The organism is Actinospica durhamensis, from assembly GCF_018139695.1.
In the GTDB taxonomy this organism is placed as follows: Bacteria; Actinomycetota; Actinomycetes; order Streptomycetales; family Catenulisporaceae; genus Actinospica; species Actinospica durhamensis.
In genome coordinates this window covers 1-53,354 of record NZ_JAGSOG010000026.1, presented here as the reverse complement: position 1 = coordinate 53,354, position 53,354 = coordinate 1, and the positions used below count along the sequence as shown (strand labels likewise).

Annotated in this window: 36 protein-coding genes and 1 pseudogene; 21 read left to right on the top strand and 16 right to left on the bottom strand. The window is 68.6% G+C overall.

Features of this window, described 5'->3' with window-relative positions; all coding sequences use genetic code 11:
• The first annotated feature begins 282 nt into the window (after positions 1-282).
• From KDL01_RS08455 to KDL01_RS08440, 4 genes are all read left to right on the top strand, one after another.
• Positions 283-2,190 (top strand): NACHT domain-containing protein, encoded by a 1,908-nt coding sequence (locus tag KDL01_RS08455; RefSeq protein WP_212527814.1) that lies wholly within the window; start codon positions 283-285, stop codon positions 2,188-2,190.
• A 695-nt stretch (positions 2,191-2,885) separates the two neighbouring features.
• On the top strand, positions 2,886-4,190 hold the full coding sequence (locus KDL01_RS08450; protein ID WP_212527813.1) for a helix-turn-helix domain-containing protein: 1,305 nt from the start codon (positions 2,886-2,888) through the stop codon (positions 4,188-4,190).
• Between the two features lie 59 nt (positions 4,191-4,249).
• Positions 4,250-5,503, top strand: coding sequence for a restriction endonuclease-related protein (locus KDL01_RS45165; protein ID WP_212527812.1), 1,254 nt, complete (start codon positions 4,250-4,252; stop codon positions 5,501-5,503).
• Entirely contained in the window at positions 5,500-5,730 is a 231-nt protein-coding gene (locus KDL01_RS08440; RefSeq protein WP_212527811.1) for a hypothetical protein, read from the top strand. The genes KDL01_RS45165 and KDL01_RS08440 overlap by 4 nt, the downstream gene beginning before the upstream one ends.
• A 226-nt stretch (positions 5,731-5,956) precedes the next feature.
• On the opposite strand, the gene KDL01_RS08435 is transcribed toward KDL01_RS08440, so the two are convergent.
• The gene (locus KDL01_RS08435) at positions 5,957-7,642 is read right to left on the bottom strand and encodes a hypothetical protein (protein ID WP_212527810.1); all 1,686 of its coding nucleotides are present in this window, start codon (positions 7,640-7,642) and stop codon (positions 5,957-5,959) included.
• An 82-nt stretch (positions 7,643-7,724) separates the two neighbouring features.
• Entirely contained in the window at positions 7,725-8,918 is a 1,194-nt protein-coding gene (locus KDL01_RS08430) for a DGQHR domain-containing protein (protein ID WP_212527809.1), read from the bottom strand.
• A gap of 276 nt (positions 8,919-9,194) precedes the next feature.
• On the opposite strand from KDL01_RS08430, the gene KDL01_RS08425 reads away from it, so the two are divergent.
• The gene (locus KDL01_RS08425) at positions 9,195-10,253 is read left to right on the top strand and encodes a recombinase family protein (protein ID WP_212527808.1); all 1,059 of its coding nucleotides are present in this window, start codon (positions 9,195-9,197) and stop codon (positions 10,251-10,253) included.
• Between the two features lie 72 nt (positions 10,254-10,325).
• Entirely contained in the window at positions 10,326-10,823 is a 498-nt protein-coding gene (locus tag KDL01_RS08420) for an NUDIX domain-containing protein (RefSeq protein WP_212527807.1), read from the top strand.
• Here the strand turns inward: KDL01_RS08420 and KDL01_RS08415 are convergent.
• The 6 genes from KDL01_RS08415 to KDL01_RS08390 all read right to left on the bottom strand — a co-directional run bounded on the left by KDL01_RS08415 (position 10,816) and on the right by KDL01_RS08390 (position 19,338).
• Positions 10,816-11,907 carry a DUF2332 domain-containing protein gene (locus KDL01_RS08415; protein ID WP_212527806.1) on the bottom strand — a complete coding sequence of 364 codons (1,092 nt, stop codon included), beginning with the start codon at positions 11,905-11,907 and terminating at the stop codon, positions 10,816-10,818. The genes KDL01_RS08420 and KDL01_RS08415 overlap by 8 nt on opposite strands.
• The gene (locus tag KDL01_RS08410) at positions 11,900-13,144 is read right to left on the bottom strand and encodes an acyl-CoA dehydrogenase family protein (protein WP_212527805.1); all 1,245 of its coding nucleotides are present in this window, start codon (positions 13,142-13,144) and stop codon (positions 11,900-11,902) included. Before KDL01_RS08410 ends, KDL01_RS08415 begins: the two co-directional genes overlap by 8 nt.
• On the bottom strand, positions 13,141-13,938 hold the full coding sequence (locus KDL01_RS44445; RefSeq protein ID WP_212527804.1) for a DapH/DapD/GlmU-related protein: 798 nt from the start codon (positions 13,936-13,938) through the stop codon (positions 13,141-13,143). Before KDL01_RS44445 ends, KDL01_RS08410 begins: the two co-directional genes overlap by 4 nt.
• Positions 13,939-14,106: 168 nt before the next feature.
• Entirely contained in the window at positions 14,107-15,321 is a 1,215-nt protein-coding gene (locus KDL01_RS08400) for a M20 family metallopeptidase (protein WP_212527803.1), read from the bottom strand.
• Complete coding sequence (locus KDL01_RS08395; RefSeq protein WP_212527802.1) at positions 15,318-16,037, bottom strand: hypothetical protein; 720 nt, start codon at positions 16,035-16,037, stop codon at positions 15,318-15,320. Before KDL01_RS08395 ends, KDL01_RS08400 begins: the two co-directional genes overlap by 4 nt.
• A gap of 253 nt (positions 16,038-16,290) precedes the next feature.
• Positions 16,291-19,338, bottom strand: a complete 3,048-nt coding sequence (locus KDL01_RS08390; RefSeq protein ID WP_212527801.1) for a Tn3 family transposase — start codon at positions 19,336-19,338, stop codon at positions 16,291-16,293.
• Between the two features lie 99 nt (positions 19,339-19,437).
• Between KDL01_RS08390 and KDL01_RS08385 the strand changes: the two genes are divergently transcribed.
• The 7 genes from KDL01_RS08385 (at position 19,438) to KDL01_RS08355 (ending at position 33,613) form a co-directional block, all read left to right on the top strand.
• The gene (locus KDL01_RS08385; protein WP_212527800.1) at positions 19,438-20,208 is read left to right on the top strand and encodes a hypothetical protein; all 771 of its coding nucleotides are present in this window, start codon (positions 19,438-19,440) and stop codon (positions 20,206-20,208) included.
• Positions 20,205-23,009 (top strand): RNaseH domain-containing protein, encoded by a 2,805-nt coding sequence (locus KDL01_RS45160; protein ID WP_212527799.1) that lies wholly within the window; start codon positions 20,205-20,207, stop codon positions 23,007-23,009. Before KDL01_RS08385 ends, KDL01_RS45160 begins: the two co-directional genes overlap by 4 nt.
• Before the next feature lie 388 nt (positions 23,010-23,397).
• Positions 23,398-24,777 carry a hypothetical protein gene (locus KDL01_RS08375; protein ID WP_212527798.1) on the top strand — a complete coding sequence of 460 codons (1,380 nt, stop codon included), beginning with the start codon at positions 23,398-23,400 and terminating at the stop codon, positions 24,775-24,777.
• 325 nt (positions 24,778-25,102) lie between these two features.
• Positions 25,103-26,713 carry a TIGR02677 family protein gene (locus KDL01_RS08370; RefSeq protein WP_212527797.1) on the top strand — a complete coding sequence of 537 codons (1,611 nt, stop codon included), beginning with the start codon at positions 25,103-25,105 and terminating at the stop codon, positions 26,711-26,713.
• The gene (locus KDL01_RS08365; RefSeq protein WP_212527796.1) at positions 26,713-28,113 is read left to right on the top strand and encodes a DUF2398 family protein; all 1,401 of its coding nucleotides are present in this window, start codon (positions 26,713-26,715) and stop codon (positions 28,111-28,113) included. Before KDL01_RS08370 ends, KDL01_RS08365 begins: the two co-directional genes overlap by 1 nt.
• Positions 28,110-32,363 (top strand): TIGR02680 family protein, encoded by a 4,254-nt coding sequence (locus KDL01_RS08360; protein ID WP_212527795.1) that lies wholly within the window; start codon positions 28,110-28,112, stop codon positions 32,361-32,363. Before KDL01_RS08365 ends, KDL01_RS08360 begins: the two co-directional genes overlap by 4 nt.
• Positions 32,360-33,613 (top strand): TIGR02679 family protein, encoded by a 1,254-nt coding sequence (locus tag KDL01_RS08355; RefSeq protein WP_212527794.1) that lies wholly within the window; start codon positions 32,360-32,362, stop codon positions 33,611-33,613. The genes KDL01_RS08360 and KDL01_RS08355 overlap by 4 nt, the downstream gene beginning before the upstream one ends.
• Positions 33,614-33,650: 37 nt before the next feature.
• Here the strand turns inward: KDL01_RS08355 and KDL01_RS08350 are convergent, their stop codons facing one another.
• From KDL01_RS08350 to KDL01_RS08340, 3 genes are read right to left on the bottom strand one after another with little or no spacing between them, the layout of a single operon-like run.
• Complete coding sequence (locus tag KDL01_RS08350) at positions 33,651-34,304, bottom strand: YdcF family protein (RefSeq protein WP_212527793.1); 654 nt, start codon at positions 34,302-34,304, stop codon at positions 33,651-33,653.
• Positions 34,301-34,996, bottom strand: coding sequence for a class I SAM-dependent methyltransferase (locus KDL01_RS08345; RefSeq protein ID WP_212527792.1), 696 nt, complete (start codon positions 34,994-34,996; stop codon positions 34,301-34,303). The genes KDL01_RS08350 and KDL01_RS08345 overlap by 4 nt, the downstream gene beginning before the upstream one ends.
• Entirely contained in the window at positions 34,993-35,763 is a 771-nt protein-coding gene (locus KDL01_RS08340; RefSeq protein WP_212527791.1) for a DUF5919 domain-containing protein, read from the bottom strand. Before KDL01_RS08340 ends, KDL01_RS08345 begins: the two co-directional genes overlap by 4 nt.
• A gap of 302 nt (positions 35,764-36,065) precedes the next feature.
• Between KDL01_RS08340 and KDL01_RS08335 the strand changes: the two genes are divergently transcribed.
• Together KDL01_RS08335 and KDL01_RS08330 are read left to right on the top strand one after the other, a co-directional pair.
• On the top strand, positions 36,066-37,319 hold the full coding sequence (locus KDL01_RS08335) for a metallophosphoesterase family protein (RefSeq protein WP_246576138.1): 1,254 nt from the start codon (positions 36,066-36,068) through the stop codon (positions 37,317-37,319).
• Positions 37,316-40,954, top strand: a complete 3,639-nt coding sequence (locus tag KDL01_RS08330) for a YhaN family protein (protein ID WP_212527789.1) — start codon at positions 37,316-37,318, stop codon at positions 40,952-40,954. Before KDL01_RS08335 ends, KDL01_RS08330 begins: the two co-directional genes overlap by 4 nt.
• 602 nt (positions 40,955-41,556) lie before the next feature.
• On the opposite strand, the gene KDL01_RS08325 is transcribed toward KDL01_RS08330, so the two are convergent.
• Positions 41,557-41,805: a hypothetical protein gene (locus KDL01_RS08325; protein ID WP_212527788.1), complete on the bottom strand. Its 249-nt coding sequence runs from the start codon at positions 41,803-41,805 to the stop codon at positions 41,557-41,559.
• On the opposite strand from KDL01_RS08325, the gene KDL01_RS08320 reads away from it, so the two are divergent.
• Positions 41,770-42,915, top strand: a complete 1,146-nt coding sequence (locus KDL01_RS08320) for a site-specific integrase (protein WP_212527787.1) — start codon at positions 41,770-41,772, stop codon at positions 42,913-42,915. The two genes, KDL01_RS08325 and KDL01_RS08320, sit on opposite strands and share 36 nt — an antisense overlap.
• Positions 42,916-42,964: 49 nt before the next feature.
• On the top strand, positions 42,965-43,504 hold the full coding sequence (locus KDL01_RS08315; protein WP_246576137.1) for a DUF6882 domain-containing protein: 540 nt from the start codon (positions 42,965-42,967) through the stop codon (positions 43,502-43,504).
• On the opposite strand, the gene KDL01_RS08310 is transcribed toward KDL01_RS08315, so the two are convergent.
• Positions 43,399-43,911, bottom strand: a complete 513-nt coding sequence (locus tag KDL01_RS08310; RefSeq protein ID WP_246576150.1) for a hypothetical protein — start codon at positions 43,909-43,911, stop codon at positions 43,399-43,401. The two genes, KDL01_RS08315 and KDL01_RS08310, sit on opposite strands and share 106 nt — an antisense overlap.
• A gap of 30 nt (positions 43,912-43,941) precedes the next feature.
• Positions 43,942-44,118 (bottom strand): annotated as a pseudogene (locus tag KDL01_RS45860) (transposase family protein); the annotation flags it as partial.
• A gap of 266 nt (positions 44,119-44,384) precedes the next feature.
• On the opposite strand from KDL01_RS45860, the gene KDL01_RS08305 reads away from it, so the two are divergent.
• Together KDL01_RS08305 and KDL01_RS08300 are read left to right on the top strand one after the other, a co-directional pair.
• Positions 44,385-46,037 (top strand): ISL3 family transposase, encoded by a 1,653-nt coding sequence (locus KDL01_RS08305; protein WP_307846177.1) that lies wholly within the window; start codon positions 44,385-44,387, stop codon positions 46,035-46,037.
• 17 nt (positions 46,038-46,054) lie between these two features.
• A complete protein-coding gene (locus KDL01_RS08300; RefSeq protein WP_212527784.1) occupies positions 46,055-46,639 on the top strand; it encodes a hypothetical protein in 585 nt (194 codons plus the stop codon).
• 145 nt (positions 46,640-46,784) lie between these two features.
• Here KDL01_RS08300 and KDL01_RS08295 read toward each other — a convergent pair whose 3' ends face one another.
• The gene (locus KDL01_RS08295; RefSeq protein WP_212527783.1) at positions 46,785-49,973 is read right to left on the bottom strand and encodes a tetratricopeptide repeat-containing protein; all 3,189 of its coding nucleotides are present in this window, start codon (positions 49,971-49,973) and stop codon (positions 46,785-46,787) included.
• A 37-nt stretch (positions 49,974-50,010) separates the two neighbouring features.
• Positions 50,011-51,174 carry a hypothetical protein gene (locus tag KDL01_RS08290; protein WP_212527782.1) on the bottom strand — a complete coding sequence of 388 codons (1,164 nt, stop codon included), beginning with the start codon at positions 51,172-51,174 and terminating at the stop codon, positions 50,011-50,013.
• A gap of 476 nt (positions 51,175-51,650) precedes the next feature.
• Between KDL01_RS08290 and KDL01_RS08285 the strand changes: the two genes are divergently transcribed.
• Both KDL01_RS08285 and KDL01_RS08280 read left to right on the top strand, forming a co-directional pair.
• The gene (locus KDL01_RS08285; protein WP_212527781.1) at positions 51,651-52,163 is read left to right on the top strand and encodes an effector-associated constant component EACC1; all 513 of its coding nucleotides are present in this window, start codon (positions 51,651-51,653) and stop codon (positions 52,161-52,163) included.
• Positions 52,160-53,272 carry a caspase family protein gene (locus KDL01_RS08280; protein ID WP_212527780.1) on the top strand — a complete coding sequence of 371 codons (1,113 nt, stop codon included), beginning with the start codon at positions 52,160-52,162 and terminating at the stop codon, positions 53,270-53,272. The genes KDL01_RS08285 and KDL01_RS08280 overlap by 4 nt, the downstream gene beginning before the upstream one ends.
• The last annotated feature ends 82 nt before the right edge of the window (positions 53,273-53,354 follow it).

The window sequence follows — 53,354 nt, the reverse complement described above, 5'->3', positions numbered from 1 at the left end:
TTCGCCCGGCGCCCCAATCCGCCGGCGATACCCGAGCACGCCTGGATCAACGAACCGAAACCAGAGACAGAACCCGTCCTACGCTATCCATAACAACAGGCCGTCTTACTTGACTTGACAACTTCCGTCTCGCTGAGTCCTCTCGACGCAGCTCTGCGAAACGAGTACCTCCGCAAGTGGTGCGCCGTCCACGATGTTCGCGGGAATGATAGCCGAACGCTTCGGAAGAATTTTACCCAGAAGACGCGCGAACCCTATATCGGTGAGCTTGCGGGCAATCCGATGCAGCTCACCATCCTGCTCTTCCTGCTCCGCCAGAACGGCGACGCGACACCAAGCCAGCGCACAGAGCTCTATGACGCTTACATGAACATGCTTCTCGCGCGAGAGGCGAATAAGCATCCCGAATCGGTACGGAAGCACCGGGCCGATCTCATGGAGGTTGTGCCGTTCCTTGGCTGGTATCTCCAGTCGCGCGCCGAGAGGGATGGCCACAGTGGCCGCATGGCGCAGGATGAAGTCAAAGCAGCGATGAAGCACTTCCAGCGCGCTTACGGCAAGCCTGAGGAGGTCGTCGACGAGCTTCTCACGGCCGCCGCCGACCGGCTGTGGGCACTCACTGGGAAGGAGCAGGGTACCTACGAGTTTGAGGTGCTGTCGCTCCGGGAGTACTTCGCTGCCCGCTACCTCTATCGGTACGCCGGTGAGGGTGATTACCGGTTCGACCGCACGGTCGTATTCCGTGAGCTTCTTCGACGCCCCTACTGGCTCAATACCCTCCGGTTTTACGGCGGCAACGCCGCCGGCTCTGACATCTATGTGCTCGTGGCGGGCATCAAGAACGAACTCGCCGAAAATGCCTCTAAACAGGTCCGCGTAGCATCATGGAGCCTGCTCACCGATGGTGTGCTCAGCAGTCGGCCGCTCGAGGCCGCAGCAGTCGTTGATGCGCTCACAGACGATCTTGGCTGCCGCCTTCTCATCGCCGCGCTCGATGGCAAGGAGATTTCGCCGTTACCTGAGAGCGCCCAAGCGAATACCGCCTGGTTAAGGATCACATCAGATATCAGTGCGAACCCTTCCGCTCCGCAGAACAACATTCGAGTGCGGGCCCTTCGTGAGCTGCTCGGGCTCAAGGATGAGTTCTCCTCGTGGTGGGCTGAGCGGTTGCGCGAAGCCATCGGCACCAGCATGGAAGCCGTTTGGCTTGCGATCGGCGCTGACTGCGAAGTCGCAGCCGGCAAGGTGCTCGAAGTCCCCGAGCTTCACGCCGAGGACGGGCAGCACGCCCAACTGATCCTCAACACAGGCCTCGTGCCCGCAGCCCACAGTACTCTCGAAGCCGAGCTCATCCAGGCCGTTCTGGATGGGCAGGCTTCCGAGACCACTTCCGTGCGTTCCGAACCGGCACAAATTGCCGTGGCGCTAAGCCCGGCCGAGTTTTACGCGTTCGGGCCCGACATGCCGTATCCGCGCCCGCCTGCCTCCTCCGATATCCGGCGCGGACAGGCCATCCAGTACCTCAAGGGCAAGGCCTCACCCTATGCCAAGATCGCCGGAATGCGTCCGTTCAAGAAGGGCGAGAGAGGCACGACCTTCCCCTGGTCCAGGGTCTCGACCGCGCTCTACCAGCACTGCGGACGGTGCTGGCTCGCAACCGAAATCGCCGTGATCGGTGCCGCGTCGCCTCTCCTTGACGGCCATATCGTCGCCCGCGGCACCGAAGCACTCGGACTCGACAGCCATCCCGCCACCCTCATCGCGGAAACTCGCAAGCACCGAGACGACCAGGACTGGTGGCGCGGGCGACGCCGCGCATGTCAGGACGATCATTCGCGTGCCGAGTGGGCGCTGGCTCTATGGGCCGTAGCGGAAGGCCGTGTGATCGACGACCTCATTGACGACCTCGTTCAAGCCTACGAAAGCACCTCAACGCGACTCCAACGAGCCCTGCGCATTGCGGCACACCGGCTCGGTGCGTCCGGAATCCTCGAAGACCGAGTGATCACCACGACGGGCGCAACCGGAGACATGGCCGGATTGGTGGCCACGCGCAGCGCCCAAGCACAGCCGACGGAGGACTCAGTCACGTGGACTTCCGAGTCTCCTGAAGCAGCGCCCAGGGCCTTGGCTGAAGTGGCTCTCCATGAGAAGTGGCTAAAGGTAGATCAGACTCCGACTTACCGCTGACAAGAATGCATCGCCGGGACGTGATCGAACACATAGTTACAGCGCTGGACGAGGTCGGCAGTGCCAGCGCACTGGAGCGCTTCTTGGCGTGCGCGGAGAATCCTGCTCTCGGAGTCGAGGCCGTGTCTGCAATCCGCAAGCGCACGCAGGCCATGCGCCAAACCGGCGCCGGATAGGGCTCGGTACCGGCCGCGGGCGTGCACTCGCATCGGGCGCGGGGATTGGGCCGGTTCCCGGGTGGCGAAGGATTGCTCGGCCTGGAGTGAGAGCCAGTTCGCCATCTGCGTGGCCAATACCGTGCAGGTGACGAGGGGACAGGGCGTGGGGGCGGCGGCTGCGGTGGCCGTTGCGGGCGCCGCGGTCGCGGTGCCGCCCGTGAAGAGCGTGGCCGAGAACGCGATGACGGCCGAGAGGCGCGTCAGCGACGAAACTGCACGTCGCGTGCGAGCAGAACCGCAAGCTGATGTCCTTGCTGCTGACGGGCGGCCAGCGCGGGGACAGTTCGCAGCTCATCGCCGTGCTCGAACGTATCCGCGCTCCACAGCTCGGGCTCGGACGACCGCACACCAGGCCGATCGGGTCTTGGCGGACAGAGGGCCGACGCCTGCCGGGCCAACCGCGCCTACCTGCATCGACGCCGGATCAAAGGCACGATCCCAATCAAAGTCGAGCGCTTCTTCCGCTACCTGCTTGAAATGAAGTCTTCATTCAACTTGAATGGTCGTGTGCCCTCGCCCTTGCGCGCCATAGATCCGGACCGGCTCAAGGCCCGGCGAGCCGAGCTGGGCATCTCGCGTGCGGAGCTTGCCGCCCGATGCGGCGTATCGACCCGCATGGTCTTCTTCTACGAGGAGGGACGACACACACCGACACCGGCGCGGCTGGAGCGGCTGGCGGCTGCTCTCGGCTGCGATCTCGACCTGCTCACCGGGACGCGGCGCGGGAGCGAGACGCTGGTTGACCTGCGATACGCGGCGGGGCTCACCCTCGAGAGGACGGTCGAACTGCTCCGCGCCACCCCTGTAGGCCGCAAGTTGGGCGTGAGCACGGTCAAGCTCTCAGCTCTCGAACAGGGCCACTCAGTGCGCGGCCGGCATTGGGACGAGCCGGAGACAACGGGGCGGCTGGTCGGCGCGCTCGCCACGGCATTCGGCGTACCCGTACGCATGGTGCTGGACGCATGGCTGCGCATCAGGCCGGACGAGCCCGCGCCGGCGCTGCCTGGGCGACGCGCCGACACACCGGCGAAGACCGCGATCGACATGTGGCAGTCGCTCAACGATCGCCAGCAGATCTACCTCGGTGAGATCATGCGCGACGATCGGATGACCGAGACGGAGATGTGGATGCGCCGGGCCCAGCATCTGCCGGTGCCGCGCGCGGCCCGATGGCGCAAACTGCCACTCACGCTCGGCGCCCCGGCGAGCGTGGTCGGGTACACGCGGCTGCAGGAGCGGCTTCGGCGGCGCGGCGTGCACGATCCCGGCGCCGGGGCCACGGTGCACGCGCTCGCCCGCCGCGGCCTGGTGAAGATCACCGAGGATAGCGTGGAGGTGGCCGGCGTCGGCGAGGTCGAGCGCGTCCTGGTTGAGATCACTCGGACCGGACGTGCCGCTGCGCGCGCGGGACTCGGCGAGCCGCGGGATCCGGGGCCGCCTGAGCATCTGCTGTCCGAGTGGCTGTGGCGGGTCGTGGTGCGCGTCGCGGCTGCGGAGCCGGAAGGCCTAGACGACGACGCGCTGGCCGGCAGGTCGCTGTTCTATATCGGAGTCGGTTACAGCGGCCGGGCCGGTCGCCGTCCGAGCCGGGGCCTTATCGATTCGGTGCCGGTCAAGGCGGAAGACGGATCACATGTCCTCGAGTATCGCTGGTGCCTGACTCCCCTCGGTCGGCGGCACGTGGTGGAGTATCTACCGGCCTACCAGGAGCTCTACCCCCACGTAGAAGTACCGGCACTCGGGTGGGCTCCTGGCGCTCACCAGTGCGGTGATTCGCCCTAGCGCGTCGGATTTCCGCATTCCGGCCACCGGTGTCGGTACGAGACCCTACGCTCGGTGGTGTGACGAGCCTCACCGATGACGAGGGCGCGCCTCGGCCGATGGAGGAGGCGGGTGTCCGTCTCATGGTCACCAGCGCTGCTCTGCGAGCCGCGCAGGCGGCCACCGCCCCGGGCCTTGCTCCTGAAACGCGCCTGAAAACCCTGATGGAATGCCACGGCTTGCTGCTCGGTGCCCGCGGTCCGCTCGCACCGCTGTCGTTCGGGGACTTCAGACGCGCCCTCAGGCAAGATCTCGCGGCGCTGCTTCCTGTCGGTATCGACCCGCTCGACATGCGCGGCCTGACCGTGATCGACACTGAGGGGCGCGTCAGCGAGGACGTGTTCGACCTCGATCTCGAGCAGCGGATGCTGCTGCATGCGTTGCGCAAGCTCGGGAAGAGGGCCGGCACGGTCACCGAGGCCGAGCTCCAGTCCGAGATCGAGCAGGAGATCGCTTTCACGCTGCTGCGCCGGCAGGGGGACCAGGCGATATACGAGAATGGGCGCAGCGACTTGATCCGGCATCCGGCCGGGGCGGTGGCCGACCTGTGCGAGCTTCGGCTTCCGCCGCTGATCGTGGACATGTACCAGGACATCCCCTACGCGTCCGTGTACGAAGGATGGTGGTATCCGTGCCCGGTATGCGCCTGGCCGATGCGCCTGAGCCTGCGGCCGAACGCCGCCGGGGCGCTGATCGGACGGGCCGTGTGCTGGCACGCCCCGCATGCGCACATGGGCGCGGCCTACCTGTTCCAGCCCGGATCCGGTCCTGGTGCCCCGCACCTGGTGCCTGAGCGCGGATTCGAAGGGCTCGCGCCACGCGACGCGGTTCTGCATCCCGATCTGAGCGCGGTCCCGCAGGCGCTGCCCGCCGCGCATCACAAGGCCGTGGCCCGCGGGATCTGGCGCTACACGACAGTGCCCGGCATCCCCGAGCTCGCCCTCTACGACGCCCTGGTCGAGCGCGGACTCGTCGTGCATCTGTGGCCCGTGCTCGACACCTACGACCTGCTCGTCGAGGTCGGGTCCAGAGGCAGGAAGAAGGAGCTGCTGAAGGTGGATGTGAAGGACTACACCTCCGCCGCGACGCTCGGCGAACTCGTTCACGCCCAGGCGGGGGACGCTGGCGGAGCGGAGTGGCTCGTGGTGCCCGACTACCGCGGCGGCCAGGTGCCGCTGTTGTCCGGTGTGTGCGGCAAATACGGGGTGAAGGTCGCCACGGCGACGGACTTCGCGGTGATGGCGTGCGAGCGCTCGGGGGTGGGCTGGGCATGAGCGATCAGGAGATGCCGGTCAGGCAGACCGCAGTGTTCTGTGCGCTGGCGCTCGCCGCCCACTACTTTCCGCTCGCGGTGCCCGGCGATGCGCGCACGGCCGCGCCGTTCGACAAAGCGGCGTTCGAGCTCGAAAGCATCGGATCGACTACGGCGAGGGCCATCCCCTGGTCGGCCAGCCCATCAAGATCTCCGGCGCGTACGAAGGACACAAGAAGGAAGCGCTGATCGAGCTGGGAAGCAACCTCTACGACCTGCACATCCACCGTGAACTCGAACGCACCGCGGCGAAGGACAAAGACGGGGTCCGGGGACGATCGCTGCGAAATTGAACGCTAAGGATCCGCGCTGCTGGTGAGCCGTAGAGACGGCTAACGGCAGTGGGTGCCCCAGGATTCCGACATCGCGTCGGGTCTACCGGGCGGACGGCGGGACGCCGCGGCCGCTGGTGTGCTCAGTTGGTTTTCGTGTTGGTGAGGTGAGTGCCGATGTAGCCCACGATCACGCGACCGGTCGGGCCCTTGGTGTCATCCAGGAAGTAGACCCTGGGCGAGGCGCTGCCCTTGGAATCGAGCTTCAGGTGGGCCTGCATCTCCTTGCGTTCTGAGGGGTCTATCTCTGAGGGGACGGTGAAGAGCCGTTCCGTGCCCCACTTGTTCATCGTGGATTCGGACTCGGCGGTCGCCAGTTGTTTGAGCGGCCAGGTCACCGATCCTGGCCGGCCTGCCGTGCAGTACTGGTGGAAGCCGCCGTTGAAGCCCTCCTTCGCCGCGTCGGCGTAGGAGTCGAGCGCGCGGAGGGCGTTCCATGCCTTGGCCGTCCACACGCGGGCCCGTTCCGCCTCGTCCAGTTGGAGGGCTTTGCCCTTGTCGGCCGTGACCAGGATCCCCTCGAAGGCGTCCAGCCGGTCCCAGAGCTCTTCGAAGGAGTCCGGTGTGCCAGAGGGTTGCTCGACGAGTACGGCGTCCTCGTAGCGGCCCGCTTCGCGAAGCCGGCGCCGGAGCGTGTTCGCCTCGGCCCGTGCCCTCTCCACATCGTCGAGAGCGCGCAGCGCCTCCTCCATGTCCTCGTCCGCTCGGGCGGCGGCCGCGTGGAGCTGATCTTCCAGGGAGGAGATGGTGCGTGTGGAAAGGTCGGCGGTGCGCGAGGCTTCCTTGAGCTCCTCGTCTGCCTGGGCAAGCAGGGCCCTGAGCTCTTCGACGTCGGTGCGCATTTTCGCCAGTTCGCCGGTGGGCCGGGCAGCGGCGAGTGCGGCCTGCCGTTCTTCGCGGCGCCGATGGCCGTCGTCGTCGGGGAAGGAGAGGGAGCGCAGGGCGTCTGGCAGCGGGGCTTCGGTGGATAGCCGTTGGACGGTGCGGGCGAGTCCTCGCCAAGCGTGGTCCTGAGGGTCGCCGAGCCGGGCCACGGTCAGGAATCGGTGGCGTGGCGCGTCGTCCGGCCACGCCGGGTCGACCTCGGGCAGGAAGGTCCGTACCGAGCCGGGCGCAACCCGGTGGTGCTCACCGATCGCGGCGCGGAACGCGTCGACGGTCTCGGCGTCGGTAAGCAGGTACAGCGAGGCCGCCCCGGCGCAGTCTCGCATCACCGCGCCGATGCGCTGTGACCACAGTGGATTGGGACGCAGCGGCTGGGCCGCCACGATAACCGGCATGCGCCGGGCGGGGTCGCACAGCACGTCTATCAGCGCGTCGACGCCTTCGGAGCCCGTGTCGTGAGCCTTGAGGGCCAACGGCGCGGGGCCGTCGACCGGCTTGAACTCCTGGACCAGGTCGCATACCAAGCGCGGCCGTGCGGACGGCAGTGGGGTGCTGCCGTTGGGAAACACCTCCAGGCTCACCGAGAGCAGCGCGGAGGTGTCGTCGGCGGCAACGGCGGTGATGGTGGTGCGCCAGGTGGCCTCGGCCTTGTCCTCGCGCAGCTGAAGGCGTATCGCATGCTCAGCGCCGCTTGTCAGGTAGGACGCCTGGTTGGTCAGGACCGATACCTCGTCGAGGCGGTGATGGCCTGAGGCAGACGGGGCGGAGCCGAACTTGCCGGTGAGCCACCTGGCACTGATGCGGCGGACGCCCTGGAAGGGGTTCTCCGCGTGCGGAACGGTGAGCACCGTCCTGTGCGCGAGCGGATTGGTGCTGAGGATCATGACGTTCTTCACCTCTCCTGGCAGAGAACCTGTTGTATCGAGGGCTCGATGGCCCGCGCGCAAGGCGCGACGGGCGCACATATCAGAGTTGGATCGTCTCGGCGGGCGAGGGCAGGCGGCTTTGGATCAGCAGGCCCAGCCTCCTGCGGCCGGCGTCGCCGCTGAATCCCGAGGCGACCGAGCCCACCCGCCAGAAGTCGGCGCCCGAGCGGGTCGTGCGCTGGCCGTCGTTGTCAACAGCCTCGCCTTCGAGGGTGGGCAGTTCTGTCATGACGTGGGCGTAGGCGTCCGGTTGGCCGAGTCGTCCGCCGTTGCTGCGTACGACTTCGACCACCTGGGGCAGTACGCGGTGCAGTGCAACGGCGCCGTTTCCCTTCTGCAAGACGAAGTCCTGGGCCGCCTCGAAGGGCTCGGGCATGACCTGCTTGATGCCGGTCCAGTACGCGTTGAGCACGGCGGCGACGGTCGCCGCGTCGGCGCGCTTGAAGGAGGGCATGTCGAGCACCGGCTTGAGGGATCGCGCAAACTGCGGCTTGGGGATGGTCACCCCGTCGCCCCTGGTCTTGCGACGGTTCGCTTCCTGGAACCGGCCGCGCCACGGGCCGTCGAGCTTCTCCAGCTCGTCCACGATGGCGTAGGCGCGGGTGACCCAGTCCTTGTCCTCCGCCGCGAGCATCTCTCGCAGCTCGGGGTCGTCCTCGGCCATCTTCGTCAGCAGTTGCCAGGCGAGGTCGGTCTTGACGGGGGCCGCGTTGGTGTTGACCTCGTAGAACTCGCGCATCTCCTCGCCCGGGTCGAGCCCGAGGGTGAGGCTGATGGGCACGGGGAAGTCCTCGTACTCCGTCTGACCGCTCAGCAGCTGGTTCAGGCCGCCCGACCGGTGCTGGCCGTCGTAGATCCACAGCGCCAGACCGGCACTGAACTCGATTCGCCCGGTCCCTATCCAGTTTCCGCCCTCCAGGACGGCGTTCTCGTAGCCGGCCTGGTCCGTGTCCACCACGACGACCACCCGCTTCTCGTCCATGTCCTGCTTGCGCACGTTGACGAGCAGCGGGTTGGGCATCCGGCCCTGCTTCTCGTCGTAGTATCGCGCCGCCTTGCGGACCCGGGCAGTGACGGGCGCGCGCTGGTACCCGGCGTTGGTGTCCGGATCGAAGATGTCGATCCTCTGGTGCTCCGACACGGTGACGGCGTCGGTGAACGCCTGCAGCATACGGGTGCCCCGCTGCACACACAGCGCACCCGCGATCTGAATGGTCCCCTTGTGCTCCGACATCCTCAGCCCAACCTTCCGGACGCTTACGGAAAAAACTCAGTCAGATCTTAACCTTAGATCTTATTGTCAGATCTGTCAAATAAGATCTGATCCGAAGATCTTCCGAAGAGCTTCGGTGGGCCCCGTTTCCGTTTCTCAGAAACGGTCCATTCCCGGAGAAGATCAACATCGGAGCGCGGCACCGGGCACGAGGGCCCGAATTCTTCTCAGAACCCGTTCTCACGGAAGTTCGGCCCGGACCCCGTTGTGCGAAATGTTTGTGAGAGAATCCACGGTGTGACGGACCATCAGAACCTGCCCGAATCCGACACTCCCGACGCGGACGACGTCGAGCGGCACCCGTGCCCGCGGTGCGGGGCCGAGCCGGGCTCGCCGTGCCGCGCGCGCTCGGGCGCGGTCGCCGGGATCTACCACACCGGCCGGTTCAAGAAGGTGCCCCGTCTCGCCAAGGAACTGCGCGTACCGACCCCGGCCGACCGCGGCCCGGGCCAGCCCTGGCGGCCCGGCACGGCGCCGCCGACCCCGATCGCCCAGGATTCCCCGAGTGCGGACATCCGCGTCGGCTACGCCCGATGCAGCACGCTGACTCAGGAACTCCAGTCCCAGCTCGACGCGCTGGCGGCGCACGGCATCCCGAGGGAGAAGATCTTCGCGGAGAAGGTCAGCACCCGGGTGCGGGTGCGCCCGAAGTTCGAAGCCGCCCTCGCGCTCGCCCGTCAGATCAAGGCGCACGCCCCGCACTGCCGGGTGATGCTGACGGTGTACGAGATGAAGCGGCTCGGGCGCGATGCGGCCGAACTGACCGCGCTGGCGGACCACCTGCAGGCGCACGGCCTCGTCCTGGAGATGCTCGCCGGCCCCCTGCCCGGGATCTACGACCCGACCGGGCCGGGGCGGATGCTGTTCGGGTTCTTCGCCGCGATGGCCGAGACCGAGCGGGAGAACATCCGCGAGGCCACCCTCGAAGGCCTTGACGCCGCCGCGCGACGCGGCAAGCTCGGCGGGCGCCCCCAGGTGATCACCGACGACATGCTGCACACGGTGCTGCGTCGGCGGGCCGCGGGCGAGTCCGTCGAGTCGATCCGCCCGGACCTGATCATCCCCACGGGCAAGCGCGTCGGGAAGAACCCGAGCCTCGCGAGCATCTACCGGGCGCTTTCCGAGCATGAGAACGCGCAGGCCTACCCCGAGGCCGTCGAAGCCGCCCGCACCGAATACGCCGCCCTCGCCGACGCGACGAGCGGCCACGGGCTGCCGCGCCCGCGCCCGGCCCGTGTGCTCGACCCCGTCGATGCGAAACTGCGCGACCGGCTGCAAGAACAGGCCCGACCCTGACACCGCCCGCCCGCGGGAGTGCGGCGGTGTGTGCGGTCGCGGCCGCGCCGCGGGCGCCGTTAGGGTCGGGGCATGAGTTCTGATTCTGTCGCCGGGCTCTCGGAGTGGGACGCGTCGCTGCCGCGCAAGCGCATGGCCGCCTCCGTGCTGTTGTTCGACGATCTCGGCCGGGTGCTGCTGGTGGAGCCGACGTACAAGCCGTACTGGGATCTGCCGGGCGGCGCGGTGGAGCTCGGGGAGTCGCCGTTGGAGGCGGGGCGCCGGGAGGTGAAGGAGGAGCTCGGGCTCGACGTGGTGCCGCGGCGGCTGGTGGCGGTGGACTGGGTGCCGCCGCGGCCCGAGCGCAGCGAGGGGCTGATCACGGTGTTCGACGGCGGCGTCCTGGCGCCCGAGCAAGCAGCGGGGATCGCGCTTCCTCCCGAGGAGCTGCGCTCGTGCGCGTTCGTCGACCTGGACGGCGCGCGCCGACTGCTCTCGCCGCTGCTGGCCCGGCGCGTCGAGTCGTGCCTGGCGGCGCTGGATGTTCCGGGTGGCCCGGTGTATCTGGAGAACGGCGTGCCGGTCAGCTGATCGTGACCGGGTCGGTCCCGCTCCAGGCGATCCATTCGCCGTGCGGGTGGTAGTCGGCCAGGCGCCAGGTGGCCTCGATGTGTCCGGCGACCGCGACTGACAGCTGGAGCCGTGGCTCGTCGGGGTCGGTGCGTGGTTCGGCGTGGATCCAGTAGATCGGCCGGTCGGCCGAGAGCTGCGGTACCAGCTGCTCGAAGCGTTCGCGGGCGGTCGGCGGGAGGTGGGCGAGGAACGCGGTGTGCATCAGGCACACCGCGTGCTCGACCGGGGCGTCGGCGATCGCAGCGGGCAGCGTCGCGGCGGCGTCGCCGGTGTAGAAGCGGGGCCGCTCGCACCGGGCCGCGATGCGGGTGGCGGCGCGAAGCCGTTCCAGGCGCTGCGGGTGGTCGGGCCAGACCAGGGCGGAAAGCCACGCCTGGTCGGCGGGGTCGTTGGCGTCGAGGGGATTGAGGTCCAGTCCGGCGCGCCAGGCGATGCGCAGGGCGGGCAGGGTGATCGGGGCCTGGTACGGCCCGCGCGGTTCGCAGTCCAGTACGAGCTCGGCGGACGGGTCGCCGACCGGGGCCAAGCCGTAGCGGTAGGCGTAGCGGTCGATCAGCAGGTTCAAGCCCGCGCTGGTGCCGGCCTCGATGAGCGCGAGTTCACGACCGCCGGTGAGCGCAGCGACGAGTTGGAGCGCGGGCAGCAGGTAGGCGCAGCGGCGCACCTCGTTGGTCTGCACGGTGCGCTGCCCGATCAGGGTTTTGAGCTCGACGCTGCGTGCCAGCGCGAACTCGCGCAGCGCCGGCCCGGCCGCGCCCGGGGGCGCGGGCGTCCGGGTCAGGGTCGGGTAGAACCCGGCCAGTCGGTGCTCGGGGGTCTCGGCCAGCAGGTAGTGCACGGCGGCGAGCATCAGGTCCGGCGCGCTCTGCCCGGACGGGGCGTGCGCGGCGATCGTCAGCAGCTCCTGGTCCTCGGCGATCACGGCACCCAGGACCGCGTACAAGGGCGCGTAGGCGCCGGTGCGCACGGCGGCGAAGTGCCGGAACCGGGCGGCCAGGGCGTCGGGGCCGGTCGGCTGGCTGGTCGAAAGCGTGTCAGGCACGGGCGGGCTCCTCGGTGAGTCGGTCGCGCCGCAGGTCTGACGGCCTGTCAGTGCGGTGCGTGTCGGTCGGCGTGCCGGTCAGGATGCGTCCGGCGGAGCGCAGCAGTTCCTCGCCGATCCCGTCCGCCAACTGCAGGGCGTCCAGGTCGCGGCGGGCCTTGACCAGGCGGTGGCCGTCCTGGAAGCCGAACGCCCCGACCAGCAGGGGCAGTTCGTGCGCGGCGCGGTGCGCGGTCGCGACGCCGGTGGCTTTTCCGGTGCGGGAGAACACGGCGGCGTGCGGTGAGCCGGTCTCGGCCAGGCGCAGCGCGGCCAGGGTGTGCAGCAGCGCGGCGTTGATCTGGGCGTGGCTCTCGCCGAGGCGGACCAGCGCGGTGTCGCGCAGCGAGGTGAGGATGCCGCAGGCCACCCGGGCGCGCAGGATCCCGGTGACCGCGGTGTGCACGCCGGCGGCGGTCCCGAGGGCGGTGGCGGTGACCAGGGGGCGGAAGACGGCGAAGTGCTCGTCGAACACGCGCAGCCCATCGCCCGGGGCGCCGATCAGATCGTCCTCGCGCAGGTGGACCTCGCCCAGGTGCAGCGAGCCCCAGGACCACCCGGACAGCCCGGCGGGCCGGTTGGCGGTGCGTAGCAGGCCGGGCGCGTTCGCCGGGACGAGCGCGGCACTGACCCCGCGGTCCTCGATCGTGGCGAACACGACGAAGGCGCCGGCCTCGTCCAGCCGGGAGATCCAGGTCTTCTCCCCGGTCAGCCACCAGCCGCCGCCCGGACGGCGGCGCGCCGCGGTGGTGATCGCGGGCAGGCGCGAGCCGCCGTGGCGTTCGGTGGCCGCGATCCCGACCAACTCACCAGAGGCCAGCCGCGGCTGCCACACGGCGCGTGCTGCCGGACTGGCGTGGGCCTGGATCATCCGGCCGTGGCCGGGGCCCGTGGCATCGCGCAGGTCGGTGTCGTAGAACCCGGCGATGAACTGCATCAGCCCCTGGACGGCCAAGCCCCGCCCGCGCCCGCCGTGCGCGGGCGGCAGGCATACGTCGGCGAACCCGGCGCGGGCGAGCGCGCCGCGCAGTTCCAGTAGCTGCGCCGGACGCCGCCCGGCGTCCGGCGCAGCCGAGGGCAGCGCCGCGGCCAGGGCGTGCTCGAACTCGTCGAGCAGGTCCCAGTCGCCGGGGTCGAGTCCGGGCAGGGCCGGGCGCAGCGGAGCGAGCCAGGCCGGGAGTGCTCCCAGGTTGTTCACGCGGTCTCCTCCTTTCGCTGCTGCACGCGGGCCGGGACGCCGTACGCCCTCGCACCGGGCGGGATGTCGCGGGTGACCACGGCCCCGGCGCCGACCAGGGCGCCTTCGCCGATGGTGATCCCGCCCAGGATCACGGCCCCGGATCCGACCTTGGCGCCGCGCTCGAACCTCGGCGGGGCGAGTACGGGTTCGCGCCCGGTCTCGCGCCAGATCAGTTCCTTGTCGTTGACGGTGCGGATCCCCGCGCCGAGAAACACCCGGTCTGCGACCTGGACCTCGGAGGTCAGGTGGGTGAGCGGTGAGCAGCGCACGCCGTCGCCGATGCGGGTGGCGCGCTCCACGCTCATGCCGTATCCGAGCTGGCTGCCCGCGCCGATCACGACGAGCGAGCGCAGCAGGGTGTGGTGGCCGATCGCGCTGCCGGCCCCGATGCGCACTCCGGCGTACACGATCGCCCCGGAGCGGATCACGGCGTTCTCGCCGATCTCGGTCGGGGCGCCGGCGCCGGGGTAGTTCTGGCCGACCGCATAGCCGAGCTCGGGCTTGCCGACCACGGCGTGCTCCTCGATCCGGGCGCCCGCGGCGATGCTCACCCCTCCGTGCACCACGGCCCCGGCCTCGATCCTGGCGCGTTCGCCGATCAGGATCGGGCGCAGCGTGCCGAGGTGGTCGGCGGGCTCGAACACGGCGGACACGGCGATGTGCGCCCCGTCGCCGATCTCCAGCAGTCCGGCCTCGACCAGATCCCTGACATCGGCCCGGAGCTGCGGCCTGCGGGTGGCTCGCTGGGTCATCTCGCACCCCTTTCCCCCTGGTGCCCGGCGCCGGGTCGCGGAGGCCGGGCAAGGTTTGTCGATGACACCAGGAGACCGCACGGGCACGTGCGCGGGCGAGAGCATCCGCGAGCAATCCGCTGCCATTGGCAGAGAACTGATAAACGGATGGCAGCAGGCGGCGGGTCGTCAGCCGAGCAGGTCCAGGACGGCCTGGTGGTAGGCGGCCTGGACCGGAACGATCGAGGCGATGCGGATGCGTTCGTCGGTGGCGTGCAGCCCGACGTACTCGACCCCGAACCCGGCGGTGGCCGCCACCCCCAGCCCGGCCAGGTAGTTGCCGATGTTCGACGGGCCCGCGACCTTCGGCGCGGTCTGCAACCCGACGTCGTGCGCGGCCTTGAGCAGCGCGGTCGCCAGGGGATGGTCCTCGGGCAGCCGGTAGGGCGGCCAGGCCATCACCGTGTGCACGTCGGTGGCCGCGGTGCCGGGCCAGCGCCCGTCCACCGCGGCGACGCGCTCGCGCAGCAGCGCCACGGCGGCGGCCTGGTCGAAGTCGGGCGTCAGGCGCACATCGATATGCAGGTGGGCCAGGTCCGGGGTCACCGAATATCCTTCGCCGGCGTGGATCTCGGTCACCGACAGCTTCGGCGCCAGCCCGAACCAGGACGCGTCGGCCCCCGGAAGCGGCTCGTCCAGCGCCGCGATCAGCGCGGCGGCCTTGCTGATCGCGTTCGGCGACGCAGCCCGCCCGCCTGAGTGCGCGGCGACGCCGTGCACGTCCAGGCGCAGCCGCAGCACCCCGCGCCCGCCGACCACGACGTGATCGGCGCCGGGATATCCGATCATCACACCGTCCACCCGGCCCGGTGCCTGCCCGCCGGCCATGTAGGCCTTCGCTCCGCCGAACCCGCCGGTGTGCTCGTCGGCGTCCAGCAGCACCACCAGGTCACCCGCCAACCGGTCCGCGACCTGCGCCACGCGCGCCGCGAGGTGCAGGAAGATCGCCGCTCCGGTCTTCGAATCCGCCGACCCGCGCCCGTGCAGCCACCCGTCCTCGATGACGCCCGCCGTCGGCGGATGGGTCCAGGCGTCGAGGTCGCCGAAGGGGGCGGTGTCCACGCACGCGTCCAGCACGATCCGCGGCCCCGGCCGACCGCCGCGGATCTCGCACACCAGCCCCACCACCGCGCCGTCTTCGCCGTGCAGGCGGCGGTACGCCAGCCCCGCGCCGGCGAGCCAGCCCTCCAGCGTCCCGAGGATCGGCTCGTAGTCATCGACACCGGCCCGGCTGCGAATGCGCACCAGGCGTTGGGCGAGATCGAGCACGGCCTCGCGATCGTCCTGCGCAGCGGCCATCGGACCGACTGCGACACCTTCCTCGTACCGCTCCTGCGTGCTCATTTCGCCACCGCCAGTTCCCTGATCGCCTCGATGGACTCGATCCGCCGGGCCCCGGCATACGCCTCACGCCCGTGAGCCAGCAGCCCGGCCGCCGCCTCCTTGCCCAACAGGATGCCGGTATCGAAGGACTCCGCGGTAGAGACCGACGGAATGATCGCGACCGCGTCGCGCTCCGACGCCACGAAGAACCGCTCCGGGGTGCGCGCCGTGTCCGCCACGATCCCCAGATGCAGCGTCTTGCACCCCATCGAGCGGTCCGCCGGATCACGGATCTCCAACAGCCGCTCAAGATGCCGGACCAACTCGCCATGCCGGGGCGGACCGTAGAGCACCCGGTAATGCACCAGACCGGGACGGGCCGCCAACGCCGCCTCGATCGATTCGAGATACGCCGTTGAACGCGACCGAGACCCGGTCACGACAAGGTGCTCCTGAGCGTCGTGCACGACCTCCACCATCCCGGCCAGCAGCGCCCGATAACCCACCAGCACCCGCAACGCCCCCAGGTCCCGCTCGACCGCCGCGGGCCCCGGCCCCCGGGCCGCGGTGTCGTCCTGGTGGGCGAACAAGGCCTCGGGTCCCTGCCCGTACACGGCGCACAGCACCCGCCGGTACCGCGCCGACGTCCGGATCTTGCCCAGCTCCCACGCCGAGACCAGAGACGCCGTCACCCCCGACTCCCCGCCCGGCGAGCGCGCGTCGATCTGCTCGACCACCTCCTGCAACGTCCAGTTCCGGGCCCAGCGCGCCGCCCGCAACCCGGAGACCGGCCCGCCACGCGAAACGCTCCCACCTACCTCACCACCGCCCATGACCTCCCTATACCCTCCCAGAGCCCTGATCACGGCATCGGGCGCAGGCGCCGGCCGCCGCCGGGTGACGGCGGCCGCCGGGTGACGGCGGCCGCCGGGTGACGGCGGCCGCCGGGTGACGGCGGCCGACGGGTGACGGCGGCCGACGGAGCGAAGGCTATTCGCCTTGCTCGCCGCCGAGCGGGCGCAGCGCGCGCAGCTGCCCGTCGGTGTGGGTGCGCACGATGGGGTAGCGGCCGTGGAAGTTGATGTGCTCGAACCCCAGGGGAGACAGGCGCGCGCGGATCTCGCTCGAAAGACCCCAGCCCTGAGCTTCGAGCTCGTTCACGGCGGCATCGATATACAGGCTATTCCAGTAGACAACGGCGTTCAGGGCCAGGCCGAGCGCGCCGAGCTGGTCCTCCATGCCCTCGCGGTAGCCCGCCCGCAGCTCCCCGAGCCGACCGAAGAAGATCCGCCGGGCCAGGGCGTGACGGGCCTCGCCGATGTTCAACTGCACCCCGATCATCCGCCGATAGGCCTCGTCATCGATGTACTGCAGCAGGTGCAGGGTCTTGAAGATCCTCCCGTAGTGCGCGAAGGCCTCCCCGAGCCCGGTGGTGCGCCCGTCCGTGCTCATCATCCGCAAAAGGTCGTGAGCCCGGACCCGGCCGGTCTGCAGGGAGCCTGCGACCCGCAGCATGTCCTCCCAGTGCGCGACGATCTTCTCGGTCTGGATCCGCTGGCGCGAGACCGCCTCCAACGGGCCGTAGTCCGCATTCATCTCGAAGCGCCACAGCCGCGCATCCGAGATGTCCGCGATCCGCGGGGAGAACTGATAGCCCAAGATCGCGAACAGGCCGAACACCAGATCGCTGTACGAGGCCGTATCGGTGATCACGACCTCGGGACGGATGCCCGCCTCGATATTGATCACCGCGTCGAGGATGCCGAGCGAGTCGCGCAGCGTGCCGGGCATCACGATCCCGCCAAGCCCCATCACCCGGTCCGAGACGACGTTGAGCCAGGTCGCCCCGCGCCCGTTGCCGAAATACTTCCGGTTCGGACGGGCGTGGAGGTTGCGCACCGGGACGGCGAACCGCATCCCGTCGGCAGAGGCCACCAGCCCGCCGCCCCAGTGATCACGCGCGATCGGGATCTCGCCCTGCCCCTTCACGAGCAGGGCGGAGGCGGCAGTGATGCCGGGGAGGTTGAAGTGCCCGTAGTCCACCCCGACCAGCCTTCCCCGCGTCAGCGCAGCCTCGCCCGGCTTGACTACCGGATCCAGCCCGATGTTCGTGGACTTCGACACCAGCAGCGCCGTCAGGGATATCTCCAGATCCTCCCGCCGCGCCGCCAACCCGCTGATGTGCTCGAACGCGCCGAACACGCCGGTGTGCGCATGCACCTCCAGCAGCAGCTCGGGATAGTCGACCTTCGGCATCATCGCGTCCACCGCGTCCCGCACGCTCTTCATCCCGGTCGGCTCGATCTCCGCATCCAGCCGGTCCACCCGCAGCCGCCCGTCGCGAACCGACGCGCTCGCGTTGTCCGGCAGCGCCTCGGCCACGTGCCGGAAAGTCTCATCCAGCAGCAGCCGCAACTCCCCGAGGTGCTCCTCCGCGCTGCCCGGCAGATCCAGGCCCGCAGTCACCTTCTCCCGCGCGGCCGACCACTCCGGCCCGGCCAGCAGCCGCGCGCGCGGATCACCCCACACGTCCGCGCCGAGCGCGAAAACGTCCCGCCGCTTGAGCGCGGTGTGCAGGGTGTCGAGCACGCAGAACGTCCACGCGGACTTGTCGATCAGCCCGGCCGGGGCCAACTCCGGATTGCCCAAGACCAGCCGCTTCCAGGTGCCGTCCGCCAGCAGCCGCGCATCGACGTGCGCCGGGGCGGGCTTGCGCCGCGCAACCACCGTCGGCAGCGCCTCCAACGCGGCGATCACCGGGGCGCCGGCCTCGGTCGTGCCCCACGGCACCACGTCCCCGAGCAGCGCGATGAACGGGCGCACCGTCGCGTAACGCTCCATCAGCTGGGAGCGCCACGCGGCGTCGGCGTCCCCGTCGGCAGGCGGGGGAAGCACCTCGGCCAGATCCGCCATCGCCTCGATCAGCTCCTGACGGGTCACCACCTGCTCGATCAGCGTCCACGCCTCGGCGACGCTGACCGGACCGGCGCTGCCCTCGGCATCGGCCGGGGTCTCCAAAAGCACCTCCACCGCCGCGCCCACCTTCGCCGCGGCCTTGCGCAGCTTCGGCCAGGTCCGCAGCTTCTCCTTCACATCCGCCCGCTGCGCCCGCGCCAACAGCTTCGTCGACATCAGCACGTCGAACAGCGTCAGCGCGTCATCGACCGAGGAGGACTCCAGGTGCCGGACGATGGACAACAGCGTCGCGGTGCGCCGCGGCTCGGCCAGCTCGCGCAGCTTCGGTGCCTTCGTCGCCAACCCGAACCGCGCGAGCTCCGCCGTCTTGACCTCCGGCACCCGCCACAGATCCACACCCCGGGCGTTCGTCTCCCTGATCTCCTGCGCCAGCAGCAGCGAGGTACGCTGCCCGCGCCCGGAGACATCCCGCACCGGAGTGCGCCACCGCTCCAGCGTCGAGACCCTCTGGCCGTCCGGCACCGTGAGCACCCCGAGCAGCGTCCTGCGCAGCTCCGGGCTCACCTCGGCATCCATCACCGCGTTGATCAAAGCCTGCTCGCCGGCGCGGACCTCGGGCACCAGCCGGGCGAGCGTGGTGATCCTCGGCAGCAGCACCCGGTGCTTGATCAGCCAGACCACCGCCCGGTCGAACAACGCCCGGGGACCCTCGTTCGAGACCCACACCCGGCCCGCGACGAACGCCCGCAAATCCAGCTCCGCGGCATCGAACTCGCGGAACCCGAGCAGGCCGCGGATCTCCCGCGCGTGCTCGTGCTGGGTCGGCAGCCGGTCAGGATACTGCTTGAGGCTGGCCGCATCCACCCCGCCGACCTGCTCCGCCACAAACTCGGCGACCACCTCCGGGACCTGCGAGGGCTGGGACAGGAACATCCCGAGCATCCGCACCGTGCCCCACTGCACCGCCCAACCCAACCGGTTGTACCCGCGCCGCTTCGTGCGGGCCAGCTCCAACGCGGTCTCGTCCAGGAGAAAGAACTCCTCCAGTTCCTGGGGCGTCGGGTCACCAGCGAACCGGCCGTAGCGGGCCACCTGCTCTTCAGAAAGATTCTCAACTGACATGCCGCCAGAAGCTAGCCCTGGTCACAGGCATGATCAACTCCGAAGTGCTTAGCGTTCAATTTCGCAGCGATCGTCCCCGGACCCCAAGACCGCGCCCGCGTGCTGGTGGTGGCCAACTCCTACGAGCAGTGCGCCCACCTGGCGACCGGCATCGCCCGGGCAGGGCGCTTCGACGGCGGCCTGTGCCTGGCCGTGCGCGCCGGCGACAAGCATGCGGGCAACCCCGACCTGCCCCGCCAGAGTATTGCCACGCGGCTGACGTTCGAGGAGTTCGAGGATTTCCCCCACTACGGCAAGATCCTGGTCGTTCCGCTGCCCCTGATCGCACGCGGCTTGAACATCGTCGTCGGGACGCGCTCGGCCGTGCGCTCGGTCTATCTGTGTGTCAGGCCGCTGGCGCGCATCGATGATCCCGCGGAGATGTATGGGTCCATCAACGCCGCCGGCATGCGCGCGTTGGCGCGCGACTCGGACACCGATCCCTGCACCGCGCTGGCCGCGGCCGCTGACGCGGCCTGGGACAGGCTCGAACTGATGCTGCGCACCGCGCCCCAGTTCACGGCGATGCACAAGCCGCTGCAGGAGGAGGTCGTCGCAGGAATGATCGTCGACCTCATCCAGTTGGCCGGCCGGGCGCGGCGAGGGGGCACCGAGGCCGTGCTGCACATGGTCGACTACGCCTTCCACGAGGACACCTGGAGCGCGGACCTGGAAACCGTGCTGCGGCGCATCCATTCCCAGTGGACGCCCGAAGTCCGCGCCCGCATGAACGACCTGTACGGCGAGGCGCTCGGCGCCTTCCTGTCGTACGCAGGCATCGAAGCTTCCACGCCCGAGTACCCGGGCAGCCGAGGAGAAGAACACGCGTGAGCAAGCACGACGAGCCCGGCAAGTACCTCAACGCCCTCGCCTTCCGCGCAACGCCCGACCTGGTCGGTAACGCTTGCGTGTTCGTGCGCGACCTGGATGAGGCGACCGCGAAACTCTGGGACGACTTCGATTTCCAGTGCAAGCGCCGCTACGGCAACGACTCCGCGCAGGTCCCCTACTCGATCGCCACCACCGTCCTGAAGGTGCTCACCGGCGGGTACGTCTACTTCGACCCGGACAAGCGCGGTCCGTTCCTCGCCTCCCGCGAACCGCTCGATGACCGGCTGCTCGAGCGGGTGTTCACCTTGACCTACCACCTCGCCTCCGGCGCCGCGATCGAGACGATCGACCTTTCGGCCCCTCCCGTACTCGCGAGCCGCATCGCCGCGACGCCGCAGGTCGAACGCCGGTTGGCCGAGCATCTCGCACCCACATCCAGGCAACAGCCGACCGCGCCGGGATGGGTTTTCCGCACCATCGGCTGGGACATCTCCCGCACGCTGGCCAACCGTCACCTGAAGATCTCCGAGACGAGGGAGGTCAAGCTGCGCCCGGACACCGGCGGCGGCCTGGTGGCGATCGATACGCCGTGGGAGAACGAGCAGGGCGGGCGCTTCGCGCTCTCGCGTACTGCGCTGCGCCTGAAGACGATGCCCAACATCCAAAGCCCGATCCTGCAGCTGACCTCCCACGTCACGCGCATCGACGATTCCCTGGTATTCGCCTCGACGGCGCTGGCGGTGCCGCGCGACGAGCAGCATCCGATTCTGCAGATCGCCCTCAACGGCCGAGGCGGCGCGCGCACCGTCAACCGCCTCGCCCTTGAGGCACTGGGCAGGCTCGAGATGGACTACTCGATCCTGCGCGCCATCGACGAGCGCTCCCGACGCGAGCAGAAGCTGCTGGCCGAAGCCCGCGAGAACGGCGAACGCATCCGCTTCGCCCGCGAGCGCCCCGGGCAGGTGTGGCCGGTACTGGGCAGAAACGTCCAGTTCCCCATCGGCACCGGCGTCGGCATGCACCATCTGCGGAAGCTGCACGAGCATGTTGAGACCGTCTTCGACGGCAAGGCGGTGCCGCTGGTGATGCGGGAGGTGGCGATGAGCCTTCCGCACCGGCCCACGGACCCGGAGACGGTGCCCAAACAGGAACTCGAACGGCGCAAGCAGGAGAAGCAGGAGACCGGCAGCAAGGAGTCCCTGCGTCCTCGCGGCAGTGCGTTCCCGTCCGCGGACTCCATCGTGGCGTGCATCGAGGCTGCGGGGTTCAAGAAGCTGCGGCTCGTGTGCCTGTGGTACCGCGACGAGACGCGGCTGCGCATGCTCAAGACCCTCGCGGACACCTACGCTCTGCCCACGACGGGTCTCGATCCGGTCGACGGTCAGGAGATCGAACTGCACGGCCGCTCCGTCACGGCCGTCTTCTGCGCTGCGCAGGAGTTCCTGAGTCCGGGCCGCGCCGAAGGACGGGCGCGGGCGTTGGAGGCGATCCGTCCGGTCCTGGCTCTCGACGAGGCGACGACCGTCGTCGCGGCGTGGTGTGAGACCGAGTTCCCTCGCCCGGAGCACGCCGAGCAGGAACAGGCCGGTTATGAGAACCTTGAGGAACTCGACGCCAAGCATCAGACGCACGCGGTTCTCGCCCGTCTCGGCATCCCCACGCAGTATCTCCTCGGGCGCACCGATCGCGGTGTCGTGCAGGTGAAGAAGGACGACCATCCCGCCGAGATGGCGCTGCTCGACCTGTACCGCTCACTCGGCATCATCGACGACCGCATCGCCAACGCGCTCAAGCCCGAGAAGGACTCGCCACGGGTCGATGACCTCGCGCATGTGGGCATCTACGTGCGCCAGCAGAACCGCCGTAAGGACGAGGAAGGCTCGCCCAAGGTCGTGATCACGGCGACGGCGGTGGTTCCTCCCGCGGACCCCGAAGGGGTGTGGACGATGCTCGGGTGGAGCACGGCCAAACCCGAGTGGCAGCCGTATCGCACGGCACAGACCTCTTTCCACGCCCGGGCCTATCCGGAGCCCGGCGAGAAGAGGACCTATCGGCAGCGGTGGGACGAGGCGGCCGACGACGTCGAGCGGGCGCTGCGGGAATTGGCTGAGGAGCTCGACGGAACCGGGTACGTCGTCACGGTCGACGAACTCGCCGCCCGGCGCATGTGGAGCGGGCTGCAGAACGTGTGCCAGGGTGCGGACCAGGCGAGCGGAAAGAGCAAGTACTGGCTTCCCGGCTCCAGCCTGCAGAGCGACCAGCGGCCCAAGGCGGTGGTGCGCGTCAACATCGACGACGAGGAGGTCCCGCAGCCGGTGAGCTCCTCCAAGGTCACGAAGGCCGGCACGAGCACCGACTACGAGACGGCGCAGACCCTTTTCCGCGTTGAGACCGATTTCGCCACGCCCGTGTGGATCCTGTGCAATGTGCCGCGCCCCTTTCGGGGCAGCGGCGGGCGCCTGGGGGCGAAGTACACGCGGTGGGAGGCGAAGAAGTCCGTCCAGTCGCAGGTCGCGGCAGAACGCCGCAAGGGCGAGATGCCGCAGAACTGGTACTCCATGACCGCGACCGAGATCTACCCGATCGCCTTCGACCCGCGCATCTCCCGCGAGGCGCTCGCTATCGCGGCCGCGAAACTGTGTCACCAGGCGCAGTTCTGGTCGGACCGCTCCCGGTATCCCGTCCCCCTGCACGCGGCCAAGCAGATGGACCTCGATCATCCGCAGTACCGGCGAACGGCGCAGGAAGACCCGACGCCGGCCGCGGAACCCGAGACCGCCGAGGCCGTTGACGACGAGTAGCAGCGTTGCTCTGACAACTCGGGCATGCAGGGCTCATCCGGCACCATCCCGATCGGGCAGGTCACGGCGCTCGACCTGGCGGGGTGCGCCCGCAGGCTGTGCGGGGCGATGCCTGTCGCCGTCGAGCGTGTCGGTGGTGATGAGCGTGCTGCAGGACTCGCTGGCGGATGCGGCAGCGGACGGCGTGTTCACCGCGGCGCCGGTGATGCCCGGGCGGGGGTGCAAATCGGCGCGGGGAAGTGTGTGTCAAATGGGCGAGTTCGCACTCGTGGTAACTGATTGGAACTGTGCATGAGCGGTGTGCAATCATGGGCTGTTGCGTAGGAAATCGGTGCGGGGGCTGGGGAAGCCGTTGTGGTCACCGTGCCGAAGGTGAGAGGAGGCGAACGTGGGCAGGCGCCCTGTGTTGATCGGTCTGGACGAGTCGTCGTTGCTGCGGGTTCTGAATCATCCGGAACAGATGCGGAACGTCGCGTTGGTCAACAATCTGCTCGACCGGCTGGACCGGGTCGGGCACAACCCCGGGGACCTGTACAACTTCCAGACCGCGCTGTTCCGCTACTCCTACCGCGCGCAGTGGGCCGTGGCCGATATCAACCGCGCGCTCAAGCGGCTGGCCGACGGTAAGGGCCCTGACTGGCAGGGCCAGCACGATCCCGACGTGCTTGAGTTCATCGGGCCGCTTTGGACGCCGGTATGCTCGCCGGATAGCCGCGATCCGCACGACTGGGAGCTCGAGGCAGTGGCGGCAGCGAGGATCGTGCGCCAACTGCGCGACGTCGGGGATGGGCTTGCCTGGCGCGTGCACCGTTACGACCGCGCGGTCATCACGGCCCTGGCCAACCACCCGACGTCCGGTCTCATCGTCGGGAAGGAAGGCCTGGGCAGCGAGATCGGGCGGATCGTCGCAACCTTCCGGGAATCAGGGCACTTCACGTTGATGCACGACCTGACCTCGGTGCTGCGCCACCACGATCTGACCGAAGTGCACGCCAACGGCTACCGGGAGCTGCACGAGGTCAAGGCCACGCAGAACCGCAGGACCAGCAAGGCCGCCGCCACGCAGCGGCGCGCGGCCGAGGCCGCCTTGGCCGCCGCAGCCGGAACGGCCCCGTTGGAGCCGACCGGGGCGCACATCACACGCAGCCCGGTGCAGCTGCGCACCCACATCCGCGAGCTCTCGGGCGTCCTGGACGTCGCCGCGCGCGACGGCCACGTCTCCACCCGCGTGGGCGACCGCGCCGTCAGCGTGCTGCACCTGCCCAAGGTCGCCACGTCCGGAGCCGACTTCCGCGAGGTCTGGGAGAGCTACCAGGCCCGGCGCGCCGAGACCCGCCGCCGGCTGATGTCCACGGCCATGAACGTCCTGCAAGGCCAGCTGACCTTCCAAGGCCAGGAGCTGCGCAACCCGTACTTCGCCCCGTTCAGCATCTACCCCCTGCCGCCGGCACAGCGCACGGCGCTGATCTGCGACCTCGTCCTGGTCGAGTTCGCGATGGACGCGCAGGTCCTGGCCGCGGGTTTCGAGAAGCAGGCGATGCCGGCGCGCGTTCTGCTCGACTACACCAGCCGGCCCGGCGCTGACGTCCTGACCGTGGAGACTCGGTCGGGGCGGATGACCGTGCACGCTGCGGCCGTCAGCCAACTGCTGCACGAGATGGTGCGCACCGACTGCTTCGTGCAGGCCTTCTCCGTGGACGCTGCGCTGACCGACGAAGCAGGCTCCTTCGTCTTGACCTTCAGCAACGAGCGGTCGGCGTGGCGCTGACCGCGCGCATCCGGCGTGAGGATTGAGGTCCGTTCCTCGGGTCAGGGCACGTCCCGGACGCGGCCGTGCACGGTGAGGCTTCGCGTACTTCCCGACCGAATTTTCGAGGCTCTGCGATCGCTTTCCGCGGCCTCGCACGGCGGTGCGGGCGCCTCGGCTAGTTCGCCGGCATGATCAGGCAACTGTTGAGGGTCGTCGCGCAGGGTTCGCTGGCCGCGTCAAATAGTCCAGGTTTCGGCGAGTGCTGCGCGGCGGCCGAGATGGACGACGGTGCCGTTACTGCTCGTCGGCGGTCGGGAGCCCAACAGGCGCTAGGATGATCGCCATGGATGACGGGGTGGACACAGAGCGTGCCGAATCGGGCGGGAACATAGGCTCGGACGTCGACGGCCTTGAGGCCGCGACCCGGCTGCGGCTGTTCGGTTTCATCCGCCGCGACGACCAGCTCGTATACCTCTGGATCCTGCGTGCGATGGACCGGCTCCGGGCCGCCCACGTGGCCCAGGCGCACACGAACGACGTCGCAGGCGTGCTTGCCGAGCTCTCCCGTGAGAACCCTGACGCGCCCGCTGTGGAGGAGAACCTGCGCCAGCGCCTCGACAACCTCGCCGACGACGGGGTCCTGCACCGACTCGAAGACCCGGCACGGGCCGGCAAGCTGGCGAAATACCGCAACCGGCAGTCCGTCTACCAGTTCAGCGAGCTTGGGTACCTCGCCTACCAGGCCGTCGGCAGCGTGCTCGCGGCGCGGGTCGAGGACGCGAACCTCTCCCGGCTCGCCTTCTCCGACATCCTGCGCGACTTCGAGAACCTCGCAGCCGCCAATCGCGGGGCCGACGGCGACGAGATCGTGCGGAGGCTCAACAGCCTCGATCGCGCGGTACAGGACATGGCCCAGCGCAGCGCGAGATTCCACCTCACCCTCGGTGACATCACCCGGGGCACTGACATCTCGCCCGAGACGTTTTTGCGGTACAAGGACGCGCTGCTGAGCCACCTGAACAACTTCGTGGTCGAACTCGACCGCTACCTGCCGCGCCTGGCCCAAGCCGTGGCCGCCGTCGAGGCGACCGGACTCGCCACTCTCCTGGACCGCGCGGCACTCGCCGATGAACGGCCCCTGCTCGGCTACGATCGGATCCGCGAAGACTGGGGACGGCGCTGGGCGGCTCTGCGCGCCTGGTTCACAGCCTCCCCCTCACCGACCGGTGCGGTACCAGGCGACGAGCATCCGGCCACCACGCTCGCGCCCGTGCGCGCCGTCGAGGTCCGGGACACGGCGCGGGCGGCTGTTTCCGCAGTGATCGCGCTGCTTCGGCAGATCACCGAGGCACAGCGCAGCGGAGTCAACCGCAGCAGCCAGCTCAAACACCTCGCGGCGTGGATCGTGGACACCCCGGACGAGCAGGCCGCGCACGCGCTGATGTCGGCGGCGTTCAACCTGCGATCCGCCCGCCACTTCGGCACGGTCCACGAGGACGCCGAGTTGATCTCCTCGCGCTCGACCTGGTGGGACGCGCCGGGGGTCGAGGTGTCGATGACGTTGTTCCAGAAGGGCAGGGCGCCCACGCCCGGAGTACCGAAGCAGACTGCCGACAAGAAGGCTGCGGTGCGGCGCCTGCGTGAGCAGCAGAGCGCCGCGCGGGCGGCCGAGAGGGAAGCCGCGGTGCAACTCCTCGAAGCAGGAGCGCACGGCCGCGTGCTCGAACCTTCTGAACTACGTGAACTGCTGAAGCTGCTCACCCGGGCGCTGGAGTCGCGGACGGTGGTGGCGGGCCGCGTCACGGCTGCCAACGGCGCCAACGAGGTGCTCACGATGAGGCTTGTTCCCTCGCCGCTTGGCAGCACCGTGCGCACCGTGGACGGCGTCCTTCACCTGCCCGGGTTCGCGCTCGAACTCGTTCCGCTGGCGGGCCACGCCAAGGCAGGCGGCTGATGGCCGAATACGCGGCCGCCGCCGACATCACGCCCAGCGACCTCGAGTCCTACCAGTACGCCGCGCGTCTCGTGATCACCAACGACGTCATCACCGCCACCCGCCCGACGGCCGGCGCGCTTCGCTCCGTCTTGTACTGGGCGGACACTCTCGTCAAGGACTTCCGCGAGCTGTTCGGCTACCACCTGGAGGCGACCGCGCACCAGGCGCGTCTCATACGACGCATCGACACGCTGGACGCCACCCAGCAGGCACTGTTCTCGGCCCGCAACGGGCGCCCGTTCGACCGCAGGCGCCTGGCCTACCTCTGCCTCATCCTCGCCTCCTTCCAGCGATCCCGTGTTGAGATCGACCTCGTGGATCTCGTCAAATACCTGGGCCCGAGCGCCAACGCGATCGCGGGACTCGGGTTCGACGCCACGGTCACCGAGCACAAGCGGGCCGTCGTCGACGCGGTCGACTGGCTCGTCGCGCACGGCGCGCTCAACCTGTCCGAGGGGGACGCCGAAAGCTGGGCCCGCGACCCCGACGCCGGGGACGCCCTCTACGACATCGACCACGACATCTGCTCCACGCTCTTTCGTCCCGGACGCCCCATCCAGTTCCTCACCAGCGCACGCGGACTGCTCGAAACCGACCAACTCGGCTCCGGCCGCCGGGAACAGACCCTGCGCCGAGAGGCAGCCGCCCGGCGCGCGCGGCGCCTCACTGTCGAGACTCCCGCGGTCTACTACGGGCAGTGGGACGAGGAAACCGCCGCCGCGCTGCGCTCTGAAGCGCTCGCCGCGAACATGGAGCGCTTCACCGGCCTGCACGTCGAACGCCGCGCCGAAGGCATCGCGTTGGTCGACCCGACCGGCAGGTTCACCGACCGGCGTTTCCCCGGCCGCGGCGGGGCGATCAACCGTGCCGCCGGGCTCCTGCTCGCCAAGATCGCGGATCTGCTCGAAGACCCCGACACCCAGGTTGTTCGCGCGCGGGTGCCGAACGCCGCAGAACAGCTCGACGAGCTGATTACGCGCATCGATCAAGGCATGCCGGGCGGCAGCGAGGCGATCGCGGTTCCCGACGCGGCCCGACCGTACTCCGGCGACGGCGGCCCGCTGCAAGCGCCGTTCATCGAGCAGACGGTCCTCGACGGGATGTTGGCGGAGCTTTTCGACGAGTTCGGCGCCGAGTCGTTCACTGACCAGTGGAAACACGACGCGCCCGGGCTGCTCGCCCAAGCGCTGGTGCTGCTGGACGATCTACGACTGATCCAGCGCACGCCCGGGGGAGCGCTGGTCCTTCCTGCTGCGGCGCGGTACCGGAACATCAAGGCTGCGGTCCCGAACCGGGGGCGGCGCGACGGGCAGCTCGCGCTCGACCTCACAACCCTGCTCGACGAGGACGGATCATGACGACGAGGTTCAAGCCGACCCGCGCCGGGATCATCAACCTGTGGAACTACGTCGACGAGGAGTTCGTGTTCGGCGACGGGCGCCTCGCGCTGCGCGGGCACAACGGCTCGGGTAAGACGAAGGCGCTGGAGGTACTCTTCCCGTTCATCCTCGACGGCAGTCTCAGCTCGCGCCGGCTCGACCCGTTCAGCGGCGAGAACCGCACCATGAAGTCCAACCTGCTCTACCGCGGCCAGGACGCCGAATACGGTTACGTGTGGATGGAGTTCGCCCGCGACGCCGAGCCGGCGGAGACCGTCACGCTCGTCATCGGGATGAGCGCGCACAAGAACCGCGACGACGTCTCCGTCTCTTACTACGTCACCGGACAACGGCTCGGCATCGACTTCGGGCTGCTGTCCACCGACTCGAGGCCGCTGACTGCGAAGCAGCTCGCTGCGAAACTCGGACCGCTCTCCTGCCTCAAAGACTCGCGCGCCAACTACCGCAATGCTGTGGACGCGAGGCTCTTCGGCCTCGGCCCCGAGCGTTACGCCCAGCTCCTCGACCTGCTGCTGTCACTGCGCCGTCCGCTGCTCGCGAAGGACCTCGACCCGCAGAAGGTATCGGCGACTCTTACCGCCGGGCTGAGCCCGGTCGACGAAGAGCTCGTAGAACAGGCGGCGCGGGACTTCGACAACCTTGCCGCCGTACAGCAGCGCCACAAAGACCTCAACGATACAAAAGACGCGGTCGACGCCTTCCTCGCCCCCTACACGGCGTATCTCAAGACGCACACCAAATGGCAACTCGAACGCATTGACGCCCGTCAGTCCGCATGCGCCGAAATCGCGACCTCGATGCACACCGCGGCACGAGAAGTCGCGCGTGCCACGGACGCGGAAGCCGCCGCCCGCCGCACTGCCAGCGATGCCCGCACCCGCGACGGCGTCCTCACCGCCCGGCGGGAGGTCCTGACCGACAGCGAAGCCTACAAGGACTACAAGACGTTCCTGCAGCGGCAAAAGCAACTCGCCGAACTCGAGACGACCGTGGCCCAAGACCGTGCACGGCTAGCCAAGGACCGGCACAACACCGACGCGCTCATCCGCGAGACCGACACCCTGCAACAGCACACCGACGTAGTAGCCGCCGGATGCACACGCAACGAGCGCGACCTTCTCACATCCGCGCAGGAAGCCGGGCTCAGCGATGACGCCGCCGGTCTCGACCTTGCTGCGGAGGACCTCACCACGCGGGTGACCGCCCTCGCCGCAGCCCGCCGCGACGATGTCCGGGCCGTACGCGACCAGCTCACCCTCGTCGCCCAAGCGCAGCGCGAACGTGCCGGAGCGGACACCCGCCTGGGCGAAGAGCGGGGAAAAGCCGAGAGACGCGAAGCCGAACACACAGACGCGCTCACCGCTCGGCAGACGGCAACCGGCGAGCTCACCACGGCACTGCAAGAATGGATGACAACCTGGAGCGAGGCGGGCGTCGCCACCGATGCCCTGTGCGCTGTGCTCGTGCAGGCCGTCGACCGGATCGGCGAACCGGACCAGCCCGGACTCGAACACGTCGTCAGAACTGCCACCGCATCCCGGCGCGATCAGCTGATCGCCGAGCGCGAGCGCACTCGCTCCGCGATCACAGGCATCGACACCGAGGCGAAGAAGGCTGCCGCAGACCGCGCCGAGATCGAGGCGCAGCGCGACGAAGCCCCGCCGGAGACCGACCTGCGCACCGCAGAGCGCGCAAACCGGCCCGGCGCACCGTTCTGGCGGCTCGTGCGCTTCCGCGACCACGTCACAGCCGAGCATGCGGCAGCCCTCGAAGGCGCGCTCTACGGATCCGGCACGCTCACCGCTTGGGTGCACCCGGACCCGGCGGAAACCGGCAACGCGCTCGGGCGTTGCGAATCCGACGCATACCTGGTGCCGCTGCCGGACGCCGCACGCCCGCACTGGCCAAGCCTCGCCGACTACCTCACCGCGGAGGAACAGGACCTGGTCCCCGCGGAGGTGATCCACGCCATCCTCGCCTCGATCCGAGTCCCAGACGATACCCGAGGGCTCGAACCCGGCGCGCCGTGGGTCGACACGAGCGCGCGCTTCGGACTGGGCAATCAGGTCGGCTCCCGTCCCAAAGCCGCACCCGAGTTCATCGGGGCGACCAACCGCGAAGCCAGACGCGCCGCCCGCCTAGCCGAACTCGACGGCCTCCTGACCCGGCTCGCCGAGCGGCGCACACTCAGCGAAGGGCAGCTCACCTCGACAAATGAACTGATCGAGGACATCGACGAAGCGCTCGCCAAGCTCCCGCCCACGCAGCCGGTCATCGATGCGATGGCCGCGGTCACGACGGCCGCCGCCCGGCTCTCGGACGCCGAAGCCGACGTCCGCAAGGCGAGCAAGCAGCTGGACGCGGCGACCAGCGAGTTGTCCGGGCAGCAGCGCAAACTGCGGCACGTCGCGGGGGAGCGCGCCATGCCCGCTACCGAGGCCGAAGTGGATGTGGTCTTCGAAGCCGTCGGTGCGATGACGCAGGCCGCGGGGAAACTGGTCGCCGGCCGAGCGGAGCTGGGAAGGCTCGAGAAGGATCTCGGGTCGCGCCGGGGGCGGATCGCGGAGCTCGAAGAGGACTACCGGGGCAACGCCGAGGCGCTCGCCGAGCTCGAAGAGAAGCTGCTTGCGGAAAGAGCCGCGGTCAAAGAGGCGGAGTCCAGCGCAGGAAAGGGCTACGAGGAGATCGCTGCGGAGGTCGAAGGGATCGATGGCGAACTGGTCACCGTGAGGGACAAGCTGCACTCGGCCCAGTCCGCCGCGAGCAGAGAACACGACAGCGGTGTCGCGGCGGCTCGCGACCTCGAAAACCATCGTGGCGCGCTCAGCAGGGCCTTCCAGGAGCTGCGTGAGAGCGCCGAAGAGTTCGAACCCTATGCGCACCCCGACCTCCGCGCAGTGCTCGGTGTGAGTCTTTCCGAGCCTTGGCCGCCCTCGACGCAATGGGGCTCCCCCGACTCCAGCGTCGAGCAGGTCACGACGCATTTCGCCGGGGCCGATGAGGTAGTCGACGCCTCCGCAGCGGTCCGCTTCACCCTGCCGCCGACCGCGGTCGGCATCTTGGCGGCCTGCCGTGAGGCCGTGCGCGGCGGGCGCGCTTTGACCCAGAACAGCGTCGACAACGCCAACCACGCACTCGCGGCCGCCTACCAGGACTTCGAGCGAGTCCTGCGCAACGTCGAGGACGGATACGAGGTCAACCTGGGACTCGGCACCCCCGCCCTGGTCGAAGTCACCGCCGGCGACGGGCGCCAGCCGGTGGCCCGCTTCGCCCAGCGCGTCGCCGAGGAAGCCCACACCCAAGGCATCCTGCTCGAAGAACGCGAACGCGAGGTGCTCGAAGACTCCCTGCTCACCGCGCTGGCGCAGCAGATCCACCACCGGGTTCTCGCGGCCAAAGACCTGGTCAAGGAGATGGACGCGGACACCCGGGCCAAGCCGATGTCGTCCGGCATCTCGATCGGGATCAACTGGGTGCGATCCGACAAGGCCACCGACCAGCAGACCGCCGTCGCCACCCAGCTTCAACGCAGCACCACGGCACTCGGCCAGGACGGCCTCGCCCAACTCCGCGGACGCCTGCGCGAGATGATCCGTGAGCACAAGGCTCAACACCCCCGCGACACCTTCCGCGAGACCCTCGCAGCAGTCCTGGACTACCGCGGCTGGTACATGTTCAGCATCCAACTCATCCAGCCCGGCGGAGCAGTCGAGCAGCTCACCCGAAAGCGGCACAGCTCCATGTCGGGCGGCGAGAAGTCCGCCGCGATCCATCTGCCGTTGTTCGCCGCAGCCAACGCCATCTACTCATCCGCTCATCCCACCTGCCCGCGGATGATCGCGCTCGACGAGGCATTCGCCGGCATCGATGGCAACTTCACCCCCGAGCTTCTCGGCCTGACCACGAGGTTCGACCTCGACCTGTTCATGACCGGCCACGAGCTCTGGGTCACTTTCCCCTCGGTGCCGATGATCGCGCACTATGACATGCTCCACGACAGGGCCAGCCAAACGGTCTCCGCCCTCCTGATCCTCTGGGACGGGCAGCAGCTGATCGACGCTGCCGCCGGGTTCGGCGGCAACGACGCGATCGCGCAAGAGCTGCTCGGGTTCGCACCCTCGCGCCGAGAACCGGTCAACATGAGCACCACCACGGTCCCCATCGACGCCGCGGAGGATGACGAGCCCGACAACGGAGACGAGTCGTGACCGGGCGCCTCGATGCGCTACGCGGTCCCGAATACGAGCGTGTGTTCGCCGCGGCACGCCGCTCCCTCGAACGCAACGGGGGCACATCAATTGGACAGGTGAGCGTCGCCGACCCGAGCGAACCGGAACGGGCGGCGCTGATCGGGATCACGGGCCAGTTCCGGCCGAAAAGCGTCAAACGGATCACCGTCGCACTCGCCGAGCTCGACGCGCTGACCCGCACGACCGCCGGGCTCCCGCTCGCCGACGCACTCGTCGAACTGCACGGCAAGCCGCTGCGCTTCCGCGCGGCCGAGAAGACGGCGCTCACCGCCGCCCGCGACGAAGCCCTCAACGAGGCTCGAGATAGCCGCCTGCACGATACGTGCCCTTGGTACCGGCAATGGCTCGACGAACTCGCGCCGCTCGTGACGAAACTCGTCAATCAGGGCGCCACGGCGCGCCTTAAGGACGCAGTGCGTGTCCTCGAAGCCATCGAAGCGCGCCCGCCTGACGCCCCGTCGCTGCTCCTACCTGCTCTTGGACAACAGGCGACCGGCGACACCAAGTCCCTCGGCCGGGGCAGCACGACCGCCACCCTCACTCTGCGGGCCCTCGCGCTGCGCGCAGGCGCGCGCCCGCCCGTGACCGCCGAGGAGACCCGGCTGCTGTGGGACGCCAACGGCGTCGTCGTCGACGACCTGGCCAGCCGCGTGCTCGTGCTGAACCTTCGGGCACAGGGCAGAGGCCTGGGGGAGTGGCTCACGGGTGCGGCCGAGTTCGGCACCCCGTTCCAAGTAACGCTCCACCAGCTCACCGCCCATCCCATCGCACCGATCGCCCACGAGGTCTACGTGTGCGAGAACCCGGCCGTCCTGCGTCGCGCATCCCAAGTCCTCGGACCGCAGTCGCCGACTCTGGTGTGCACCGAGGGCAGACCGTCGACCGCGTTCGACCGGCTCGCCCGAACCCTCACCGCTCACGGGGCACGCCTGCACTATCACGGCGACTTCGACTGGGACGGCATCGACATCGCCAACGGCGTCATCACGCGCCACACAGCGAACCCATGGCAGATGACAGAAGCCGCGTATCGAACAGCCGCCGGAACCGACGGCGAGGCGATGCCCCTGGTCGGGCGGCCCCGTCCCACGCCCTGGGAACCGGGACTCGCTAAAGCCATGGCAGAGGTCGGCATCGCAGTGTACGAAGAGGCCGTATCCGACGCGCTGATGGAATCCCTCGCCACAGCAGCGGACCGAGCACATTAGTCGCTCATCGGATCGGCGATGTGTGACCCTAATGTCCTTACTGCAGGCTTCGCGTGTCGTATCCGGCCGCTTGGAGTCGATGGGCTGCTTCGAGCAACTCGGACGGCACGGGTTCGTCCGGCTGGATCAACCCGGAGTGGGCGTACGAGTCGAGCCGGACGATTTCCCCGGCCAGCATGGAGTAGATCTTCGGCACGGGGATCGAGCCGGCACAGTACTGCTCGAAGGTCACTTCCTGGGAGGTGACCCGCACGTTCTTGTCAGGCCAGCGACGTCGTGAGGTCGCCAGCACGCGGCGCTCGGTGTAGGGCTTCTGCACGATCAGAAATTCGTGCGGGTCGAGTCCCTGGTCCCTGAGAAGCTCTGCCGAGAACCAGAAGTTCTCGCTGGTGTTGGAGGCGAGGCGCTCAAGGACGATGGCCTCCTTGGGCACGTCCGCGGCGGTGAGAATCTCGCGGATCGCGTCTGCCTCGGTGGCGTAGGCGCTGCCCTGGGGCAGGGCGCGAGATCCTCCGGAAGCCAGGATCATCGGCGCGATGCCCTCGTGGTAGAGCTGTGCTGCCCGGTCGGCTACGGCCAGGTCGTGGCCGCCGAATACCAGAAGCCACTCGGCCGGCTTCACCGGCTGACCGACACGTAGGTAGTCCCACAGCCTGTGCGCCGTCTCGGCTTCGGACCAACTCGGCGTCATCGGTGTCCCTCGGGCCGCTGGGCGATCAGTTTGATATAGCTGTGGGCGTGCGGTGCGAACCCTGGATGCGAGTGCTCCGGCTGATCCCTCTCGTAGGTTAGCAGCCTGATGTCCCAATTGCGGTAGAACAGTTCGACTCCGCCGCCTTCGGGCTCGGGAAACACCGGGACCGCGGAGTGCTCCGCGGACAGCGCAGTCGCCGTGCTGAAGAGCGCGACGACGTGAACAGCGCCGGGCGCACTGGCAGAGAGAGCCCGCTCAAGTACGGCCGACTTGTCGCGGATGTAGTGCAAGGATCCGTTGAACAGGACCAGGTTATAAGCGCCCTCCTCGAGAGCCACATCGAGGATCGACTCGTTGAGGACCGTGACCGCAACCTTCTCCTGCCGCGCGAAGTCCTCGATCTTCTGGCAGGCCACGGAACTGAGTTCAACCGCATCGACGTCATAGCCGAGCTTGGCCAAGCGGATGGTGTCGGCCCCTTCCCCGGCGCCCAGGTCCAGGGCGCGCCCCGGAGCGTGACTGGCGGCGATCTTTAGTACGAGGGCGTTGAACGGCGTGTGCAAGTCGGGTTCGAGGCGGTAGCGGTTCTCGCCGCGCCACCAGTAGCGGGCGTGTGCGGCGTACTGCCGGTCGAAGAACTCGCACACGTCCGCGACGTATGTCTCGTCAGGCTCGGTGGCGGTGCTCACCAGGCTCTGGCCTCCTTCAGGCATGTCTCGCACTGGGTTAGGTACCGGTCGTACCAGGGCTGGTCCCGATCCGCGTGTAGCTCCAGCAAGGGCGAGCGTTCCGCCGGCGTCCCGGTGAGGTAGTGCTGCACCACCAGAATCCCGGAACGGTGCGCGGTGTCCAGGCCGACGACGCCCGTGTGTAGGACGTTGTCGGCTACATGCACGCTCACCCGCCGACGTTGCTCCTCGGTCAGGCGCGTTTCGAAGTGCTCGCGGAGCAGGCCCAGGTTCTGAATGATCTTCTGGCGGCGAATCTGCGGATCGACCCCGGCGGTGCGGGCTGCCGGGGCCAGGGCATCACCGTCGGGGTCCATCGCGAGCAACCGGACCGTGCCGCCGGATCGGGCCAGTTCCGTGAGCTCGCCCAGGGCGGCGACGGCTCCTTCGAGGTTGATACCTATGATCAGCACGCTCCGCGAAGCGCGCCCGACCAGGACATCCATCCGCTCGAACGAACTACGAGAGCGAAGAAGCCGTCCCGCCGGCACCGCACCGGCCACCTGCTGGGCGAACTCGTCGAGCCGCGCCTCGATCCGGTGCAGCCGCCCGAGGCGTTCGAGCAGTGCGTCGACGCCCAGGAAACCGAAGAACCCCAGCACGATCTGCCGCTCGGAGACCGCGACGCCGAACACGGTCGGATCGAGGCTCATGACGACGGCGGTTATCACCAAGATGGATGGGATGACGGTGTCGACTTGAAACAGTCCGTGGATCCGGGTTCTCATCGGCCGCTCCCGACGTCGAGAGATCTGCCGGGAGCACGCTCCCAAATCAGCATTCTACAAATCTGGCGGATCAGGCGAAACGACTTTTCGGACAGAGAGATCGAGGAGGATGTCGCCTCGAGCCGGCGAGGGCGGCGCAGAGGCCATGCATACGTAGGCTTAAGCACGGGTAACGGCCGGTGCGGGCGATCACGGCCCTGGCACGGCGTGAGTGCGATCGCACGGGCTTTCCCAAACGCATCTCGAATCCCGCTTCGAGCGGTTAGCCTGGTCGATCATCGCCCGAACGGATGAGGTGTCGAATGAGGCTGCTTCACGCTGCGGATCTCCATGTGGACAGTCCGCTGCGAGGCCTATCCGCCTATGACGGCGCGCCGGTCGAGGCAATCAGGTCTGCCACGCGGCATGCGGTCGGCAACCTGGTCCAGCTGGCGCTCACGCAGGGTGTCGACGCGGTCCTGCTGGCCGGGGACATCTATGACGGCGACTGGCCGGACTACAACACCGGGCTCTTCTTCCGGAACCAGATGCAGCGGCTCGGCGAGGCGGGTGTCAATGTCTACCTCGTCTCGGGGAACCACGACGCGGCCAGCCAGATCACCCGCAAGCTCTCTCTGCCAGGGAACGTGCGCGAGTTCTCCAAGCACAACGCCGAGACGCTGGAGGACGAGGCGCTGGGCCTGGCCGTCCACGGGCAGGGCTACGCGGTCCGCGACGTTACGGACAACCTGGCGATGAACTATCCGGCACCGCGAGCGGGGCTGTTCAATGTAGGGCTCCTCCACACGGCACTCAACGGCCGTGAGGGTCATGCGAGGTACGCGCCGTGCACGGTCGAGCAGTTGCAAGCCCGGGGCTACGACTACTGGGCGCTCGGGCACGTCCACACCCACGAGGTCGTCGCGGCCGATCCACACGTCGTCTTCCCCGGCAACGTCCAGGGCCGCCACGCCAAGGAGACCGGCCGCAAGGGCTGCGTCCTGATCGACGTCGGAAGCGACGGACGTGCTTCGCTCGACTTCCGCGACCTCGATGTCGTGCGCTGGGAGCACCTGGAGGTGGACGCCTCCGACGCCACAGACCTCGACGATGTACTCGGCGAGGTCCGCTCGGCGCTGGCCGGTGCGCACGAACGCGCCGAGGGCCGACTGCTTGCTGCGCGGGTGAGCATCGTCGGCAGCAGCGACGCCCACTTCGAACTCTGGCACGACCACGTGCGCCTGACCACGGAGGTACGGGCCCTCGGCTCTGACTTCGGCGAAGTCTGGATCGAGAAGGTCCGGCCCGCGACCAAGCCGTCTGCCGCCCGCACTGACGCGGCCGGCCTGGCCGAGGGCCTCGGGACGGTCGCCGACCTGCGCCGGACCGCGGCGGGCCTGCGCGCCGACGAGGACGCGCTCCGGAAGCTGGTCGAGCGCTCGCCGCTGGCTGCCAGTCTGCCGCCGGAGGCGCTGGGTCCTACCGCCCTGGACGTCACCGACGCCGGTTGGCGGGCCGTGCTGTTCGATCAGGCGGTAGACCTGCTGGTGGCGATGGTTGAGGAGGGCTCGCGGTGAGGATCGACGAACTGGACCTGGCCATGTTCGGCTGCTTCACCGGACAGGTCCTGAACCTGTCCGGCAGTGGCGTCCACCTGGTCGTGGGACCGAACGAAGCCGGAAAGTCCACCATCCGCCACGCCATCGCCGAGCTCCTGTACGGCATCGACGAGCGGACCTCCTACGACTTCGTCCACCAGTATTCGGACCTGCGAATCGCGGCCCGGCTGCGGGCCGCCGACGGCTCGGTCACCGCGGCGGTCCGGCACAAACGGCGCAACAACCCGCTGACGACGCCAGACGGTTCGCCGCTGGATCAGCGAATCCTGACCGCGCTGACGTCAGGGATGGAGCGCTCGGAGTTCACTGAGTCCTTCGCCATCGACCACGCCGCTTTGCGCCGCGGTGGCGAGGCGCTGCTGGCCGGCCAGGGCAACGTCTCACGCGCGCTGTTCGAGTCACAGTCCGGAATGCGGCTGACCGGCGTCCTGGCCTCCCTGGACAAGGCGATCGAAGACCTGTTCAAGGCACGCGGCAAGAATCCGAAGCTCAACGCCGGGATCGTGCGGCACCGCGAGGCAAGGGCGCGCTTCCGCGATGCGACGCTCAAGCCTGAGAAGTACGACGCGAAGGCCGCCGAGGTGGCGCACGCGCGCAAGCAGCGCGACCGCATCGAGGAGGAACTGAAGCGGGCGCGCCAGGAGTTCAGCCGGCTGGAACGCGTGCAGCGGGCGCTGCCCGTGCTGCGGCGGCTGGAGGACGCCGAGGCTGCGAGGGTGAGGCTGCTCGAGGCGGGGCCGCTGGTCGGCGCCGAGATCGGGAAAACGCTGGCCGACCTGCGCGGCGGGCGTCAGCAGGCCGAGGAGACAGCGAGCGCCGCGGCGGCGCGGCGCGACCGGATCGCGGCGCAATTGGCCGATCCCGCGCTCGTCTACGACGCCCGGCTGCTCGATCAGGCTGAGGCCATCGAGACTCTGTTCGACGAACGCCAGGCGGTCCAGGAGGAGGAGGGTCGTGCGGCCCTCCGGCGTGCTGACGCACTGGCCCTGCGCGGGGAGATCGACGCGCTGCTCTCGGCGGTCCGCGTGTCGGCCAACCTGGACACGGCTGACATCGCGGACGACGTCGTGCTGCGGCCGGGGCTTGCCGAGCAGGTGGCCGGGCTCCAGGAGGCCAGGACACGGCTCGAGGCAGCGCTGGAGGCCGCCGAGCGGCAGGCCCGCAAGCGCCGGGAGGCCCACGCCAAGGCACTCAACGCCGTCCCGGCCGATACCGGCGAGTCCGGTGTGTCGGCCGAAAACCTCAAGATCCTGATCAAGGCGGTCCCCGCGGGTCTCGGCGACCGCATCGCCGATCAGCGCAAGCAGCTCGCGGCCTCGCGGAAGAAGGCTGAGGGCCACGCTGCGCGGCACGGACTGCCGTCCGGCGTCGAGACCGCGACGCTGCCCGGGCCGGAGCAGGTCGCCGACCACCGTGCACGTTTGGAAGCGGCAGCGGACGACGCCGGCCGGGTCCGGCAGCGGATCGAGGACCTGACCTCTACGCTCGACGCCAACCGTCGCAAGCACGCTGCTCTGCTGGCCGTCGACCCGCCGCCGACCGAGGGCCTGCTGGAGACGAGCCGTCAGCAGCGGGACCGGCTGTGGGCCGACATCGCCGCCGCCCTGACGCAGTCGCCTATGACGCCACTGAAGGCAGGGGCGTCGGCGGAATACGCGGCGGCCGTCGCCGCAGCGGACGACATCGCCGACCGCATGCGGCGCGACTCGCAGCGGGTCGCCGAGCGCCTCCAGCTTGAGATCGACATCGACGCCGACCAGCGGCTGCTGGCCCGCGCCGAGACCGCGGCCGGTCAGCAGGCCGAGGAGCGGGCCGCGATCGAGGAGCGGTGGGCGTTGCTATGGGCGGCCTCTGGTCTGGCGGTCCCGGAGCCGTCAGCTGCGCCAGCGGTGCTGGCGGCGGTCGACAACCTGCGCAGCCTGTACGAAGAGATCGACGAGGACCTCGCTGCCCTGGACCTGGACGTCGCAGCAGCCGTGCGGTGGGCGGGCAAGATCCGTGCGGCCCTGCCGGGGACGCCGTTGGCAGCGGACGACGTGCCGGTCGAAGCCGACCTCGGCGAGCTGCTGGTCCTGCTCGAGCAGCGGCACGAGACCACGCTCGCCGCGCTCCGCGCGCGCGAGAAGCGAGAGGGCAAGATCGCCGACGCCCATGCCGAGCTGGCGTCGGCCGACCAGGACCTCGCCGACTGCCGGGCCCGCCGCGACGGGTGGGATCGAGGCTGGGAGCGATTCCTCGCCGACAACCAGCTCACCGGCGACCCGGCCGGGGTGTCCGCCACGATCGCGGCCTATGACGAGATCGCCCGCAAACGCGCCGAAGCCGACGAGGCCGAGCACACCGTACGGGCTGCGGACGAACGCGTGCAGGCTTTCACCGACAACCTCGTTGGCGTTCTCGATGCGTGCGGCCGTCCGGCGTTGGCCGACCGCGCCCGCCGCTACGCCGATGTCGCGTCGCTGCGTAAGGCGTTGATCGAGCACCGCGCGCTGGCAGACCGGCAGTCGGATTTGGCGGCGCGGCTGGCTCAGGCCGATGAGGAGTTCGCCGAGGCCGATGGTTCGCGGCTCGGCTTCGAGCGAGCGCTCGCGGCACTGATCGCCGAATCCGGCGTCGACGACGAGGAGGCGCTGGGCCGGGCCGTCGAGCGGACTGCCGCCGTCGACGGGCTGGACGGCCGGATCGGGACCGACGTCTCCACACTGGCCGACTTCACCAGCGTTCCGTTGCCGACGCTGCGCGTGGAGGCTGCCGAGTGGGAAGACGACCCGGACCGTCTGCGGGCCTGGATTATCGACGCGCAGGCTTCCGTCGACCATCACGACGCCGAGCTCAAGTCGCAGATCAAGGCGCTGGCCGAACTGGAGGTCGACCTCAACGCGATGGACGGCTCAGGGCGCGCGGCCGAGGCGTCCGAGACCGCCGCCGAGGAACTCGCGGCCGTCGTGGAGGACTCCGAGGACTACCTGCGGCTGCACGTGGCCCGGAGCATCCTCGTGCAGTGTATGGAGGACTACCGGGAGGCCAATCAGCACCCAGTCCTGACCAGAGCACAGCAGGTCTTCGGCTGGCTGACCGGCGGACGGTTCCGCGAGTTCGTCACCGACACCGACGCCAAGGGCGCCATGGTGTTCCGGGCACGCCGCGCCGACGGCACTGACGTCGAAGTCGCCGCGCTAAGCGAAGGCACCCGCGACCAGCTCTACCTGGCGCTGCGGCTGGCGTCACTGGACCGCTACGCCGAGGCCGGTCGTGCGATGCCCCTTCTGCTCGACGACGTGTTCATGACGTTCGACGACATCCGGACCGAGGCCGGGCTGGCCGTCTTGGACGAGATGGCCGACCGGTTCCAGGTGATCATGTTCACCCACCACCAACACCTCGTCGACCTGGCGGCGTCGGTTCTGCCGATGGGGCGGTGTCATGTGCACGAACTTTCGGTGTTCGTGCCCAGGCCTCGGGTCCAAGCGGAGCCTGAATCCGGGTCCCGCAGGGACGCCGGCGAGCGGCTGTGCCGGGACTGTGGCGGTCCGCTCCCGGCGCCGGTCGGCCGGGGCCGTCCGGCAGTGCGCTGCGACGAGTGCCGCGGCTGACGCGGCAACCGATCTACAACGCCATGCATGGCGGCGGGCAAACTCTCGCGCGATTGCGCAAGTCCACGAGAGCGCGAACCTACGCCGCCTGCCCGCGGCGACACACCGGTTCTGAGACAGAGGCCACGCGACGTGTCTGGGAGGTCGGCGGTCAGCCCACCAAGAGTCCGGGGCTGCGACCCGACGAACGCGCGCCACCACATGGGCGGCGGGCCTGTCGAGGTGGTTGGCGGTATCGTCGCGGCGGAGATTGGAGGAGTCCCTGGGGAGCAGCAGCCTGAGGCCCTGAGCTACCGTTCGCTGACCAGCAACGTGCGTCCGCGTCGCGCTCTTACCGTCATCGGTTCCGAGGGGGATTGGCGCGCCCGTGCCTACACGCGTTTGTGCCGCCGCGGCTGGAGGGAGCCCCAGCGAATGCCGCACGCCGTTCTCGAATCAGCCTGGCACACCGGCTTGGTGTCCTCACTCTCCCCCTACTTCAGTACCCGCACCTTCGAGATCTGCTGGCAGACTCACGCACGGATCGAGCCTGGTGGATTACGCCGACCAAGCCCTGGTGGATTACGGGCTCTCACGCAGATCTTGTTGCGGTGCCGTCGGGGTCAGGGTTCGTCGGTGTTCTCGATGATGGGGGCGATGAGGTTGTCGATGTGGTCGGGGTCCAGTCCGGCGTTTCGTCGGGCGCGGAGGCGGTCGGCGGCCATGATTCGGCCGTCGGGGTCGTCTTCGAGGTCGTCGGCGGTGATCTCGGCTAGATCGCCGTAGTAGCGGACCAGGCCGGTGGTCAGCCAGCGGGCGGCCTCGTGGTGGTGGTCGTGGGCGTCGAGGGTCTCGCCGATGATGACGAACACGTCCGGGTCGTCGGGGCGCTGCTTGCGGGCTGCGTCGATCTGGGCGAAGGCCTCGTCGGGCCGGTCTCGGGTGAAGAGGAACTCGGCGTAGTAGCCGTGGACGCTGCCTGCGACGTGGCCGCCGTCTTCGAGGGCGGCGCGGAAGAGTTCCTCGGCGGTTTCGTCGTGGCCGGCGGCGGCGTAGTGTTCGGCGCCCTGCCTACTGACCAGAACGAACGCCTCGCCGCGGGGCGTCGAGCTCGGCGTGTCGAGGCAGTTCCGCAGCCGCTGCGCCCGGCTGTCGCCTCGTTCTGCGAGGCGATGCTCGCTGCCAGGGCCCGGGCCCGGTGCGCCGGCACCCGCCCGCGAAGCGACAACACCATCGAGCACGCGCTGGCCACCGTCCGTGACTTCGCCACGCTGCTGATCAGCCGGGGTAATACCGACTGGTCGCTGGTCGATGTCACCGACGTCGAGGCGTTCTTGTCCGATCCGCCCAAGAGCCGCAAGCGTCGCCTCGGGGTGCTGCGGCAGTTCTTTGCCCACGCCCGCGATCGTCGCCTGGTCATGATCGACCCGACACGTGGGCTCTCGGCCAAAGAGCCGCGCGGCTTCCGCGGCCACGCCCTGACCATCGGCCAGCAGCGTGATCTGTTTCGCCGCTGGACCCGCGATGTGCAGGCCCACCCGCACGAGTGCCTGGTCGGGATGCTCGCTCTGCTGCACGGAGCCTCGAGCCAAGAAGGCAGACTACTGACCCTCGACCGCATCGACACCGCAGGCCACAACGTCCGGCTCGGCGAGCGACCGCTGCCTGTGCCGTTGGACCCGGCGAGTTGGCAGGTGCTGCAGAAAGCGTTGGAGCACCGTGCCGAGCAGCGCACCGACAACCCACACGTGATCGTCACCCGGGACACCAAGGCCGGACGATCCCCGGCATCGGCCGCCTATCTGAGCCACGTCCTGGACGGCTGCGGCATCGCGCCCCGCACCATCCGTAACACCCGGCTACTCGAGCTGGTCAACACCATGGATCCCAAGCTCGTCGCCGCCGCGTTCGGCATGGACCCGCAGGGCGTCATGCTCTACCTGTCCGACCGCGTCGACGACGCCAGGCTCGCAGATCTCTAGCCGAGACCCGTGCACAGAGCAAGGAACGCCGTCTGCCAGACTGCGCGCCATGGGACTGTTCGAGAAGGCCGAGCCGGATAACCAAACACCAATAGCTGATCACTCCGAGCTGAGCACCCTGCTGCTTCAAGGCCAGGACATGATCCCGCAACTGGCGCAGGCGCATCGGTCATGGGGCCTGGGCACCGCGGACCGCTGGGGCCTCGACCAGCAGACAGGCTTGATCACCTGGACCTTCCCGGACAAGTCCGCGACCGCACCGGCCCAGATCCTGGCCAGCTACAACCGCAGCTCGGGCTCGTGGATGTGGGCCTGGGCCAACCCAAGCATCCTCCCCGAAATGAGCCGGGCCTCGGGCGAGATCCGCGACTGGGCCCAAGCCCGTGGACACCACACGCTCGCCGAGCCGACGATCGCCGCCGACGATCAGAAGGCCGATACGCTCTCCGCGCTCGCACTACGGATAACCGAGGCCACAGGCTTCTACCGCGGCCCGTCGGGCGCCGCCTTCGCGATCATCACGTTCGGCCCTGTCACCCTCACCGCAAACGACGGAAGCACCTCCACCTTCGCAATCAACATCGGATAGCCGCCGCGCCAGGCCGAACCCGCCTCGTTTCGGCAGCACCTCGCACAAGTTCGCCCGAACATGTGCGCTTTGACCGGCGCCCGGTTGGAGGTCAGGATCATCGATCCGCCGAGGGCGGCGCGCTCGGTGACCAACTCGTAGAGGTCGTCGGCTTGGGTGGCGGTCAGCTCGCGCATGGCGAAGTCGTCGATACCCAACTCACTCAGTTCGGGGATCTGCGGGTCGGGCTGCGCACGGATGAGCGCGAGCAGCAGGTCCCGGCCGACCCTCATGCCCAGCGCTGCGGCCAGGCGCGATCCCGCGCGCCCGGCCAGCGACAGCGCTATAGCAGTGAGCGCGCTGGTCAGAACGGCAGTGCGCCGCGCGTACGGTGTGGTCAGGCCGGGTATCTGCTGGGCGAACGTCACCGCGGGACAGTCCGGGTCAACGCAGCGAAACCGCCGAATGGCGACCTCCAGCCGCACCCGCCGACCGGCACTCGGCGCGTCGGCCAGCGTCCGCTGGTAGCCGCCGTGCGTCCTGGACGAATCCGTGCCGCACCTTACGCATGCAGCAGTCGGACAGTCTGAGGCTACGGCGAACACCACCAGCTCGGAGCGAACCTCTATGGCCATGACACGCGCCGAAGCGAACTGCGGGAACAGTTCCTCATACCCCTGATTTACGCACGCCGACCACGATCGCCGCGAGCGCGCAGTCACCTGCGGATCGACACGTCACCGCTCTGCAACAAGATCTCCGACAGGTTCGCCAGGCCGCTGCGCTGGCCTCCTCGGTGTGTCGACCGTCGCGTTATTCGGCTCTCACGCAGATCTTGTTGCGGTGCCGTCGGGTCGGCGCGTTGTGCGTGGAAGTGGTCGCAGGGGCATGATTCCTGGTTGTGCTTGTGTCTCAGGGCCTTGAAGCCCTCCTTCCGCATCTCGCGAACGTCAGGGTCGAGAGGGTTGGCGTGGATGACGACGGGGTGGAGTTGGTCGTCCGTTCCATTGCGCCGTCGGCGCGGTGTCCGTGGTGCGGGTCGGTCTCGTCACGGACGCATGGCGGTTACCGCAGGATGCTGACGGATACGCCGCTGGCCGGGCAGCGGGTGCGGATCGCGGTGGCGGTGCGCCGGTTCCGGTGCGTGGAAGCCTCGTGTTCAGCGGTGGCGTTCGCCGAGCAGATACCGGGACTGACCTCACCGTTCGCCAGATACACGCCGGTCGCGGGCGGCCTGCTGGCGGCGGTCGCAGTAGCGCTGGCCGGGCGTGCCGGTGCCCGGTTGTGCGCGAAGCTGGGGCTGGCGGTGGGCCCGGACACGTTGATCCGCCGCGTCCGTGCGCAACCGATCCCGGAGGTGCCGGAGATCACGGTGCTCGGTGTCGATGATTTCGCCTTCCGCAAAGGCCAGCGCTACGGAACGATCCTGATCAACATGGCCGACCACCGGCCCGTCGACGTGCTGGCGGACCGCGAAGCCGACACCCTGGCGACGTGGCTTCGCGAGCATCCGGGCGTCGAGGTAGTGTGCCGGGACCGGGCCGGGGCCTACGCCAACGGCATCGCGGACGGGGCGCCCGACGCGATCCAGGTGGCGGATCGCTTTCACCTGTGGAAAAACCTGTGCGAAGCAGCCGGCAAGACGGTCACCGCGCATCACGGGTGCCTGCGACCGCCGGTGGCGGCGCCGGAGGCGCAGGCCGGGGAGCCGGAACCCGGCGTGGGGACCGTGGCGCCGGCCGCGGCGCCCGAACCGGCCGCCGTGATCGTGCCGGAGCGGCGGCTGGTCACCCGGACCCGCGAGCGCTTCGAGGCGGTGCAGTCCCGGCTGGCCGCCGGTATGTCGCGGTCGGCGATCGGCCGGGAGTTGAACCTGGACATCCAGACCGTGCGCCGTTTCGCGAACGCCACCAGTCTGGAAGAGCTGCTGGTCAACTGCCACAACCGCACCACCACCCTCGACGACTACGTCCAACAGGTCAACGAACTGTTCAACGCCGGGCTCGACGGCGCCCAGATCACGATGCGGATCCGCGAGGTGGGGTACACCGGCAGCGAGCAGAGCGTGCGCCGGCATCTACGCCCCTACCGGGTTCCGGGAACCAGCCGCAGCCACCCCGACCCCGTCCGGCGCAAGCCCGCGCCCTCGGCCCCGCCGGTCCCGAAGCCCCGCAAGATCAGCCGCTGGCTCCTGTCCCGCCCAGACCACCTCACCAAGGACGACACCACCGAACTCACGGACCTGCTCACCCGGTGCGAACACCTTCAGCGCCTGCACGAGCACGTGCGCCGCTTCGCCACCATCATGACCGGCCTGCGCGGCAACGAGATCCTCGACTGGATCCAGCTCGTCGAGGCCGACGACCTGCCGCACCTGACCTCCTTCGCCGCCGGGCTACGCCGCGACCTGGACGCCGTAATCAACGGGCTGAGCCTGCCGTACTCCTCCGGCGCTGTCGAGGGCGCCGTGAACAGGCTGAAAACCCTCAAGCGCGGCATGTTCGGCCGGGCCAACCACGACCTTCTGCGCGCCAAGGTACTGATCCCGGCTTGACCGCATAGGCTTGGGCGATGGCCCGCCGCACGCCCCGGATCGTCCCCGGTGACATCGAATACGTTCCCACCAGCACCGCAGAGCAACTCGCGCACGCCGACGCCATGCGCCGGCACGGCCAAGACCACCCGGACTACCGCGCCCAGTACTACGCCGAAGCCGCCGAACACTACGCCGCCGCCGGCCACGACGAAACCGCCGAGGAACTCTTCCGCGCCGCCCTCGAAGACGGCGGCCACGTCGCAGGCAGCCTCCACGGCTACTACGCCGAGTTCCTCTTCACCCGAGACCGGCCCGACGAGGCCCTCGCCCAGATCGACGCAGCCCGCAAGCAGCGCCCCGACGACCCGGACGTGTTCGTCATCATCGGCGAGACCCTCGACGCCCACGACCACCACCACGAGGCCGCCCGCTGGCTGACCACCGGCCTGGTCCGCTACTACGGCGATCTAGCCGAGATCACCGCCGACGACCTCGAAGACGACCCCGACGGCCGAATCATGGCCGCCGACCGCCTCCGCGCCCGACGAAACGCCGGACTGGACCCCGACCACATCGACAACCTCATCGCCCCCATCATCGAGAACACCGACGAACCCTGACCCCGACGGCACCGCAACAAGATCTGCGTGAGAGCCGGATTACGCCGTCGTCGACATGAAGGCCACACCGTGTAACTGCCCGCACGCGGTGCGGTTCAAGACAGAGTGCTGCTACGCTTCCGCGCGGGAGCGCCCGGATCGGCGGTCAGCCCTCGACCGGCCTAGTCAGTCGCTGGAAGACCCAGGAAAGTCCCTGCGCTGAGGGCGTTGTGGACCACAACGCTGGTGGATCGATACTTGCGCCGCGTTGGATGATCTCGCGGACCTCGATATCGAATTGGGTTTCCGGGTGCTGCTCGCCGTATATGTATGTGTCGAGCGCGATCGCTTCGTCGATCAATTCCAGCGCCTCGGGTCTCCGGCCGGATGAGGCAGTAACGAGCGCGAGATGGACGAGTACTGCGGGCAGGTGCTGCTCATCTTCTTCGGAGCCTCCCCGAAGGATCGTCGCAGCCCGTGATAGGTCGGCTTCCGCGGCGGTGAGTCGGAGAGTGACCAGGTGTAGCCGGCCGCGGATGCCCAGTACCTTGGCGTACTGGGCGCAGTCGGTTGTGAAGTACTCCCGAGTCAGTTCTTCGGCTTCGGTAATCCGCTGCTCGGCTAGCTGGAATTCTTGTGCGTCGATCGCGGCGTCGGCATACTGCTGCAAGCCGTCGATCAGTAGCCAGTTGGGCCGGTCGTGTGAGTTGCGCTTGCGGATCTCGTACACAGCCTTCGCCTGCTCAAGCAGTGCCTGCGCATTCCCGGCATAGCGGGCCAGGGAGACGGCGTCCGAATGTAGTTCGGCACGCGTTGCCTCGGGGATATCCGCGTTGCGTGCACGGGCGAGGGCATCGCGGTTCACTGCTTCGGCCTCCTCGATCCGCCCCAGCCGAATCAACGCCTCGGTCTTGATGTGAGCGATCGACGCGATTGTCCACGGTGACTGCGTGGCCAGAGCCTCGGGGATCCGCTCAAGCTGCATGAGTACAAGCTCGGAGCGACGGGCGGGGTCGGCGGTGATGACGAGCGAACTGACGGTGAGTAGCGCCCGCAGATGCGCATTGGCGTCACCGCGTAAGCCGGCCTCATTGATGACGTCGAAGAGCACATCCTCCGCATCCTGCTTGAGGTTGTCGCGGTAGAGCACGCAGGCATGGATGATGCGCAGTTGAAACGCAAGTTGCCACTGAAGCTGGCCCGCGAGAGCTCTATCCCAGAACACGCGGGTAACTCGGTCGGTGAACTGCGAGGGGGTTCCGGATATCCCCACCAGGCCTGCACCCCAGGAGCCGTGGATGGAGAGGTATTGCGCCAGATTGATACACGTGAGTGCGACGGCGGGGCCGAACAAACCTGCTGACATGGCGTGTTCCGCCAGTCGCAGCGCGTGGCTAAGGTGGCGTTCTGCCCGCTCGTCGAGTTCTGCGGCGTCTTTGTTGAGCAGATCTATGAACGGGGCCAGCCCGACCTCCAGCCATGGTTGTGGGTCGCCGCCGAGGCCGCGAGTGATCAACGCCACGAGAGGGTGCACGACCAGCCCCGTGTCGCGCCGCTCGGCCAGCGACATTCCGACCAGGGTGTTGGCAGCCTCCTCCAATGCGTCTTCGTCCCGCACGGCTCGGCGGATGGCTGTGGCGGAAGCACTAGGTTCGGTCGGTTCGAGTCCGTCGCTGGCGACGTAGACGTAGGCGTGGCCGCCGTGGCTGCCCAGCAGGGTTTCATCGAACGGGTCGGCGCTCATGTAGGCGAGCAGTCCAAGTAGTTCGAACGCCGCCGGCTCGCGCTCTCTCGCGGCCTCGATGTTGAGTGCGACGGACTGGACGACGGGTTCCGGGTGTCCGCTGGCGCTGCCGAGGCCGAGCGCGTCAAGCGGTTTGGTTGTCAGCTTGCGCAGGAAGTGCTCGATCGGGCGACGGGTGGCCTGGCAGTAGTTGACGGCTTGGGTGAGAGCGAGGGGGTGTCCGCCGAGGACGCGGACGAGCCGATCACGAAGGTCCGGAAGCGAGGCTGGGAGTACGCTCTCGACGAAACGGCTGGCATCCCCGATGCTCCACGGGCCGAGTTCTACATGCTCGTATCCCTGGTCGAGATGGCCACGCGTCGTGGTGATCAGGACCCGGCATAGCGATTTGCGCGACACGATGCCTCGGAGCAGCGTGACGTCGTCGACTCCGTCGATCACGATGAGGGTCGCACAGTTGCCTGGGAGCTTTGCTGTTACCGGGCCCGCCGCGCGAGCGAGCTCGTCGTTCCACGCGTCGTTATCGCCCCCACCGGCAAGTTGTACCAGGCTACGGATAACGCCGGCTCTGGTGGCGCCGTTGATGAAGATCGGGCGAAAGCTAGCTGCTCTGCTGGCGGCGTAGTGAGTCGCCAGGCTCGTTTTGCCGGATCCGGTGACCCCGTGGATCACCACAGGGCTCACCGGGACGGGGTTGCCAGGCTCAAGTAGGGCATCGAGGCGCAGCACGTACTCATCCCTGCCCGTGAACTGGTCGTCTTCCTCCCACATATGCCAGCCGACATCGGGCAGAAGTTGAGCTTCCAGCCGATCGCAGGTTGCTACGAGTTCGCGCACGATCGTCTCGCGCGCCAGGTAGGTCTTGCGGGAGCGCATTGCGGCACGGAACTCGTGGGCAGCGGCCAGGGTCGCCCCGGCGGCAGCTACCGGCTGCAGCGGGCTGCGGGACTCATTGCTCGCGTAGTGCAAGAGCGTGAGCAGCCGCTCATAACAGCGTGGCGCGGCCTCCGCGCTACGGGGACGATGTTCTTTCAGTAGGTCCACGGTGCGCCGGATGCCGACGTCGGTGATCTCCGCGCGCCGCGGAAGCGGCTCGAGCGGAAGCCGCAATGCCGCCAGGAACTCCAGCGCCTCATCCGGGTTGGACTCTCCGATGTGCTCCTGAATCCGCGCGATGAGCTTCGGGCTCGCGGTGCGCTGTTTCGTGCAGGAGAGCCAGAGCTCGTGGGTTGCGTCCGAGAAGCCTGCGTTGCTCCAAAACGCCACCGTGCACGAGCGCCCGGCGGCGTTCCACTTCGCGTGCAGGTCGGCGAGCACCCGCTCCTTCTTCAGATCAGACCAGCCCCAGCGGCTGTCGCTGCTCTGGTTGGCCTCCCGATGCTTGACCGAGACCAATTCCGGGCGTGCCGGCTCGCGCGGCAACAGGATCAGGTCCGTGGAGCGCTCGACCACGATCCCTTCGAGATCGCGGTGGCCCAGGTGGCCGAGCAGTGCGAGCGCGGCACACTCGTCCTGGTAGGTGAACCCCGCCCGTGACCTGGGTCCTGCATTGCGCAGATCCTCTGGGATGCCGTCGATCCTCGGATCCTGAAGTTCGCCGTCACCGGTCAACTTCCCGTGCTCCTTCGCTTCGCCTGACAACTAGGTGTTAGCGGTGTTGGCCTGGGCCAGCCGCGGCCGCGTTCTGGAGTGTCAAACTCTGCCCCAGCATGTCCGGGCCCCCCATTACCGCGCTGTTGCCGCGGGCCAGGCCAGCGCGCAGCAGTTCACTCGAGCCAAAGTGCTCCAGGTTGCTGCTCGGCGCCGTCACGACCAACGCGACTCCGGCGGCCGCGCCCTTGTTGATGATGGTCTCGGCGATGCGCGTGGCCTCCGCGTACGGAGTGAACACATGCTGGCACTCCTCGATCACCAGCAATAAACCGGCTCGCTCCGGCGTCGGCTCCACCTGGCCGCTAGCCTTGGCACGGTGGCGTACGATGGCGAGCGCGCCGCGCAGTAACTTCAACGTGCCAGGGGCATCTCCAGCGCCCTGATAGGCGACCTTCGCGAAGGGGCCGGGCAACTGGCCGCGGCCGGAGGGGTCGGCCAGCAGAAGCAGAAAGCGTAGCGAGTGCAGTGCCTCGACGATGAGGATTGACACGAGGTTTGATTTGCCCGAGCCGGCGGGGCCCACAATGACGCCGTGCTCGACTCCGCCGCCCGGCTGGTGCAGGCGCCATGAGATTCGGTTGCCGTCAGCATCGGTGCCCGTCTCGAATAGGCCTGTCTCCGGGTCGTAGCTGGGACCCGGGTAGTTGAGGGTTTCGGGTAGCAGCCTCAGGGAGGAAATGGCCTGCTCGTTCAGCACTTCGAGGTCGGCACGCAACCGTTCGGCCGCAAGCTCTCGGATACCCGTGGCGCCGCCGAGGAACGCTATCGTCGCGTCGTGGCGGCAGTGGGCAAGAATCAGATCACGTATATGGGTGTCCGTGTCCGCGCCGCTCTCCTTCAACAGGTCCAGCGCGCGGACACAGAGGCTGGCGGCTCGCGCATACGCAGAGCCCATCTCAGACGCTGAACCGTGTTCTGTGACGTGTGTGCGGCAGCGCTCGGCGGCCGCGCCTATTCGGCTGGCATCGCCGTCGAGATCAACCAAGATCTTTTGGACGAATGTCGCCTGGACCGCGGCCTGGCGCTCGACCCAGATCGAATGATCTTCGCTGCCGGTGTCGAGTTCTTGAGGGCCGGGTCTTTCCTCCTGAAACAGGCAGCTTGCGCCCACCGTCCATACATGCTGGACGTCGTCGTCCTGGCAGCGGCGTTCCTTCACGCATCCTCCCCATTCTCGGGCTACACGCAGTAGCTACGCGCTTGAACGGACTCGCGCAGCCCCAACGCACGGCCCTGCTGACCCGCATGCTCTTGCCGACTGAGACTAACAACGATTACTGATACGGCGAGGCCACGCGCAGGGCGCGTTGTGGCACGCCTTGCCCACGGTCGGGTGCCAGACGTGGCACCCGTGGTCCGTGCGGCTGATAAGTGGCTGTCTCCGGGCACGTACATTGATGGTCGTTGCAGCCTGGAGCGGCGCTTTGAGCTCTCGCAGTTCGACGAGTAGCAGGCGCATCGGGCTCCGCTCACGGTACGACGGAGCCGTTTCAAGACCCGTCGCGGAACGAGCCGCACTGCATGAAGTAGCCGAGCCGGTCATAGAAGTCGGTACATCCTGAATGCAGGGCGGTGGAGATCCCATCGGCTCTCCGCAGCCGCCGGTGCCTCCAGGCCTCTCCTTAGCTCGGAATCGTGTTCGAAGACCAGGGCGTCGCGATGACCGCGGCGTCACCGAAGCTCTCAGGGGCGCGGCCGACCCGTTCATCAACCCCGCATCACAGGTCAGCGGACAGTAGCATTGGCCTTCCGGTGGGATCGATCCGACTTGGGGGCTTGATGATTATCACGGTGGCGGTCGAGAACGATCCCGAGGGCGTTGAGGCGGCGTCGTTGTACCGGTGGCTTTCGAGCGATCCGGATGTCGGCGCACAAGCCGGTCTGTCGCTCACGTCCCAAGGTGTCGAGCCTGGCCGGATGGGCGTCGGCCTAGATCTTGTGCAAGCGGTCATCTCCGATGGAACCGGGTTGGCCGGGCTCGGTGTGGCGGTGGCGAGTTGGCGCGGGACCAGGCCGAAGCACGTGCGCGTCACGCTGAGGTGCGGGGAGAGGGAGGTCACGCTGGAGACCGACGATGCGCGCGTAGCCGAGGAACTCCTACAAGCGCTGGCCTCAGGCTCAGACGGTGCGCGGAGCGGCGAAGAGTGACGAGTCTCGAGCTCTCCGATCCGCAACGCTCTCACGCGATCCTGATCGGGACCTATTCCTACCAGTCACTCGATGAGCTGCCAGCGGTCAAGAACAATCTTGACAGGCTCTCGCAGCTGATGCGTCACCCCGAGGTCTGGGGGCTTCCCGAGGGGAACTGTGTTGTGCTTGCGCAACCGACGCGTGATGAGTTCCTCGAAGCAGTTGACGACGCCACCCGCGACGCCGAGGACTCGCTTCTGTTCTACTATGCCGGCCACGGCCTGACGGACCCCACGACAGGCGAGCTGTACCTGGGGCTGGAGAACTCGAGCACGGACCGGCTCTACCGGTCCATCCGGTACGAGGAAATTCGCAGCCTGCTGCTCGGATCGAACTCCGGCGTCCCCATCAAGGCTCGGCGGAAGGTGGTGATCCTCGACTGCTGCTGGAGCGGCCTGGCACTGAACGGTCAGATGGCGGACGGGCGGGATGTTGCCACGAAGGTGAACGTCAGTGGCTCGTACGTGCTGACTGCCACTGCCGAGACGAGACAGGCGCTCGCCCCACTCGGCGCCACCTACACCGCGTTCACCGGCGAACTGCTGGAACTCATCGAGCTCGGGATGGCGGAGGGTCCGGAGTTCTTATCGATGAACGCCCTCTACCAGAGGCTCGTATATCAGCTCGGCGCGAAACGGCTTCCGATCCCACAACAGCGCAACCGGAACGACGCCGGCGAGATCTGCCTGTTCCGAAACAGATCTTCAGGTGGCACTGCCGATGTGTCGGCGTCTTCGCAGGCGTCGGCGCTGCCGCAGTCGGGAACGCCGTCGAACGTCCCAGTGGGCGTCTCGGGGCAGCTTCCAGGATTGATGTGTGAACTCAAGCGCATCTTCCACGACCCACACCAGCGCATCGGCGTGTATGAACTCTTCACGGGCGAGACTAACCGCGTCGTGGCGGAAGTGAGGGACAGGAGCGCCTTTCCTGTCAGCGGTCGAGACATCGACTACGTGGACCTCCTGGAGAAGTACGAGAGATCGACCGGCACGCTGCTGCCCCTCCTCGCCGTCGGGGCCTTCCCCTCTCTGACAGCCTCGGCTGAGACACCCGGTTTATCGGGTTAGTCTAGATGGGCGAGACAGGAGCACCCCCGGCATGGCCAGCACGACCGATCACGAGCACGACCCGGCGCCGCGCCCGAAGCGT

Excerpts from the sequence above, each read along its gene's own strand:
- KDL01_RS08455 (WP_212527814.1), top strand. The coding sequence starts at position 283 with ATGCAGCTCACCATCCTGCTCTTCCTGCTCCGCCAGAACGGCGACGCG.
- KDL01_RS08450 (WP_212527813.1), top strand. The coding sequence starts at position 2,886 with ATGAAGTCTTCATTCAACTTGAATGGTCGTGTGCCCTCGCCCTTGCGC.
- KDL01_RS08440 (WP_212527811.1), top strand. The coding sequence starts at position 5,500 with ATGAGCGATCAGGAGATGCCGGTCAGGCAGACCGCAGTGTTCTGTGCG.
- KDL01_RS08435 (WP_212527810.1), bottom strand. The coding sequence starts at position 7,642 with ATGATCCTCAGCACCAATCCGCTCGCGCACAGGACGGTGCTCACCGTT.
- KDL01_RS08430 (WP_212527809.1), bottom strand. The coding sequence starts at position 8,918 with ATGTCGGAGCACAAGGGGACCATTCAGATCGCGGGTGCGCTGTGTGTG.
- KDL01_RS08420 (WP_212527807.1), top strand. The coding sequence starts at position 10,326 with ATGAGTTCTGATTCTGTCGCCGGGCTCTCGGAGTGGGACGCGTCGCTG.
- KDL01_RS44445 (WP_212527804.1), bottom strand. The coding sequence starts at position 13,938 with ATGACCCAGCGAGCCACCCGCAGGCCGCAGCTCCGGGCCGATGTCAGG.
- KDL01_RS08400 (WP_212527803.1), bottom strand. The coding sequence starts at position 15,321 with ATGAGCACGCAGGAGCGGTACGAGGAAGGTGTCGCAGTCGGTCCGATG.
- KDL01_RS08390 (WP_212527801.1), bottom strand. The coding sequence starts at position 19,338 with ATGTCAGTTGAGAATCTTTCTGAAGAGCAGGTGGCCCGCTACGGCCGG.
- KDL01_RS08370 (WP_212527797.1), top strand. The coding sequence starts at position 25,103 with ATGGATGACGGGGTGGACACAGAGCGTGCCGAATCGGGCGGGAACATA.
- KDL01_RS08365 (WP_212527796.1), top strand. The coding sequence starts at position 26,713 with ATGGCCGAATACGCGGCCGCCGCCGACATCACGCCCAGCGACCTCGAG.
- KDL01_RS08360 (WP_212527795.1), top strand. The coding sequence starts at position 28,110 with ATGACGACGAGGTTCAAGCCGACCCGCGCCGGGATCATCAACCTGTGG.
- KDL01_RS08350 (WP_212527793.1), bottom strand. The coding sequence starts at position 34,304 with ATGACGCCGAGTTGGTCCGAAGCCGAGACGGCGCACAGGCTGTGGGAC.
- KDL01_RS08340 (WP_212527791.1), bottom strand. The coding sequence starts at position 35,763 with ATGAGAACCCGGATCCACGGACTGTTTCAAGTCGACACCGTCATCCCA.
- KDL01_RS08335 (WP_246576138.1), top strand. The coding sequence starts at position 36,066 with ATGAGGCTGCTTCACGCTGCGGATCTCCATGTGGACAGTCCGCTGCGA.
- KDL01_RS08315 (WP_246576137.1), top strand. The coding sequence starts at position 42,965 with ATGGGACTGTTCGAGAAGGCCGAGCCGGATAACCAAACACCAATAGCT.
- KDL01_RS08300 (WP_212527784.1), top strand. The coding sequence starts at position 46,055 with ATGGCCCGCCGCACGCCCCGGATCGTCCCCGGTGACATCGAATACGTT.